This is a genomic window from Streptomyces sp. NPDC060031, from assembly GCF_042736805.1.
Lineage (GTDB): Bacteria > Actinomycetota > Actinomycetes > Streptomycetales > Streptomycetaceae > Streptomyces.
Genome location: NZ_JBHWVM010000007.1, coordinates 1 through 56,535, shown reverse-complemented (window position 1 = coordinate 56,535; position 56,535 = coordinate 1). Strand labels below are relative to the sequence as shown.

Here is a 56,535-nt window from a genome sequence, read left to right as displayed (position 1 = left end):
GGCGGGCGGGCGGCATCGCCGCTCAGCTCGAAGCCCGCCCGCAGCACCACGTCTTCGCGCAGCCCCCGGGCGAGCCCGTGGGTCACGTCGACCAGATGCTGCAGACAACCGGCCGCGCCCTTGGGCCACCCTTCGGTGACCGCCCGCAGCCGCGCCAGCGCCGCCTCCTCGACGGCGGCCGCCAGGGCGTCCTTGCTGGCGAAATGGAAGTGCAGGGCGCCGCTGCTCACGCCGGCCTGCGTACTGATGGTGGTGAGCGAGGCGACCGTGAAGCCCTCCCGGTGGAAGATCTCGGCCGCGGATCCGATCAGGGCCTCCCGGGTGCGCACCGCGCGTGCTTGTCTGGCCATCGACTGCTCCGTTATCGCTGGGGATTGCCGCGCCCGGCCACCGCCGCCGACCGCCGGGCACAACGGCCCCGGTCCGGCTCGACCACACGCCCGTGAGTGCTGATCGCCTCCGCAGAGGCGCGTGGAGGCACGTGCACGACTGCCACAACCTCGCCCCTCCCTCAAGGTGCAACCCGATCAATGATCAGCGTAACAAACCGCTCGTGCGGTTTGAAGATGTGATACGCGAATCCGTCACGCCGGGATGGCTGATCCCCGGCACCGCAGATCACGGCAGCCGGGCGCGCGGCCCGTACAGATGCCCCTCCCAGCACGGCGCGGCGCCTACTGGAAGGCCGCTACGGCGCCGCTACAGGGGCGCCAGGGACTCATGGGGGCTCCCGAGGTGGCTGGATCGCGACGAGCTGGGGCGATGACCCAAGAGAGATCGATCGGAACTGTTTGTTCCGGATATTCCCTTTCCGAAGGGTCGGATTCCCCTAGAAATTAAACCGGTTGGTATGTATCTTTTCTCGTCTCAAACCCATCCGACCGGCACCTCGTCATCGCTGTTTCAGGGGGAGCAATGACTACGAGCACGTTTCGGGTTGAGCGGCCGACCATCGACGCGCACCAGGTAGGGAGCTACTACCCGGACTCGTTCCGCAGAGCCACCGACCTTCGGTACCCCTCGCTGACGACCACCGTGCCCAGGGAGTTCGTGCACCGCGCCGCCGTCGCCGAGGTCATGCTCACCGACTGGGAGCAGGTGGACGACACGCGGTTCAGAGTGGCCGCGCAGTGGCCGCGCAGCCACAGCTTCTTCACCCCCATAGACGGGGAGTACCACGATCCGCTCATGGTCACCGAGACGGTCCGCCAGATCGGTTACCTCTTGGCCCACGCCGGGTTCGGCGTCCCGATCGACCACCAGTTCCTGTTGTGGAACCTCACCGTCACCGTCCACCCCGAGCACCTGCGGGTCCGGCAGACGCCGGCCTCGCTCGACATCAAGGTCACGTGCACGGACCTCAAGCGCCGCGGGAACGGCGATCTGGCCGGCCTCCACTACGAGACGGAGTTCCGCCGCGACGGGCAGCTCGTCGCGACGGGCGGCGCCACCTTCACCTGCACCACCCCGGCCGCCTACCGGCGGGTTCGCGGGGACCACGCGTTCGGCGCCAACGACCCGTACGCCCTGCCGCTGACGGCGCCGGCGGCGCCGCAGAGCGTGGGGCGCACCTCGCCGGTCGACGTCGTACTGTCACCCGTCGGCGAGCCGAACCGCTGGCAGCTGAGGGTCGACACCCGCCACCCCGTGCTCTTCGACCACCCGGTCGACCACGTGCCGGGCATGCTGCTGCTCGAATCCGCCCGCCAGGCCGCGGCCGGTGCGCTGGGGCGTTCCTCGATCCTGCCGCTCAGCATCACCGGCGATTTCAGGCGGTACGTCGAACTGGCCACCCCGTGCACGATCGACGCCTGCCTCGTGCCGGAGCAACTGCCCGACGGCAGCGAACTGGTCCTGGTGACCGGCCATCAGGACGACGTGCTCTGCTTCAGCGCCAGCCTGACGGTGGCGCCCGAGGACCGCTGACCGGTCCGCCGGCGCCCCAGCCCCTTCGTACGCCCGCGCATTCGCCCGCGCCTACGCCTTCCCCCACGCCCACGCATTCGTCCGCGCCTTCGCCCACGCCCCGCCTCGTCGGCGCACTGCGTCGCCCCGCCCTGCTGCCGCTCCGCACTCGGCAGCAGGGCACGGCCACGAGCTCCGGACCGCCCGGCCGTCGTGAACTCCTCCGGCCCCGCCGGCCGGGCCCGAGCCGTGCGCCGGATCCCCGGCCCAGACCCGAACCGCCGCGTCAGCGGCGGAGCCCGCGACGGCCTCTCACCCCACCTCCCCGCTTCACACCCGCCCCGGAGGCCGTGCCTGTTCCCTCCCGGCGCATCAGTCAATCCAGGCAAAATACGGACTGGACGGTTTGGATGTAGGACGCATCCGCTATAAGATACAGACTGGGCGGTTCTTCCATTTCGGGACTCCGCTGTGGCGCACACGACATCGTGGAGGAGGCGGCAGCATGGCTGAGCAGGCCCGAGCCATCCAGACACGCAGGAACATCCTGACGGCCGCTGCCAAGATCTTCGAGAGCCGCGGCTACCAAGCCGCCACCATCTCCGAGATCCTCACGGCGGCCGGAGTGACCAAGGGGGCCTTGTACTTCCACTTCCAGTCGAAGGACGAGCTCGCCCAGGGAGTGCTCTCCGAGCAGGTGGACCACCGGCTGATGGTCCCCGATCGCTCCTCCAAGGTGCAGGAACTGGTGGACATGGTCATGCTGCACGCCTACCGGCTGCAGACCGATCCCCTGGTCCGCGCCGGCGTGAGACTGTCCCTGGAGCAGCAGCCGGGCCTCGACCGCAGCGGTCCGTTCCTGCAGTGGGCGGATGTCGTCACCACCCTGCTCACCAAGGCCCAGGCCCAGGGCGAGCTGCTGCCCCACGTCGATCCGGCCGAGAGCTCGGACGTGCTCGTCGGCGCCTTCGGCGGAGTCCAGGCCATGTCCCAGGCCGTCAGCGACTACCAGAACCTGCCGGACAAGGTGGCCGCACTGCTGCGCCATGTGCTGCCCAGCGTGACGCTCCCCTCGGTCCTGCCGTCCCTGGACCTTTCCGAGGGCAGGGGCGCCATGGTCTACCTCGAGGCCATCTCGGTGGCCGAGGAACGGGAAGCCGCGCTCGCGGTCGCGGCCGACTGAGCCGCCCGGCGGGCGGGCAGCCACCTCCACGGCCAGAACGGGACTCATCTTGACGCACTTACCCGCATCCCGGCCGACGGCAGCCCGCGGCCCGCTGGCCGGCAAGACGGCGCTGGTCACCGGTGCCAGCCGCGGCATCGGCCGCGGCATAGCCGAACGCCTGGCCGCCGACGGCGCACTCGTGGCCGTCCACTACGCGACGAACACCGGCGCCGCCGACGACGTCGTGGACTCCATCAGGGCCCGCGGCGGCGACGCCTTCTCCCTCCGGACCGCACTGGGCGTCGCGGGCGACGCCCAGGCCCTCTATGCCGGCCTCGACGTCGAACTCGGCCGGCGGGGCATCGAGCCGAAGATCGACATCCTGGTCAACAACGCCGCGGTCAGCGGCTCGGCCCGGATCCACGAGGTGACCCCGGAGCTGGTCGACAAGATCTTCTCGGTCAACGTCAAGGCGCTCCTCTTCGTCATCCAGAAAGGCCTGACCCGCATGCGGGAAGGCGGCCGGATCATCAACATCTCCTCCGCCGCCACCCGCATGGCCTACCCGGAATCCGTCGTGTACTCCATGAGCAAGGGCGCCATGGAGACCCTCACCCTGGCCCTCGCCAAGGAGCTCGGTTCCCGGGGCATCACCGTCAACACGGTCTCCCCGGGCTTCGTCACGACCGACATGAACGCGAAGCTCCGCACCACGCCCGAGGGAGCCGCGCGGCTGGCCGGCATGTCCGTCTTCGACCGCATCGGCGATCCCTCCGACATCGCCGGGATCGTGGCCTTCCTCGCCTCACCCGATTCCGGATGGATCACCGGCCAGCGCCTCGACGCATCGGGCGGCACGCACCTGTAACGACCCGCCGGGGCAACGGTTCCCACCCGGCCGCGCGGGCGTATCCGGTCCTCGACTCGCCCTCAAGTAAAGGCAGTTGGAACGCCCGACACCACCGCCTAGCATGCCTGCATGAATGAGCTCGGCTTGTTCCTCCGGATGCGGACCACGTGACCGGGCAGCGGGTGGTGATCACCGGCGCGACCGGCTTCATAGGTTCGGTGGTACTGAACATGCTGGCCCGCATCCGGGACGAATCCGGAGCCGCCGCCCTGCGCCTGCGGGCCGTGGGCCGCCAAGCCCCGCGGGCCGCCGGCCAGGTCGATGAATGGATCCGGGCGGACCTGTCCGATCCCCGGTCCCTGCGCGGGAGCTGCGACGGCGCGGACGTCCTGCTGCACCTGGCTTCGCTGATCGGCCCCGACGCCCGGCAGTGCGGCGTCGTCAACGCCGAGGGCACCGCGGCGCTGATGGCCCAGGCGCGAAAGGCCGGTCTCGGCCGGATCGTCCATCTGTCCACCTCGGCGGTCTACGGTCCCGGACCCCACCGCGGGATCCCGGTGGACGGCGTCGTTCCCACACCCGTCTCGGCTGCCAGCCGAACCCGGCTGGCAGCCGAGGAACCCGCTCTCGCCGCAGGTGCGGTGGTGCTCCGTCCCGGCCTGGTGATCGGGACCGGAGACCGCTGGGTGGTCCCCGGTGTGGCCCAGATCATCGAATCCACCCAGGCGTTGTGGGGAGGCGGGCGGGCCCTGCTGTCCCTGGTGGCGGTCGTCGACCTCGCCCGCCTCATCGTCCGCCTCGCCCTCGGCCACGGCCCGGTCGGCGGGACGGTCTGGCACGCCAGTCATCCGGAGCCCGTGTACGCGGCCGACCTGGTGCGGGCCCTCACCGGACGGGGAGTGCTGCCCGCGGTGGACCAGGACCTCCCCGAAGCCGAGTGCCTGGTACGCATGGCGGCCTCGGGCTGCCGGGTGAGCCCGCGTCAGTTCGGGCTGCTCGCGCAGGACCACTGGTACGACAGCAAGCAGATCTGGGGAGCCGCCGGCTGTCCGCCGGGGCCCGGGCCGCTGGCCTGCCTGGACGAGGCGGCCCCTTGGTACCGGGAGCACCTGGCCGAGGTCGTCGGACGTTAACGGCGTTAACGCCGTTAACGCCCCGGGGCCGAGGCCGATGTTCAGCACCACCAGCTCCATCACCCCCCGGCAGTTCATCGGCGCCCCGAGCGGCACCGCCTCCCGCCCCGGGCGGCCCGCCATCAGCGCCGCCCCGGTACCCGCGCCCCCCTTCGCGGCGACCGACACCGCCAAGGCCGCCACCGCCCAGAGCCAGCCGTCGACGTCGGCGCCCAGCAGCCGATGCCCGTCCGCAGCCCGCTCCCGACGAAGAAGAGCGCCAGCAGCGCCCCGAGCCCCAGGGACAAGGTCACCAGGCGCGTCACCCTCCCCCGGGGCGGCGGATCCGGAAACAGATCCGCGGCACACTTCCGGAGGTCGCCCGCCGCCCGCCGCCCGCCGCCCGCCGCCTACGAATTCCTGGGGGGCGTCTTGCCGATCAGCAGCCCGAGCCCGTCGAGGATGCGTTCCAGGCCGAACGTCAGAGCCTGGTCCTGCCCCCCGTGCGCACCGACCGAGGCCAGCGCGGCCGTGAGCGCCGGATAGCGCTCGCCGTGCACCCGCATCACCTCGCCGAGCGCCGTCACCATCTGCGCGTCGGGGCCCTCGCCCGATTCCCCGCCGCCGCCCATGGCCCGTTCCTGCTCGGCGATCGCGCGGACGTGCCCGGACAGCAGCACCACCGCGTCGATCGCCTCGGCCCCGCTCAGCCCGCACCCCTCCAGTGCGGCCAGCGCCCGTTCCATCCACCCGGTCTCGCGCGGCCCCGTCACCCGCGCCCCGACCGTCGCCTCCAGCAGCCAGGGGTGGGCCCGGAACCCCGCGTACAGCTCCCGCGCCCAGAGGTCGAGCCGCTCCCGCCAGCCCTCCCCCGCCGCATCGAGGGCGGGTGGCTGCGGCATCGCGGCCTCCACCATCAGCGAGACCAGTTCGGCCTTGCCCGGAACGTAGCGGTACAGCGCCATCTTCGTGACCGCCAGTTCCCCGGCCACCCCTTGCATCGATACGCCGGCCAGCCCCTCGGCGTCGGCGATCCGGACCCCCGCGCCGGCGATGCCCTCCAGGGTGAGCCCGCGCTTGGGACCCCGCGCGGAGCTGGCCGGCGGCCCCCAGAGCAGCCGCACGGCCGCGCCCCACTGCTCGTCCGTCATCGGATCCCCTCGTCTTCCCGTCCGCCCCACCAAAACTGTGTCTACCGTACACGTTAACGGCGTTAACGGTGCTGCGGCGTTAACGGCGTTAACGCCGTTAACGGTCCCCGTCGGCTGACGGTGCATCCAGAGCCGCTCCGGGAACGGGCCCTGATGTCCCGTCTCACCGAACTTTGACGAGTCTCATCGGAGTTTGACCGCCTGGGATTGAGCTGACTGCACTTGGTCGGCAACCAAGGGTTCCCGTCGAGTCAGCCACCGGGTATCCCGCAGCAGGGAGGAGCACGGTGGCCGTGGCTATCCCGGGAGGTCAGCTTGGTGCCGGGCAGGCTGGCTTCTACGAGTCGGAGGTCAGGAAGCCGATGAGCTGCTCTCCGGTGGCGTCGGGGTGTTCTTGGAGGTACTCCGCAGCGTGCTGCCTGTCCGTGGCGTTCAGCGCCAGGCCCATGGTGTGCAGCCGCTCAGAGACCTTGCCGGAGACGTCTTGCTCCTCGGCCAGCCCCAGCTGATCAATCGGTGCCGTGATCCGCACCCTCAGGCAGGGAGCGACGGAGTCGACGCCGGCTTCCTGGAGGAGACGGGAGGCCCGCTGGGAGAGGTCCTCGGAGGACAAAACCCGGGTGGTCGAGTTGGCGATGCCCTGGAGCGGCTGGGCGCGCAGCAGGCCGTTCAACAACGGAACCAGCACGGACCCGTCGAGGAACGATCCGCGATCCCGTTCCGCGACAGGCCTCCAGTACGTGATCACGTAGTCCAGCGCCCCGATATAGGCAGACCGCCGCTCCGGGCGGGCTTGGGGGTCGGCGGTCAAAGAGGTCTCGACCAGGGCCATGCTTACCGTTGGACGGATCAGCGTCGCCGGGTCCGGCAGCTCGAAGACCAAGTCCGTCTCGTAGGGCAGGTACGGACCCAGGGCCTGGGCAAGCGCCGTGTTGAGGCGCGGTGGGCTGGATATGGCAGGCATCGTTCAGCTCCTCCACTTCAAGATCATCAATGGATGTCGATCCTATAGATCCACCACCTCGCGCGAGGGGATTCTCGGATCGCAGCCTCAAGAGCCAGGTGGTCAAACTCCGATGAGACTCGTCGAAGTTCGGTGAGGCAGGACACCTGACGGAGCGCCGGAGGCGGGTCCTCCGCGGATCCGCACCACTTCGTTAGCAAAACTCAAGCGTGGTGGCCACATCCACCGGCGAACGTTAGTAAAGTCCCTCTCATGACTTCGCCCTCGTCTCAGAGCGACCGAGAGAAGGTCGTCTCCAAACTCCCTCCGTGGCTGCGCCAGGAGTTGAAGATCCGCACCGCCCAACTGCGGGTGGACATCCAGGATGCCGTCCACCAGGGCATCGCCCACTGGAGCGCGCTCGCCTCAGCCCCCTCCCCCGTCGACACCTCCGGCGCCGAGTCCTTCTCCACCTGGCTGCCCGCCGGGCAGTGGGAGTCCTTCCGTTCCGACTCCAAGGACCGCGGGGTCTCCCTCATCCAGGGCCTCGCCCAAGCCGTCCGCCTCTGGCTGGAGATGAACCCGGCGCCCACGGTCAAGCGGCCTTCCGTCGTACGCCGCATCGTCGTGTGCAACCAGAAGGGCGGGGTCGGCAAGACCGCCATCACCGCCGGCACCGCCGAGGCCCTCGCCGAGGACCCCGGCAGCCTCCACCCGGTCCGCGTCGCCCGGCAGCTCGCCCGGCTCGCGGCCGACGCCGAGGACCCCGGCGCCACAGGCACGGAGCAGCGGCCGGCCGAGGCCGGCTCCCTGGACCTGGAGGACCTGCCGGGCCTCGGGATGCGCGTGCTGCTCGTGGACTTCGACCCGCAGGGCCACCTCACCAAGCAGCTCGGCCAGCAGCCGCTGCCCATCGGCGGCGACAGCCTCACCTGCCACATGGCCGGCGAGGCCAAGGGCCCCCTGGCCGACCTGATCGTGCCCGTCACGAACGAGCGCTTCGGCGACCGGCTGCACATCCTGCCCGCGTGCACGGACGCCTTCCTCCTCGACGTCCGCCTCTCCACCGTCCGCGCCCGCGAGGCCGCCCTCGAGCGGGCCCTCTCCCCCGTCGAGGCGGACTACGACGTCATCCTCATCGACTGCCCACCGAGCCTGGGCCTGAGCATGGACGCGGCCATCTACTACGGGCGCCGCCGCGACGCCGAACAGCAGGGCGCCTCGGGCGCGCTGATCGTCGTACAGGCGGAGGACTCGTCGGCCGACGCCTACGACCTCCTCACCTCCCAGATCAACGACCTGCGCGACGACCTCAGCCTCGAGATCGACTACCTCGGGCTCGTCGTGAACCTCTACGACGGCCGGCGCGGGTACATCGCCACCTCCTCGCTCCAGGCCTGGATCGACATAAAGGATCCGCGCGTCGTGGCCGTCGTACCGGACCTGAAGGAACAGCGGGAGGCCGTCCGCGTGAAGCAGCCGCTGTTCGTCTACGCACCCAAGGGCGATCAGGCGGTCGCCCTGCGCGCCCTCGCTAGGGAGATCTCATGAGCAAGGCCGATAAATTGGGAGTCTCGGCTTCCTTCGCCCGGGCCCAGCCGGCCGGCATCAGTTCGCGGCGCGCGGCCATCGCGGAGGCCACCGGCGCCCCGACCTCCGGGGTGGTGCCGCCCTCGGAGGTACCGATCGAGGCGCTGGCCCACAACCCGTTCAACCTCCGCGAGGAGCTCACCGAACTGGAGGAGATGGCGCAGTCCCTCCTGGTGCGCGGCCAGCTCCAGCCCCTCGCGGTGGCCACCCGGATGGCCTTCATGGAGGCCCACCCGGGGCAGACCGACGGACTGGGCCGCGCCCCGTACGTGGTCATCGACGGCAACCGGCGGCTCGCCGCGGCGCAGCTGGCGGGGCTGAAGTCGATGCACATCCACGTGAACGACTCCCTGGCCACCTCGGCGGCGGACATCCTGGAGTCGGCGCTGATCGCCAACGTCCACCGGGTCGACGTGGCGCCGATGGACCAGGCGCGGGCCCTGCAGGAGCTGGTCGACGTCCACGGCTCGCAGGCGCAGGTCGCCAAGCGGCTGGGCAAGACGGCGGCGTGGGTCTCACAGCGGCTGACCCTCCTTCACCTGACCCCGGAACTCCAGGACAAGGTGGAGACGGGTGAGCTCAAGGTGGAGCCGGCCCGGCGGATCGGGCGCCTCCCCCAGGGTGACCAGGCGGCTGCGGCGGAGGAGACCATTAACGCCGTTAACCCTCCGCGCCAGCGCACGCGTCCGACGGCGGGGGCCGCTGGGGCAGAGGCAGGCGTTAACGGCGTTAACGCCGTTAATGATCGCGAGGTCCGCCCCGCTGCCGCAGCCCGCCGGATCACGATCGCGGTGGACTCCCCCGAGACCGTCGCGGACGCCCTCACCGCACACCTCACCCCCGACGACCTGAAGGCCGTCACCGAGCTGCTGCTGACCCGGATCTGAAACGGGCGCTTCGGCGGCCGTACCCACGACGGGGGCGCTGACGGCGTTAACGCCGTTAACGCCCCCACGTGTGTTTCATGTGCGTTCAGAGGTGCGCTTCACATAGGCTGCGGCTGGAGGTATCGATGCTCAACGCCCATGACAACGAACAGACCAGCCTCTTCGCGGCGGTCGACGCCCTGCTCGAGGAGGCGGCGGCGAAGGACGCCCTGCCGCACCCGGACGAGCGCAAGCGGCTGCGCGAGGCCGCGGGGCTGAGTCAGGACCAGATCGCCAAGGCACTGTCCGTCCGCCGCGAGACGGTCACCTCCTGGGAAACGGGCCGCACGGCACCCCGCCCTCCCAAGCGGGCGGCCTACGCCCGCCTCCTGGAAGGCCTCGCGGACCTCCACCCCGCCGACGCCGTTAACGCCGTTAACACCGTTAACACCCCGGCTCAGGACGCGACCCCGGAGGCCGACCCGAAGTCGATCATTAACGGCGTTAACGCTCCGGCCCCGGAGTCGATCATTAACGCCGTTAACGCCCCCGCTCCGGAGCCGACTCCGGACGCGACTCCGAAGACGATCATTAACGGCGTTAACGCTCCAGCCCCGGACCCGGCTCCCGAGGACACCCCGGAGTCGATCATTAACGGCGTTAACGCCCCGGAGTCCTCCCCCGCTGCCGACCCCGTTAACGCCGTTAACGCCGTTAACGCCCCGGCGCGGACGGCGGCTCGCGACGCGGCCCCGCGCCGGGCTCCGAAGTCGATCATTAACGGCGTTAACGCCCCCGCCCGGCAGCCCGCCGCCCCGCCCGCCCGCCTGGAAGGCAACGGCCCGCTCGCCGTGCTCGACGGCGCCGGCCGCGCCCACGCCGCCGGCGGGGTGGTCCTGGAGTACCCCGCCGGCGGTCTCCCCGCCCTCATCGCCTGGGCCCTCGGCCCCGCCGCCGACCTCCGCTCCCCCCGCCTCCACCGCAACGGCAAGGACGGCGACCCCCTCCTCGTCCTCACCCCAGCGGCCACCGAGGCACTCGGCCTCCCCCTGGTCCTGGAGGACCGCCGCGGGCTGCGCCTCCCCGACGACCACCCCGTCGTCCGCCTGCTCACCAAGGCCAAGTGGCAGCTGACCCGCCGCGGCTTCGGCCCCTGGGCCCGCGTCTACCGGCCCGCCACCCCCACCACCGGCCGCCAGTGCGTCCAGCTCGCGGTGCTGCCCTGGGGTGCGCTCGACCCCCGCGCCTGGGGTGAGGACACCGCCGAACTCCCCGCCCCGGAACTGGCCGAGCTCCTCACCTCGTACGCCACCCGGGTGCTCACCCCCCGCGGCTCCACGGCCGTCTCCGGCCTGGAGCTGATGACCTCCCTGCGTCCGCCCACCCGCGCCGCCCGCGACGAGACCACCGGCGCCTGGGTCTCGGCCCCCGTCCCCGGCTCCCTCACCCGCCCCGTCGACCCCGCTCCCCCGGAGGCCCCCGACGAGCACCCGGTGGTCGCGGCCCTCTACCCCCGCGCCCACCAGCGCACCCCGGACCAGGTCCTCGACGAGGAGGCGTACGACTGGATCCGCGACCCGCAGCTCCTGAGCGACGCCGAGTGCGCCCGTACCCACGCGGTCGGGATCGACGTGAACATGGCCTTCGCGGCGGCGGCCAACCGGCTGGTCGTCGGCATCGGGCCCGCCGTCCACACCGGCCGTCCGCGCTTCGACCCGAAGACTCCCGGCTGCTGGCTGGCGGACCTCTCGGACCTCGCGCTCGACCCGCGGCTGCCCAGCCCCTTCACCCCGCACGGCCGGGCCCCGGCCGGCCCCGCCTGGTACGCGACCCCGACCCTCGCCTACGCCCAGGAACTCGGCCACCCCGTCCAGCCGACCGAGGCCTGGCTGCGCCCCGACAGCGGGCCGTACCTCGACGCCTGGTACACCCGCCTGCGCGACGCGTACATGGCGACGATGGCGGAGCTCGGCGTGCACCCCGGGCTCACCGAGGCCGAGTTCCTCACCGCGATGGCGCACCACAAGCAGCACGATCCGGCCCAGGCCGCGGTGCTGTCCGCGATCAAGTCCACCGTCAAGGGCGGCATCGGCAAGCTCCGCGAACGCCCGCAGGGCGCCGGCTACCGGCCGGGCGAGCCCTGGCCCGCGCTCGAACGCCCCACCTGGCGGCCCGACATCCGGGCCGCGGTCATCGCCACGGCCCGGGTCAACATGCACCGCAAGATGCGCAAGCTGGCCGACGCGGGGGAGTACCCCATCGCCGTCCTCTCCGACTGCGCGGTCTACCTGTCCGACGGGCCGGGCCCGCTCGACTTCCTGCCCCGCACCCCCGACGGCAAGCCGCTGCCCGGCGGCTTCCGCCTAGGTGTCAGCCCCGGCATGGTCAAGCACGAGGGCACCCAGCCCCTGCTCTGGGCCGTGCAGATGCTCGACGAACGCCACAACCCCGCCCGGCACATCAAGGGCCACGACGCCGCGGCCGACGGAGAGTAGCAACCACCCATGCCCGAGATCAGCGACAGCCTCGAACGCGCCGACGAGCAGCACTTCACCCGTCCGATCCCCAAGTCCGCGGGCGCCCAGGTGCGTTTCCTGGTGAAGCAGCTCAAGTCCACCAAGGCCGTGGCGGACCTCCTCGCCATCTCCCGGCGCACGGTCGAGCGCTATGTGAAGGACCAGATCAAGCAGCCCAAGCCGGCGCTCGCCACCCGCCTCGCGACCGAGGTACGCCGCCGCTGGCAGCCGCTGGTGCGCAAGCGGGCCCGCGCCAAGGCGGCGAAGACCACCGGCCTGGTCATCGAGACCCGGGCACGGTTCGGTTTCAGCGCCGCGCCCGGCACCACCGACGACGGCCGGATGCGCCGGATCACCCAGCACCTGCCGGCGGACTACGCGGAGCGGCTCTTCGCGGCGCAGGCGGCCGGGGCCGCCGAGAGCCAGTTGCGGCGGATCGCCGCCGAGGGACTTCAGGAGATCTACTTCAAGGACCACGGCGCCCGCGCCCAGGGGCTCCTCGTCGAGTTCACCGACATCGACTACGTCGACTTCACTTTCTAGACTTTACTCCTGAATCCGACAAAAGCGATCCCCAGAACGGGGGTCTTACGGGGCGATCTCCCACCCTCCCATGGGATATGACTCTGGATCACACGGGAGGCCGCCAGGCGGCCGTACAGCGGTTTTCGACCGTGTCCGGGCCTCATCATCGACGCTGGGCCGCCGCCATGAGGGTACGGGCGAGCTCGCGGACCGAGTCGGCGCCCCCGTCGGGGGTTCCCGCGACGGCGACCAGCGGCGGCTGCCAGCCCTGCTCCGCGATGCGCTCGGCGACCTCGGCGGCGAGGCCGGCCGCCCCGGAGAAGCAGCCGAGCAGCAGGGGCGGCCCCGCGGCCAGCGCCGGCCGGAGCGCGGCGAGGCAGGCGGCCGCGTCGGCCGGGGCGCCGTCCGGCAGGGTCGCCAGCGCCTGCGGCCCGGGGTAGATCCGTGCCAGGGCGTCGTAGCAGCCGGGCGGCGCGTCGGGCGGCGGTATCAGGCAGACGGTGCCCGCGCCGGGGTGGGCCGGCGCCCGGAGCGTGCGCAGCGGCGCGGACGGCCGGGCCGCCGTATGCGGTACGGGGGCGCCGTGGAGCACCGCGAGGGCCTCGGCGACGGTGGTGGACTCCCGTGCGGTGGCCGGCAGTTCGCGCATCAGCCGGGCGGTCTGCGCGAGGATCTCGGCGGCGTCGCAGTCGCTGATCCGGGCCCGGTCGTGGACGGCGGTGAGCACCAGGCCGCCCTCTCCGTCGTGCCCGGCGCTGAGGCTGAACGGCGCCCCGGTGTACGGTCCGACGGCCTCGACGGGGTCGACCCGTACGCCCTCCTCCGCGAGGGCCTCGCTCAGCGACTCCCGGGAGGCGCGGGCCGTGTGCGGCCGTTCGCTGCCGGCCGGGGGCTCGAACGCGAGGAGGGATTCGGTGAGTTCGGCCTCGTAGGGGGCGCGGCCGGCCCAGGCGTGGATCTGCCCGGGGGAGACCCACTCGTAGGTGGCGGCGTCCAGCGCGCGGCCGGTCAGGTCGGCGAGCAGCCGGGTGACGAGACCGCCGGGCTCGACGACCGCGTGCCGGGGGAGCGCCACCTGCAGCGGGCCCGGGAGCCGCTCCACGCTGTCGAGGGCGATGCCCCGGCCGGAAGAGGCGACGGCGAAGGCGACGTGCCGCTCCCCCGTCGCCCGGTGCAGCAGCAGCGCCCACACGGCGTGCAGGGCGGTGCTCTCGGCGGCGCCGTGGCTCGCGGCCCAGTCCCGCAGCCGCGCGGCCTCGTACGGGGTCAGGCGCCGGCGGCCCACGCCGTGCCCCTCCCCGCCGGTCGGGCGGGCCCCGGTGCGCGCGGGCAGGGTGGCGGCGCCGCGCGGGGGAGTGGCCCCGGCCCAGTAGGCGCGGGCGGGCGCCAAGTCCCGGGCGGAGAGCCATTGGAGGTGGTCGCGCAGGTCGGGGCGGCGCTCACCGCCCACGGGACGCCCGTCGGCGAGGTAGGCGCGATAGAAGGCGTCGAGGAGCAGGCGCATGCTGCGGCCGTCGACGAAGGCCTGGTGGTGGGTGACGAGGATCCGGGTGGCGGCGCCCTCGTCGACCAGGGCGATGCGCAGCGGACCGGGCCGGGACACGTCGAACTCCCGCCGCCGCTCGCTCGCCAGCAGGGCGGGCCAGTCGGCGCCGCTGCCGGCCGGGTGCCACACGATCTCGGGGGCCGCGTGGGCGTGCACGAACACGGCGGGCGCCGCACCGGGGGCGGCGCCGCCCCCGGCCCGGGATCCGGCCCGGGCCGGCCCGAGCGCCGCCCGCAGGACCGCCTCGGAGCCGAAGACGGACTGCCAGGCCTCGGAGAAGCGTTCGAGGTCGAAGGGCCCGCGCCAGCGCCAGTGCACCTGCCCGACGTGCAGCCCGTGCCCGGGATGGGCCACCGTGTCGAGCAGCAGGTCCTGCTGAAGGGGTGTGACCGGCCCGGCCGGCGGACGCGCGGCGCGTCCGGGAGCGGGAGCGGCGGGGCCGCCCTCGGCGGGCTCGGTGCGGGCGTCAGCCACCGGCTGGGCTGCCGGGATCGCGCTCCCGGGCTGCTGGGGGAGCGAGGTGAGCAGGTCCACGAGCGGCCCGGCCGGGAAGGGGGGCGGCGGCAGGATCAGGCTGTGGTGCGTCGCGCTGTGCCGGCGCAGGGCCGGGGTGAACGGCGGAAACAGCGAGAGCGCCGCCTGCAGGGCCGCCGAGGACAGCGGTCCGAGCAGATCCAGGGAAGGCGGCGGCCCTGGAGCGATGACCACGCTCATCTGCGTCACGGTCCATCAGCTCCTCCCTGGCTGGGAACACAGACGTGGAAAGGGAGCGCACGACGCCGGCACGGCGCCCCCGCGAGCGTCGTGTGCACGGCAGTTCTACGAATTATGGACTAGCGCGCCAGAATTCAGGCGGAGTTAAGCCGGGGTCCGGCCGGGGGATCGGTCCGGGATTCCGGCGCGACTCCGGCGGGACTCCGTCATCATTCCGCCGGGATTCCGGCCCATTTCCGACCGGAATCCTGCCGAACTCTGGCAGGATTCCGGTGGAGAATGATCAGAATTCCACGGAACATTGATCGGACGGCGTTATCCGGGCAGTTCGGCGGGGGATTACGCCGCGTACAGGTCGAAGGTCGAGGTGCGCCGTGGCCCGGCCGCCACGTCGAGCGCGGGATCGACCGCCAGCATGGCCTGGTGCAGCCGCTGCAACTGGGGTGAGGGCTCCACTCCCAGTTCGTCGATCAGCCGCGTCCGCAGCCGCCGGAAGACGTCCAGCGCGCCCGCCTGGCGGCCTGAACGGTAGAGCGCCACCATCGCCTGGGCGTGCAGCCCCTCGTGCTGTCTGTGGCGCGCTATGAGCTCGGTCAGCTCCGCCAGCACCTCCGTGTGCCGGCCGAGGCGCAGGTCGACGTCGATGCGCCGCTCGACGGTCACCAGCCGGCTCTCCTCGAGGCGCATCACCTCGATCTCCAGGATCGGCCCCACCCGTACGTCCACCAGCGCGGGGCCCTGCCACAGCTGCAGCGCGGAGCGCAGCAGGCCGGCCGCGCGCTCGTCGTCGCCGTCCTCGAACGCCGACTGGCCCCCCGCGACCAGCCGATCGAACCCGTGGACGTCCACGCTCTCCGGCGGGACCTGCAGCACGTAGCCCCCGTGCCGTGTGGCGAGCACCTCCTTGGCGCCCCCGGGCGCGGCCGGTCCGAGCGCCGCGCCGAGGCGTCTGCGCAGCTGCAGGATGTACGTCTGCAGCGTCGTGAGCGCGCTCTGCGGCAGCCCCGAACCCCAGATCTCCTCCATCAGTGTCGGCACCGGCACCACACGGCCCGGATACAACGCAAGCAATGCGAGCACCTGCCGCGGCTTTCCCGCCGACGGAACGACCGAACCCCCGTTGACCTCCGCACTCAACGGACCCAGTACCTGAATCTCCACGGCTTCCCTCCGGACGTCGCCGAGTTCTCATCGATTTTCGGACGTCGACTCAGGCACGGTAGCGGCGACTTGAACCCGACCGTGGAATTCTTGAGCGGATATCCACCGCCCTTCGCGGGCGGCCGTGTGCGGGAAGGCGCCCGGCCGCCTGCTTCCACTGCGGGGATTAAGGCCGGAACACGTATCCGAAAGACCCCGGTGACTTCACCGGAATTCCTCGCGGCGCGCGCGTGCGCGCACGACGGCGCCCCCCGCCGTGGTGCGGCGGGGGGCGCTGTGACCAGGCACGGTCAGGGGTGCTCAGGGGGTGTTCAGGGAGTGTGGACCGCCTCGCACACGACCAGGTCGGCGAACGCCGCCGGGGTCGGGTACTCGTACAGGTCGGTGGGCTCCACCCCGGCCCCGTAGCGCTGGTTGACCAGGGCGACGAACTGCGCGGTCAGCAGGGAGTCCAGTCCCAGGGTGCGGAAGCTCTGGTCCGGGTCGATCCGGTCCGAAGGGATCCTCAGCACCTCGCCGAGCACCCCGAGGAGGACGGCCAGCACCTCGTCGGGCGCGGCGGGCGACTGCTGCGGATCACGGGGGTCACTCGTCATCGGTGGCTCCTTCGGCTAACCGGTGGTGCGGTGGGTCACGTTCACGTCCAGGGCGCCGTCAGCGCCGACTCGGTGTCCGCGACCGAAGTACGGTACTGCGCCGCACACCCCGCCGGCACGAGGCCGGGCAGCAGCAGGAGCCACAACGCGCTCACCCTGCGCCGGAGTTCCCCGTACGGCATGCCGATCCCCGCCATCACCTCGATGCCGCAGGCGGCCGCGGCCACCGCCGACTCGATGCCCTCCCAGCGGTCGGCGCGCAGCTCGCCCGCGTCGCGGGCCTCCCGCAGCAGCTCGCACACCGTGGTGAGCCAGGCCCGGTGGAAGTCGGTGACGGGCGGCTCGCTGCCCGCGCACTCCTTGGTGATCCTGAAGCTCGCGGGGAGGGCCGGCTCCTCGTGCAGGGTCCTGGCCAGCCAGTGGGTGAGGTCGACCAGCGTCTGGAGCGGCGGGACACCCCGGCTGCGCAGCGCGTGCGCCTCTGCGCTGAGCATGGCGCCGCCGCGCTCCTGCACCGCCTCGGCGAGCTCGTCCTTGGAGGCGAAGTGGAAGTACAGCGCGCCCTTGGTGACCCCGGCCGCCACGGCGATGTCGCCGAGCGTCGCGTTCGCGTACCCGTTGCGCTGGAACAGCTGGGCGCCCGCGTGGACGAGCCTGCGGCGGGTCCGCTCCGAGCGCGCCTGCACCGACCTGGCGCTGCGCCCGGCGGCGGGGCCGGTGGTGCTCCGTGCCAATGCCACGTCAGCCCACGCGGGCGAGTCGGGTGTCCGTCGCGTCGGGGGCGGCTTTCACGGGGTGCTCGGGGCCGGCCATGAGGATGGAGCGCTGCAGGGCCCGCAGGGCGGTGGAGGGCTCCAGGCCCTGTTCCCGTACGAGGGTGGCGCGCAGCCGCTGGTAGACGTCCAGTGCCTCGCCGCGGCGGCCGGAGCGGTGCAGGGCGAGCATGAACTGCCCGTGCAGGTTCTCGTGGGTGCGGTAGCGGCTGGCCAGCACGGTGAGCTCGGCCAGCAGTTCGCGGTGGCGGCCGAGCCGGATGTCGGCGTCGATGCGCTGGTCCAGCGCGCACAGCCGGCTCTCCTCCAGCCGCCGCGTCTCCATCTCCAGCTGGGCGCCGCCCTGTACGTCGGCGAAGGCGGGTCCCTGCCACAGGGCGAGGGCCTCGCGCAGCAGGCGGGCGGCGCCGGGGAAGTCCCCGGCGTCCATGGCCCGGTAGCCCATGCCCGCGAGCCGGTCGAACTCCCGGATGTCGCTGGCCGCGCCGCCGCTGTCGAGGAGGTAGCCGCCCGGGAGCGTGACCAGGACGTCCTTCGCGGTGCGCACGGGCGTCCCGTCCTCGCCGCCGGACTCGCCCGCGGCCTCGGCGCCCTCTCCCTGGCCCAGGGCCGTGGAGATCATCGCCCGCAGCTGCAGGACGTACGTCTGCAAGGTGGTCCGCGCGCTGCGCGGCGGCTTGCCCGCCCACAGCTCCTCGGTCAGGGCCGAGACCGGGACCACCTGGTCCGCGTGCAGGGCCAGCAGTGCAAGAACCTGGCGGGGCTTGGGAGCGGTCGGCGTGATCGAGACCCCGTTCACCCGCACCGCAAGCGCGCCCAGAACCGTGATGTCCACGCCCTACTCCCCTGTCCGTGGATGAACCACCGCCAGTAGAAAACAGCACGGCCGGTTTGTCAACACCAAACCGGTCGTACCGTTTTCGCCCGGAACGCTCGATCATCACCCTGAACAGGGACGGGAGTTGAGAAAAGGGGCTCCATGGAGGGGGAGATTGTCGATACCGAACGCTCCATACCCCCGCCAGAAACAGTCCAAGCGGTTGTTTTTGAGACCGTGCCGAAACGGCCCCCTGCGCGTTGTCCCCTGCACAGTCACATTCGCGGAGCCGGATCCGTCATAGCGGTACCGGCATAAAACGGGGCACCCGAGCCCCCACCCCCCGAGGAGTCCCTGATGAACGCACGTATGGGCAACCCCGCCATCGTGGTCCCCGGCGCGATGCAGGCCCTGCAGGCCATGGGCAAGGCCGTCACCGCCACCGGCATCAGCGAGCGCACCCTGGAGCTCGCCCACATCCGGGCCAGCCAGATCAACGCGTGCGGGGTCTGCCTCGACATGCACCCCAAGATCGCGAAGAAGCTCGGGGAGACCGACGAGCGCATCCACGCGATCGCCGGCTGGCGCGACACCCCCTACTTCGACGACGCCGAGCGCGCCGCCCTCGCCCTCGCCGAAGCCGTCACCCGCGTCGCGGACACCAGCAACGCGGTCCCGGACGAGGTCTACGAGGAGGCCGCCAAGCACTACGACGAGCAGCAGCTCGCGGCGCTCATCCTCTCCATCTCCACCGTCAACGTCTGGAACCGCATCAACGTCGCCACCCGCCAGGTCGCCGGCGCCGCCTGGGGCTGAGCCCGGCCGCGCCGGCGGCGGCTCAGCCGCCCACGGCGCTCTTCGCCGCAGCGCCCGACCGCACCGCGTCCGTCAGCACCGCGTCCGTCAGCACCGCGGCCGCGCCCGTGTAGCCGGCCGGATCCAGCAGGGCCGCCAGGGCCTCGGCGCCGTAGTGGCGCCCGAGCACCCCGGAGGCCGCCAGGACCTCCGCGAGCGGGCGCCCCGAGGCCGCGGCCTCGGCCGAAGCCTCGCTCATCAGCTCCTTGGCCTCGGCCTTCCCCAGCAACGGCGCCAGGACCGCCGCCAGCCGCTCGCTGACGATCTGCCCCCCGGTCAGCTCCAGGTTGGCCCGCATCCGCTCCGGGTGGACCCGCAGCCCGAGGGCCAGTTCCCGGGCCGTCGCGGCAGCGCCGCCGGCCAGCCTCAGGCACTCGCGCAGCGGCAGCCACTCCGCGTGCCAGGCACCCGCGGACCGCTCGTCCTCCGAGAGCATGGCCTGCGCGAGCACACTCGCGTACGCGGGCACCTGCAGGGCCGCCGAGCGGATCAGCGTGGCCAGTACGGGATTGCGCTTGTGCGGCATGGCCGAGGAGATCCCGCGGCCCGCCACCGCCGGTTCGGCCACCTCGCCGACCTCGGTGCGCGCCATCGACTGGACGTCCACCGCGATCTTGCCCAGGACGCCGGTGGCCAGGGCCAGTTCGGCGCCCAGCGCAGCGATCGGGGTACGGGCCGTGTGCCACGGCAGCCGCGGCGCGCCCAGCCCGCACTCGGCGGCGTACCGCTCGACCAGGCGCGGCGCGTACCCCTGCGGGTCCGCCACCGCGTGCGGGCCGCCGCTGGCGTACTCCACGTAGCCCGCCAGCGTCCCGGCCGCGCCGCCCAGTTGGACGGGAAGCCCCTCGGCCCGCAGCCGGCGCAGCCGCGCCGCCGCCTGCTCCACCGCCACCAGCCACCCGGCGGCCTTCAGGCCGAAGGTGGTCGGCACCGCGTGCAGGCCCAGCGTGCGACCGGCCAGCGCCGTGTCGCGGTGCCCGGCGGCGAGCGTGCGCAGGGCGCCCGCCACCGCGTCCAGATCGGCCGTGATCAGGTCCACGACCCGGGCGGACACCAGCATCAGCGCGGTGTCGAAGATGTCCTGGCTGGTGGAACCGCGGTGCACGAACTCGGCCGCCTCGGGGGAGTGCGCGGCCACCACGGCCGTGAACTCCCGCACCAGCCCCACCACCGGGTTGGCCGTCTCCCGGCTGCCGCGCGCGACGGCGACCAGGTCCAGGTGCTCCCGTACGGCCAGCTCGGAGATGACGCGGGCCGCCTCCTTGGGCACGGTCCCCAGATCGGCCTGGGACCGCACCAGGGCGGCCTCGGCGTCGAGCATCGCCTGCAGCCAGGCCTCGTCGGAAGTCGCCGCCTCCGCCGCCGTTCCCGCGCGTACGGGGCTCAGCAGACCGGAGTCGATGCCGGGCGGCAGTGTCACCTGGCCAGCTCCCCGACCGGGGCGAGGACGCTCTCGCTGTCCTGGAGCAGGCCCAGGACCGCGTCGGCTATGGCGTCCGAGTCCTGGAGGGTCACGGAGTCCACGCCGGGGCGGATGCCCGCCGCGGTGACCCAGTGCACCCACTCGGTCGGCACCCCGTACGCGTAGCGCGCCGGATGCGGCCGGCCCGCCGCGTCCACCACGTGGAACGGCGCACGGGTCACGTCCAGCCCGCCCGTCTCGTGCACCTCGTCGCCGGGTCCGGGGATCCTGTACGTGCGGCACTGGCCGGTGCCGAGCAGGTGGAGCAGCAGCGGGTCGGAGGTGGAGCGCAGGTCGATCTCCGGCAGGCGCGCCTCGATGAGCGTGTCCGCCCGGACCAGGGAGCCGGGCACGAGGGCGGACTCCACCGTGAAGGCACCCTCGGCGTCGTTGAGGCGCCGCAGCCGGGTCTCCGGACCGAGCACCTCCAGGACGCCCGCCTCGATCAGCGCGATGGCCTCCTCGATCCGGCTCGCGGGCGGCCCGATGGAGAGGAAGGCGTTGAGCGGGGTGTACCAGCCGTCCAGGTCCCGCCCGTAGGAGCCGCCGCTCAGCCCGCCGTGGTCGATGATCTGGCGGACCTCGTTGCGCAGGTCCCGCAGCACGTCCAGGGCAGCCTTCAGCGGCCCGTCCACGTTGCCCTCGCGGGCCGCGGCCAGGTCCTCGCGCAGGTGGTCCAGGAGCCAGGCACGGAAGTCCCCGGGCTCGCTGAACACCTGCCCCTCGTACGGCTTGGCGATGCGGGCCCAGTCCCAGCGCCGGTCGGCGGCGATACCGAACCGGTCGAGGACCTCCTCCTCGCGCGAGCTGCCCGGGGAGGCTCCCAGATAGGCCGTGCGCAGCGCCCCGGCCTCGGTGTGCCGTCCCTCGGCGGCCAGCAGCGCGGTGTAGTACACCGTCTCGGTCTCGCGGGCGATCAGCGGCCACAGGTCCCGGCGGAAGTCCAGCCCGCCCTCACGCCGGGACCTGCTCTGCAGCGCGCGGACCGTCTCCGGGGTCAGGACGAGCGGCATGTGGCGGCCGTGCGCGCCCTTCTGGTTCTCGCCGCGCGAGTGGAAGGGCATGCCGCGCCGGGACCCGGCGACGAGCTTCGGCTCCCGTCCCGAGGGCAGGTAGACCAGGCGCTCGCCCTGCCGCTCGAAGCGGCCGCCACGGCCGTGGGTGAACAGCGCCATGTAGTCGAAGAAGTTGAGGCCCAGGCCCAGCAGCGCCACCGTCTCCCCGGGGCGCACCGCCGAGAGGTCCGCCTCCGCCGGGTTCACGGGGGTGACGTAGTGCAGTCCGTTGCGGCGGGCGAAGCCGGCGCGCTCGCGCTGGCTCCTGGACTCCCGTACGGGCACGTGCCCCTGGGCGAGCACGACGGCGTGCAGCCCGTCGAGGCGGGTGCCGTCGGCGAGCCGTACGCTCTGCGTGCCCGTGCGCGGGTCGTCGTCCAGAGCCACCGCGCCGGAGCCGTGGACGACGGTGCGGACCCGGTCCGGGGCGGTCTTGACGACCCGTCTGAACACCCATTCCAGGTAGTGGCCGTAGAAGGCGCGGGTCGGGTACGAGTCGGGGCCCAGGGCGCGGGCCTCGGCCATCACCGACTCGGGGTGGTTCCAGTCGTCGACCGGACCCATGAGCGTCAGGAAGCGCGCCCATTCGTAGAGGCTGGGGCCGGGGGACAGCGGTCCCTTCAGCGTCACGCTCTCGTCGGTGAACAGCGTGACCTGGCTGGCCACCGTGTTCATCAGCAGGTGCTGCGACTGGTCCGTGCGCCACACCTGCCCCGGGCCCGGTGGGCAGCGGTCGACCACGTGGACGGTGATGGGTTCCTCACCCCCTTCGGCGGCCTGCGCGCAGATCCGTTCGAGAACGGAGAGCCCGCGGGGTCCGGCGCCGATGAGGCAGACGTCGAGCTGCCGGCTGGTCATGGTCACTCTCCACTGGTCCGTGTATCCGGTGTGCCATCCACGTCGGTCGGAGCTCGGGGCAGTGCCCCACGACGGCCCGGTCAGAGCCGTTCCGTTCCGAAACCCAGGCTGGATCACACTGCTAGAGGCGCTCAGGAGGCGCTCAAGAGCGGCTCAGGAGGCATGCCGGAGAAGACCGACTGCCGAACGACGCCCCCCAGGTCGGCGGCCTGGGGGGGCTTCGGTGCCGGGCTCCGGCCGGGCGGGGGTCAGCGGGGACCCAGGCCCAGGTCCCGCACCACCTGCCGGTACTGCCCGATGAGCTGGGGCCTGGCCTCGTGGACGGCCGGCGGGAAGTTCTCCACCAGCAGGTCGTAGCCGCGCGCCAGGACCGGGTCCTCCAGCAGCCCGAAGACCATGTGCCCGCCGCCCTGCGGGCCGCCCGCGAGGATGGCCTTGCGCAGCCGGTCGATCTCGCTGCCGCTGACCCCCGGGAACAGGTCCCGTACGACCGGCTCCTCGGTGTCGAGGTGGGCGGCGAGCACCTTCTGCACGCGGCGCGCGGCCGCCGCGCCCTCGCGGGCCGGCCGGCCCGCGGAGGCGAGGGTGGCGAGCGGGCCCAGCGCGGCAAGCTCGTCCACGGCCGCCTGCAGGGCGTCCAGTTCCGCGTTCAGTTCCGCGTGCTCGTCCTTGAGGGTGTCGAAGTGCGCACCCGCCTGCGGGTAGAGCTCGCGCAGCACCGGCCAGAACAGGTCGTCCTCGCTGATGTGGTGGTGGTGGGTCAGCTCCACCAGCCAGCCGGCCGTCCACACCAGGGTGGGGATGTCGACGGCCGCGCCGTCGGTCAGGCACTGGAAGGAGCCGGCGACCAGCTCCGTGCCCCGGCGCAGTATGTCGTGGGCCGAGAGGAACTCCTGGTACATGCGGGCGCCGGGGTTGAGGCCGGCCGACGCCGCCTCGGCCACCGCCGCCACGACGTCGTAGCGCTGGATCCGGTCCACCGCTTCCACCACCGCGTGCATCGACGCCGCGGGCGCCTGTCCGGGCTGTCCGGGCTGCCCGGGCTGCCCGGGCTGCCCGGGCTGCGGAGCCTGTCCGCCGCCGGCCGGAGCGGGGCCGCCCTTGCCGATCCGCTGCGCGCCGCCCGCGCGGGCGCCCTCGGCCACCCCGGCGGTGTAGGGCCGGCGCAGCTCCTCGTACCGGCGCAGGGCGGCGGCGACCCGGCCCGGACCGTCCGGCTCGCGCCGCAGGAAACCGGCCAGCGCCACCGCGTCCTCGATGGCCTGGCTGGCGCCCTGGCCGTGGTGGGGGAGCATCGGATGGGCCGCGTCCCCGAGCAGGGTGGTGCGCGCCGTGCTCCAACGGGCCAGCGGCTCGCGGTCGTACAGGGACCAGTGCCCGGCCTCGGCCACGGCCCCGGCCAGTTCCCGTACGGCGGGCTCCCAGCCGGCGAAGGCCGCCGCCAGCTCGCGCCCGTCGCCCCGCCGGGTCCAGGAGTCCCCGCGGTCGGCGGTGTCCGCCACCACGGCGACGAAGGACAGTTCGCGCCCGGAGCGGACCGGGGCGGCGAGCAGCCGCTCCCGCGCGCCGGTCCACACGTACATGGTGTCGGCGGCCCGCCCGCCCAGCGAGGGCAGCAGCTCCACGGGCACCACCCCGCGGATCGCGGCGGTACCCGACCACACCGGGGCGTCGGACGCGGCGGCGAGCCGGCGGCGCACCACGGAGTGCACTCCGTCGGCCGCGACCAGGAGATCGGCCCGCCCGCGGGTGCCGTCCTCGAAGTCGAGGCGCACCCCGTCCTCGTCCTCCTCGAAACCGACGAGGCGCCGGCCCAGGTGCACCGTCTCGGCGGGGACCTGGTCGGCGAGGATCCGGTGCAGGTCCGCGCGGTGGACCGTGTAGTGCGGGCTGCCGTACTCGGCCTCCCAGGCGGCTCCCAACGGCTGCCGGTTCACCGCCAGGCCGCTGTCCCAGAGCCGGATCTCCAGGGCCTCGGGGCGCACCGCGACCTCCCGCAGCCGCTCCTCCAGCCCGAACCGGTGCAGCAGCCGGGCCCCGTTGGGCGCCAGGTGCAGCCCGGCCCCGACCTCCGACAGCTCCGGGGCCTGCTCGTACACGTCGGCCTCCAGGCCGGCCCGGCGCAGCGCCATCGCCGCGGCCAGGCCGCCGATGCCCGCGCCGACGACCGCCACGCGCAGGGTCTCATCGCTCATCCGGATCTCCTCACTCGGGTACTCGGGGTACCCGGGGATGCGTGCTGGACTGGAACTCGCGGGGGGAAGAGCACGGGGCGGCGTCGCAGGAGGCGGCCTGGGACATGCCCCGGACAGACCGACGGGCGGCCAGGCCACCGCTGCGAGCTCGGTGATCTGGCCGCCCTTCGGATGGCGCCCGGTGCCGGGTCAGATGCTCCAGCGGTTGATCTTCGCGTAGGCGGGGACCCACGCGTTCTCGTACGCGGCGCGGGCCGGCTCCGGCAGCACCCGCAGCACGGTCGCGCTGTCCGACTCGGAAGCGCCGTCGAGCAGCCACGGCAGGTACCGCGGGTTGTCGGGGCCGATGCGCTGCGCGTGGGCCTGGCCGAAGCCCATGAGCAGCGGCGGGGTCGCGACGTCGTCGATGACCGGCAGCCCCTCGTCCTCCTCGTGCTTGAAGTGCCCGCCGAGGCCCGTGACGAGGGCGTCGACCAGGTCACCGAGGCGCTCGTGCCCCGCCGGGTCGACCAGCGCGGCGTCGATCGCGTCCAGCATCGGGTCGATGGTCAGGTGCTCGGCCTCCAGCGCCTCGACGACCGCGAGGTCGTCGGGGCGGCCGGCGAGCGCTTCCCGGATGCCCGGCCACAGCGCCTCGTCCTCGGCGCCGTGGTGGACGTGCAGGTAGGACTTGAACATCTCCCAGCCCGCGGCGGTGCGCAGGATGGTGACGGGGTCGTCGCTGGTGCGGGCGGCCACCTTGGCCAGGTGCTCCAGCTCCCGTCGCAGCGCGTCGTGGATGACGAACATCATGGTCATGTCGTGCTTGAAAGTGGCGCTCATGGTTCTTCCTTCCGAGGTCCCCGTGCCCGCCGCGTCACGGCGGGCACTCCCGACTCACCGGGCGGCGCCGCTCAGGGCAAGTGCCGGGCAGTCTGGGGGAAGGGACGTGTCCGCGCGCTCAGCTCCCCGTCACGCCGTACCTCACGCCCGACCCCCGGCGGCCCTCGCCACCCGGCGGGCCCGTGCCCTTCACAGTACGGCGCCCCGCTGCGCCCCGGCGGCGCTCTCCACCGTCTCTCGAGCGGTCCCGAACCAGGCCTCCAGCGCCGCTCGAAGGCTGCCGCCGTCCGGCGCGGCCCACGCCACGTGGCCGTCGGGCCGCAGCAGCACGGCCTCGGGCAGCCGCAGCCCGCCGGGCGTCAGCTCCGGGTCCCAGCGCCCCTCGACCACGTCGACCCGGTCCGACCAGGCCCCGGCCAGTTCCTTCAGCTCCGCGTCGCCCTCGCCGCCGGTGAGCACCAGTACGCCGCGGGCCGCGTGCAGCAGTTCGGCGACCCGGGTACGGGCGCCGTCCGCGCGCTGCAGCTCGTGGTCGGGCAGCCGCAGCCCGGCCAGCGGGTGCCCCGGGGCGCCCATGTCGTAGCGGACGTCGATCCCGCTGACCAGTCCCGCCAGGTGCCGGGCCACCTCAGGGATCTCCACCAGCTCGCGCATGACGGCGCGCAGCGGCTCCATCTCCTCGCCGCTCAGGTACAGGCGGGTCTGCGCGCGGGTGTTGCGCATCAGCCCCTCGCCCACCGGGTGCCGCTCGGACTGGAAGGTGTCCAGCAGGCCCTCGGGGGCCCAGCCCTTGACCGTCGCGGCCAGCTTCCAGCCGAGGTTGGCGGCGTCCTGGACGCCCACGCTCATGCCCTGCGCGCCGGCCGGCATGTGGATGTGGGTGGCGTCCCCGACGAGGAACACCCGCCCGCTGCGGTACTCGGAGGCCTGGCGCGTGGTGTCGGTGAAGGAGCTCACCCACCGGGCCTCCGCGCCGTGCACGTCCTCGCCCGTCATCCGCTGCCAGGCGTCGGCGATCTCGGCGAAGGTCAGCTTGCTCTTGTCCTCGTGCGGGCGCAGCTTCTCGTCGTGGATGACGATGCGGTCCACGCCGTCCTCGAGGTTGAAGGCCATGACCATGCCGCCCGGGACCTGCTCGCCGATCGGCCGCTGGCGGATGTTCGCCCCGACCAGGTCGGCCATGTACATCCCCCGGGTGGCCTCCCACCCGGGGAAGTCGATGCCGGCCAGCTTGCGCACGATGCTGCGCGCCCCGTCACAGCCCACCAGGTACGAGGCGCTCTCCTCGCCCCGCCCGTCCGGACCCTCGTACTCGACGACGACGCCGTCCGCGCTCTCCCGGAAGCCGACCACCTCGTGCTCGCGGCGGACGGTGACCCCGATCTCGCGCACCCAGGCCTCCAGCAGGGCCTCGGTGCGGAACTGCGGGATCCCGCGCACGCTGTAGTGGTTGTCGTCGAGCTTGCTGAAGTCGATGCGCACGCCGCCGAAGTGGCCCTGCGCGTACTCGACCTCGCCGAACCGGGCGAGCAGCCCGCGCTGGTCGAACACCTCGGCCGCACGCTTGGTGAAGCCGACGCCGCGTGACTCGCCGCTCGGCGCGGGCAGCTTCTCGAAGACGACGACGTCCGCGCCGCCGAGCCGGATCTCGCCGGCGAGCATCAGCCCGACCGGACCCGCGCCGACGACTATTACGTCCTTGCCCATGGCTTCGTTCTCCTCGTGCAGCAGATGGATGAAGGTCGGTCAGGCGAAGAATTCCGTCAGCAGCCGGATGACCGGCTCGGGCTGCTCCTCGGGGAGCCAGTGCAGGGTCTCGTACAGCTTCACCACCCGCACGTCGGGGGCCAGCGAGGGGAGCACCTGCTCGAACTCCTCGTGGCTCACGGGGGAGGCGATCCCGAGCACCGGCACGGTGACCTTGTCGTACGTCGCCATGTCCTCGATGTCCTGCGGGAAGGCCCGGTACCAGCCGTTGGTCGCCCGGATCTGCTCGGGGGTGTCGTAGGCGCGGGCGAAGATGGCCCGGTCGCACGGACTGACCGAGTCCTGGTCGTAGAGGGAGTTCGCGAAGATCCAGTCGACGACGTGCCGCATCCGGCCGGCGATCAGCTTCTCCGGCAGGTCCTTCGTCTGGTTGAAGGCCCACCACCACATGGAGACCCCGGTGCCGGGGCGGCGCAGCAGCGGCATCGAATACTTGCTCTCGCCCGGGTGCATGACGTCGAGCAGGGCGAGCTTGCGGACGGCCTCGGGGTGGTTGACGGCGAGGCTGAACGCGACCATGGCGCCGATGTCGTGGCCGGCCACGTTGACGCTCTGGTAGCCGAGGTGGTGGACCAGGGCGCGGATGTCCGCGGCCATCGACTTCTTGTCGTAGCCGCCCTCGGGGCGGCTGGAGCCGCCCATCCCGCGCAGGTCGACCGCGATGACGCGGTAGCGGCGGGCGAGCTCGGGCATGATCTTGCGGAATTCCCACCAGGTCTGCGGCCAGCCGGGCAGCAGGACCAGCGGCTCGCCCTCGCCGCCGGCGACGTAGTGCAGCCGTACGCCGTCCAGGTCCGCGTACATGCTTCTGAAGTCACCCGGAAGCGATCTCGCCAGTTCCTCGTCGGTCGGGCTCTCCAGCCCGGTCAGATCCTCGATCGAGCCCGTGTGCTCGTCCACCGTCGTCATCTCGTACCTTTCTCGGCTCTGTGCTGTGCTGGGGCGGCCGTACGGGGGCGGTCCGTCAGCCGCGGAACGCGGGGGCGTTCTCCTCGGCCCACAGGGCGAAGGTGCGGCCGGGGTGGCCGGTCAGCTCTTCGATGTCGCCGGTGAGCGGCAGCGGCTCGGTGTCCTTGGACCACAGGACGAGCAGCTCGTCGGCGATGTCGGCGGGGATGTAGCCGGCGCGGCCCGCCTTCCACTCCTCGGGCGCCACGACGCGCACCGGGATCGCGCGGCCGGCGGCCTCCTCGACGGTGCGGACCTGCTCGGCGAAGGTGAGCGCCTGGGGCCCGGTGAGGTGGTAAGAGCGTCCCTGGAACCGGGGTTCGGTGAGCGCGGCCAGTGCGGCCTCGGCGATGTCCTTCTCGTTGACCGGGTCGGCGTAGCTGTCGGGGAAGGGCAGGCTGACGAAGCCCGCGCCCTTGAGGGCCCACGCCCAGGGCAGGCAGTTGCCCGCGAGGGCGCCGCAGCGGAAGGCGGTCGCCGTGATGGTGGAGGCCTCCAGCGCCTGCTCGACGACCAGGTGCGGGGCGGCGATGCAGTTGTCGGCGGCGTCCGGGAGCAGCACCGCGTCCGAGGACATGATCACCACGTGCCGGACCCCGGCGGCCTCGGCCTCCTTGACGAACGCGTCGATCTCGCTGGGCTCGCAGTACAGGAAGACGGACTCGACGCCGGCCAGCGCCGCCCGGAAGCCGGACGCGTCGTCCAGGGCGAGCGGTACGGACTCCACGCCCTCGGGCAGCGAAAGCTTCGACGGGTCGGCCGAGCCGGCCCGGACGGCGATGCCGCGGGCGTGCAGGAGGCCGATGAGGTGGGAGCCGACCTTGCCGCGGCTTCCGGTGACGAGGATGGTCATGACGGGGGTCCCTCCGGGACGCTCGGGTGACGGCTGGCCGTGCTCGACGGGCTGCGGACCGGCCCGGTCACTCGACCGGGCCGGTCCGCCGCGTACGGGGATGGTGTTCGGGGGGTGTCCGCGCTCGTGGGGGTGGGGCGCGGGGGTGCGGTCGCTCAGGCCGGGCCGAACCAGCCCTTGAGCGCGTCCGACAGGTCGCCGCCGTCCGGGGCCGCCCAGACGGCGTACCCGTCGGGGCGGATCAGCACCGCGCCCGGCACGGGGATGCCGCCCGCGGTCTCCGTACGGCTCCATGCGCCGGTGACGATGTCGATCCGGTCGGCCCACCCGGCGGCGGTCTCGCGCTCCTGCGCGAAGCCCTCGGTGGTGACGAGCACGCCCCGGGCCGGGTACAGCAGTTCGGCCACCGTCGTCACGCCGCCGTCCGCGAGCCGCAGCTCCAGGCCCGGCTCCACGCGCAGGCCCAGCAGCGGGTGGCCCGTCGCTCCGACCTCGTAGCGGATGTCGAGCCCGCTGACCTCGCCGGCGAGGTGGCGCGCCGCCTCGGGGATCTGCACCAGCTCGCGCAGGACGGCGCGCAGCGGCTCCATCTCCTCGCCGCTCAGGTACAGCAGCGACTGGGCGAGGGTGTTGCGCAGCAGCTTGACGCCCACCGGGTGGCGCTCGGACTGGTAGGTGTCCAGCAGGCCCTCGGGGGCCCAGCCCTTGACCGTCGCGGCCAGCTTCCAGCCGAGGTTGACGGCGTCCTGGAGGCCCACGCTGACGCCCTGGGCGCCCATCGGGGCGTGGTCGTGCGCGGCGTCGCCGGCGAGGAAGACCCGGCCGCGCCGGTACACCTCGGCCTGGCCCTGGGCGTTGGTGAGCGCGGTCATCCAGCTGGCCGAGGCCCCGTGGATGTCCTCGCCGGTGACCCGCTGCCAGGCGTCGGCGAGTTCGGCAAAGGTCAGCTCGCCCTCGCCGTGGTGCGGGCGCACGCCCGGCTCGTGGACGACGATGCGATCGGTGCCCGGCTTGGTGGAGACGGACAGGACCATGCCGCCGCCGGGGATCCGCTCGCCGATGGGACGCGGGCGGATGTTCGCGCCGACGACATCGGCCAGGTACATGCCGCGGGTGGCCTCCTCGCCGGGGAAGGCGATGCCGGCCAGCTCGCGCAGGGTGCTCTTGCCGCCGTCACAGCCCACCAGGTACGAGGCGCTCTCCTCGACCCGGCCGTCGGGTCCCTCGAACTCGACGACGACGGAGTCCCCGCTCTCGCGGTAGCCGACCAGCTCGTGCCCCCGCACGACGGGTACGCCGATCTCCTCCAGCCAGTCGCCGAGCATCGACTCGGTACGGGACTGGGCCAGGCCCATCACCCCGTAGTGGCTCTCCTCCAGGGAGTCGAAGTTGATCCGCACGCCGCCGAAGTGCCCGTGCTGGCCCCAGCGGAACTCCCCGATGCGCGAGAGCAGTCCGCGCTGCGCGAACACCTCGGCCGTGCGTCCGGTGAAGCCCAGGCCGCGGGACTCGCCGCTCGGCGCGGGCAGCTTGTCGTACAGGACGACGTCCACACCACCGAGCCGGAGCTCACCGGCAAGCATCAGCCCGACCGGACCCGCGCCGACGACTATTACGTCCTTGCCCATGGGTTCGCTCTCCTCGTGCAGACTCGTGCGTTCGGCGAAGTGGTTCATCCGGAATCGTGGTCAGTTCTGGTGGAGCCCTGGCTGAATCCCGCCTGCGGGCGCCTCAGCCGGCCAGTCCCGCCAGCCGCAGCAGCAGCGGTTTGACCCCGGTCGCCTCCACCGGGCCGCCCACACCTTCCGGCCGGGAGCAGATCAGCAGGGGGGCGTCGGCCTCCTGCGCGGGCAGCCGGCCGTGACTGCCGCGCACGGGCGAGGGGTCGAGCGGAACGACAGCCATCCGGTAGCGCATCCCGAGCTTCTTGCGGGCGAGCGCCCGGGCCGCCTTCACCTTGACGTAGGGGTCCTCGGGGTCCATGAACAGCTCGGCCGGGTCGTAGCCGGGCTTGCGGTGGATCTCCACCTGGCGGGCGAAGTCGGGCGCGCGGGCGTCGTCGAGCCAGTAGTAGTACGTGAACCACGCGTCCGGCTCCGCCACGGCGACGAGCTCCCCGGAGCGCGGGTGGTCCAGTCCGTGCTCCTTCTTGCCGTGGTCGTCGAGGAGTTCACCGAGGCCGGGCAGGTCCCGCAGGGCCTCGCGGGTGGCGTCCACGTCCTCGGGGCGGCGCACGTAGACGTGGGCGATCTGGTGGTCGGCGACGGCGAACGCCCGCGACGCCGCCGGGTCGAGGTACTCCATCCCGTCCTGGACGTGGACCTCCAGCAGCCCGGCCCGGCGCAGGGCGCGGTTGATGTCGACGGGCCGGCTGACCGGGGTGATGCCGTACTCGGACAGGACGACGACGGTGCGCCCGGCGCGGCGGGCGTCGTCCAGCAGCGGGGCCAGCGTCCGGTCGAGGTCGGCGGCGGCCCGGTGGGAGCGGGGGTCGTCGGGGCCGAAGCGCTGGAGGTCGTAGTCGAGGTGGGGCAGGTAGCACAGGGCGAGGTCGGGGCTGCGCGTGGCGAGGACGTGCCGGGTGGCGTCGACGATCCACCGGGAGGAGACGAGGTCGGCGCCCGGCCCCCAGTAGTGGAACAGCGGGAAGGTGCCCAGGCGCTCGGTGAGCTCGTCGTGCAGCTGCGGCGGGCGGGTGTAGCAGTCGGGTTCCTTGCGTCCGTCGGCGTAGTAGACCGGGCGCGGGGTGACCGTGATGTCGGTGTCGGCGCCCATCGCGTACCACCAGCAGATGTTGGCGACGGTGTAGCCGGGGTGGGAGCGGCGGGCCGCGTCCCAGATCTTGTCCCCGCCGACGAGGGCGTTGTGCTGGCGCCACAGCAGCACCTCGCCCAGGTCGCGGAAGTACCAGCCGTTGCCGACGATGCCGTGCTCGCTGGGCAGCGCTCCGGTCAGGAAGGTGGCCTGGGCCGAGCAGGTCACCGCGGGCAGCACGGTGCCCAGCGGGGCCCGCGAACCGGCGGCGGCCAGCTCCGTCAGGCGGGGCATGTGCTCCAGCAGCCGGGGGGTCAGGCCGACCACGTCCACGACGAGCAGGGGCGTGGGTTCGGTGGTCTGCGTCATGTCAGCTCCGTCAGTCCCAGGTCGGTGAGCAGGTCGCGGGCGAGGGCGAGTTCGGCGGCGATGCCGTCGGCGAGCGTGGCCGGGCCGTCGGGCCGCAGCCCGGCCGGCAGGGCCTGCCAGGTGTACGTCTCCACTTCCAGGTGGTGCGTACGGGCCGGGCCCGAGCCGAGGAGCCCCGTCAGCGCCTCGCGCAGCACGGGCAGGGTGGAGGCGAGCGGCGGCGCCGGGTCCGCGTGCAGGGGCAGGTGGAAGTGGGCCCGCCAGGGCCCGGTGTCGGGCAGCGCGCCACCGGACAGGGCCTCGCCGAGGTCGTCGGCGCCGTGCAGCCGGCCCTGGCGGTCCAGGGTGCGCGTCTGGTGCAGGAAGCGGGGCTCGGCGTACGCGGCGAGCGCGGCGCGCACCTCGGGCAGGTGCGGGTGCTCGGCGTGCAGGGCCGCCGACAGCTGGGCCTTGACCACCGGGATGCCGGCCTCGGCCAGCACGTCGAGGGCGGTCTTCGGCTCCTCGAAGGAGGTGGCGAGGTGGCAGGTGTCCAGGCACAGCCCGATCCGCTCGCCGGCGGCCGAAGCCAGCGTGGCGACGGCGTCGGCGGTGGTCTCCACCGTGCAGCCGGGCTCGGGTTCCAGGCCGACCCGGATGGAGCGGCCGGTCCGCTCGTGGAGCTCGTCGAGGTGCGCGGCGAGCCGCAGCAGGGCCCCGCGGGCGGCGTCCGCGGCCCGCGGGTCCTCCTCGTAGGGGGTGCGCCAGGCCAGCGGGAGCGTGGAGATCGATCCGTGGGAGGCGTCCGCGGGCAGCAGGGCGGCGAGCACCGCCGCGAGGTCCTCGGTGTACGCGAGCCGCTCGGGCTCGGTCCAGTCGGGCCGGTACACCCGGTACTTGACGTGCTCGGCGCCGAAGCCCTCGTACGGGAAGCCGTTGAGGGTGACGACCTCGAGGCCGCGGCGCTCCAGCTCATCGCGCAGCCGGCCGAGCGCCGCCGGGTCGGCGGTCAGGGTGCGGGCCGCGTCCCTGGCCAGCCACAGGCCGATGCCGAGGCGCTCGCGGCCCAGCCGCAGCCGGACCGGCTCGCAGTTCTCGCGCAGCTGGGCCAGCACCCCGTCCAGGCTCTCCGCGGGGTGCACGTTCGTGCAGTAGGCGAGGTGGACGGTGGATCCGTCGGGGTGCCGAAAACGCATCGGTCATTCCCCGCCGCGGAGTATCGAGTTGCCGGCGTGCAGGGCCGCGGGCTGCGGGGTCTGGAGGTTCAGGCGTCCGCTGAGGCCGTAGAAGGCGACGGGGTTGCGCCACAGCACCAGGTCGACGGTGTCCTCGTCGAAGCCGGCCGCCAGCATGGCGTCGGCGACGCTGCGGGTCTTGAGCGGGTCGCTCTTGCCCCAGTCGGCCGCCGAGTTGACCAGGACCTTCTCCGGGCCGTAGGCGCGCAGGATGGCGACCATCCGGTCCTCGTCCATCTTGGTGTCGGGGTAGACCGAGAAACCGAGCCAGCAGCCGGCGTCCTTGGCCTCCTTGACCGTCGTCTCGTTCAGGTGGTCGAGCACCACCCGGTCGGCGCCCAGCGCCGACTCGCGCACCACGTCGATGGTGCGGCGCATCCCCTCCAGCTTGTCCCGGTGCGGGGTGTGCACCAGCGCCGGCAGTCCGTGGTCGGCGGCCAGCTGGAGCTGGGCGGCGAAGGCGGCGTCCTCCTCGGGGGTCATCGAGTCGTAGCCGATCTCGCCGACGGCGACGACGTTGTCCTTGACGAGGTAGCGGGGCAGCTCGTCAAGGACCGGCGTGCAGCGCGGGTCGTTCGCCTCCTTGGGGTTGAGCGCGATGGTGCAGTGGTGCGTGATGCCGTACTGCGCCGCCCGGAACGGCTCCCAGCCCAGCAGCGCGTCGAAGTAGTCGTAGAAGGAGGCCGGCGAGGTGCGCGGCTGGCCCAGCCAGAACGCCGGCTCGACGATGGCGCGCACGCCGGCCGCGTACATCGCCTCGTAGTCGTCGGTGGTGCGCGAGGTCATGTGGATGTGCGGGTCGAAGATGCGCATCAGTTCGGCGCTGCCTCTCGGGTCAGGGTGAGTACGAGACGGAGGTCCGCGGGCACGGGCCGGCCGGCTGCCGTGCGCTCGGCCGCCTGGCCCTGGAGCATGCGGGCCAGCTCGGTGTCGCCGGCGGCGCGGCGGGCGAGGTCGGCGACGAAGGCCACGGGGACCGAGGTGAACAGGCACTTCAGTACGGCGTGCCGCCAGGCGTGCGCGTCCAGGTGCGCGGCCGCGTACGGGCCGACCGCGGCCGCCACCAGCCGGGTGTCGTTGGTGCGCAGCGCGTCCTCGACCAGCGCCAGCCCGTCGGCGGGGTCGAGGGACAGCCGCGGCAGCGCCAGGAGCACGGCGCGCCGCTCGGCCGCCGTGCCCTGCCGGTAGAGCCGTACGACGGTGGCGGCGTCCGGGCGGGCCGCCTCCAGCAGTTGGACGCGGGCCAGGTCGGCGGCCTCGTCGCCGCCGCAGCGGCGCCCCGCCTCGGCGAAGCGCAGCTCCCACACGGGCAGCCCGGCCGGTTCGGCGGCGCCCCGGTGCTCGCGGGCGGCGTCCAAGGCGGCGACGAGCCAGGCGCGGCCCCCCGGGGCGGGGATCCTGGACTCCATCTGGGGGATCGTCACGGGGTGCCTCCATCGCGCAGGAATCGCAGGGACCGGGCGGCCTGTTCGGGGCCCGCGTGGGAGTGGCGGGGCAGCTCCACGACGGTCAGACCCCGGTAGCCGACCTCCTCCAGGGCGGCCAGCACGGGCGGGAAGTCGATCTCGCCCTCGCCGAAGGGCAGGTGCTCGTGGACCCCGCGGCGCATGTCCTCGATCTGGACGTGCCGCAGCCAGGGGGCGACCGCGCGCACGCACTCGGCGGGCGGGCTCGGCTCCAGGCACTGGCAGTGCCCGATGTCGAGGGTGATGCCGAGGGCGCCCGGGCTGCCGAGTTCGGTGCGCAGCCGGTGGAAGTCGTCGAGGGTGGCGAGCAGATGGCCCGGCTCGGGCTCGATGGCGAGCGGCACCCCGGCGCTCTCGGCCGCGTCGAGGACGGGGCCGAGGGTGTGCGCGAGCGTCTTCCACGCGGTGTCGGGGTCGCTCTCCGCGGGCCGGATGCCGCTGAAGCAGTGCACGGCGTGCGCGCCGAGGTCGGCGGCGACGCGTACGGCCCGCACGAGCAGGCCCACCCGGGCCGCCCGCAGGTCGGGGTCCGGGTCCAGGAGCGAAGGGCCGTGTTTGCGGCGCGGGTCGAGGACGTAGCGGGCGCCGGTCTCCACCGTGACGTCGAGCCCGAGCCGGTCGAGGCGGCGGGCCACGTGCCGGGTGCGGGCCGCGAGGCCGGGGGTCATCGGGTCCAGGTGCATGTGGTCGAGGGTCAGGCCGACGCCGTCGTAGCCGAGGTCGGCCAGCAGGGCGAGGGCGTCGTCCAGGCGCAGGTCGGTCAGGCCGTTGGTGCCGTAGCCCAGCTTCAGGCTCATGTGGGGCTCACCTTCCGGGCGAGGCGCCGGGCCACGGGAACGAGGCCGGCGAGGACGAGCGCCGTCCCGGGCGCCCCGGCCCGCGCGGCGAGCGCCGCCTGCAGCGGGATCATGGCCCGGATCCCTCCGCCGACGGCCCGCTGGGTGAGCGGCGGCGACGGATTGAGCGCCGCATGCCACAGCGGCCGCCCGGCGGTGACGGCGTACATCCCGGCCATCCCGGCCCCGGCAGCCACCCGCAACCGCTCGCCCCCGCCGAACGCCCGCATCCCGGCCACCAAAGAGGCCGCCAGCCCACCCGCGGCGAGGGCCCGCAGGGCGGGGGCGCCCGGCGGGGCGGGGCGGGAAAGGGCCCACAGGAGGGCGGACGGGCCGCGGCCCGCCAGGGACACCGCCGGGCCCGGCTCGGACGGGAGTTGGGCGCGGGACGCCGCCGGCGCCACCGCGCACAGGACGGCCGAACCGCCCCCGGTGAGCACCGCCAGCACCGCCGTGTTGGCCAGCGCGGCCAGCGCCGTCGCGGGCGCCCCGCCCTGGGTCTCGCGCCGCGAGACCGCGGTGACGGCGTACGTGTGCACGCCCAGCATCCCCGCGGAAGCGAGCACGGGCCGCAGCCCGCCACCCCCCGCACCTGGTCCCGCACCAGGTCCCGCGGCCGCACCGCCGGAGGCCACCGCGCCCAGCATCAGGTCCAGCGACCGCGCCGCGGCCATCGCCGCCGGGCCCGCCGGGGTGTGCTTCAGGCCCAGGTCGTACGCCCAGACCGTGCCCGCCAGCGCCCCCGCGACCGCCGCCGGCCGGCGCCCCGCGCAGGCCGCCAGCGCCACCCCGGCGGCCGTGAGCCCGCCCGCCGCGGCCAGCGCCGCACCCGGCCGGATCCGCCCCGAGGGGATCGGCCGGCCCGGACGCTCCCGAGCGTCCTCCTCCCGGTCGGCCCAGTCGTTGAGCGCCATTCCCGCCGAGTACAGGCACAGCGACGCCCCGACGGCCAGCGCCGTCCGCGGCCCCGGCCGCACCCCGGCCGCCGCGGCGCCCGCCAGCGCGTCCCCGGGAACGGTGAACAGCGCGGAGATCCGCAGCAGCTGCGCCCAAGCCCCCAGGCCCCCGCGTCCGCTCACCGCGCGCCGCCCAGCCGCGCGGCGAACGCCAGCAGCTCGTCGTACTGCCGCGACAGCGCGGCCTCGTCGCCGTCGGGGTCCTTGAAGTAGAAGCCCAGCTCCGGCAGCGGCCCGGCCAGCCCCACCTCGTGCGCCCGCGCGAGCAGCCGGGCCAGGTCCAGCACCAGCGGCGCGGCGAGCGCCGAGTCGCAGCCCTGCCACGTCGTCTGGAGGGTCATCCGGGTCCCGAGGAACCCCTCGAAGGCGACGTGGTCCCAGGCCGTCTTCCAGTCGCCGAGCGCCGGCACGTCGTCGATGTGCGTCTGGCCCTCGGGCAGCGAGCCCAGCGCGTCCAGCAGCACCCGGCTCTTGCCCGCGTTCTTCGCGGCGGCCGCGGCCGGGTCCCCGCCGAGGGCCGCGCCGTCACCGCCGCCGAGCAGGTTCGCCCCCGACCAGGCGAGCACCCGCAGCTCGCGCTGCGCGAACATCGGCGCCAGCACCGAGCGCAGCAGCGTCTGCCCCGTCTTGCCGTCCCGTCCCGCGTACGGCAGCCCCGACGCGGCGGCCTCCGCCTCGGCCGCCGGGTGCCGCAGCCCCGCCGAGGGCGTGAAGTTGACGTACGGGCAGCCCGCCCGCACGGCCGCGCGCGCGTAGAGCGTGCTGGCCGGCAGCCGCCCCGCACCGGCCACCGCCGCCGGCTCGGTGGAGGCCACGTTGACCACGACCGTACGGGCCGTCCCGCGGCGGCGGGAGAAGTCCGCGATGTCCGCGGCGAAGGCGGCCACCAGCTCCTCGTCGGAGCGCCCGTCACCCGGCAGCGGCCCGCCCGTGCGTATCTCCGCGTCCGCGTCGGCCAGTTCCCGGTGCACCGCCGACACCAGCCCGTACGGCAGCACGCCGCCCGCGGCCAGTTCCTCGGCCCGCTTGGGCAGCGTCCCGGCGGCCACGTCGTGCCCGCCGAAGACCAGCGAGCCCAGTGGCGGCACCCCACTGCCGGCGAACGCGGCGCTCTCGGTGACCAGTCCGGCCGCCGGCCACAGCCCCGCGGCCAGCGCGGCGCCCCCCGCGACCACCGTGGTGGCCACGGAACCGCGCGCCCCGATCAGCCACACTCCCGTCGCGGGACCGGGAGCGGCGCCGGGCGGATCGGTGGCGAGGGCGGTGTCGGTGTCGGTGTCGATGGGATGCGGCATGGCCGGCCTCCAGAGCACGTCGGCGCTTGTCGTCCGCAGGCCTGGCTGGAATTGGACCTGCGGGACGAAAACGTAACCCCGGGCTCTCGAGCCCACATCGAGAGCGCCGCATTCTCGAGCCGACATCGAGACCGGCCCGAGCCGTTGTCTTGCGGCCGGCCCCACTCTGTCTTCCAGGATTCCAGGATCGATCGCCGGCTCTCCGGAGGAGACTCATGCCCGCATTGCCACCCCCGCGCGTCATCCGCACCGTAGAAGGAGTGCGGTCGGGTCTTCAGCGACTGACCCGGAAGCTCGCGCCCGCGCCGTTCGCCCTCCTCGAACTCGCCCAGGGCTCGATGGTCACCCAGGCCATCTACGCCGCCGCCGAACTGAACGTCGCCGACGCCCTGGCCGACGGACCGCTGACCATCGACGAACTGGCCGGCCGGGTCGAGGCCCACCCCGAGTCCCTCTACCGGCTGCTGCGCCTGCTCGCCAGCTACTCGATATTCACCGAGCAGAAGGACGGCCGCTTCGCCCTCACCCCGATGGGCAGCGCGCTGCGCTCGGACGTCGACATGTCCATGCGCGACACCGCGCTGCTGATGGGCCACCCCACCCACTGGGAGGACTGGGCCTTCCTCGTGGACTCCGTCCGCACCGGCGAGGCCAGCCTGCCCAAGCACCGCGGGATGGGCGCCTTCGATTACCTGGAGTTCGACAAGGAGTACGGCGAGGTCTTCACCAACGGCATGGGCGGCATGTCCGTGACCGAGACCCTGCCGATCGTGTCGGCCTACGACTTCTCCCGCTACGCCACCATCGTCGACTTCTGCGGCGGCCAGGGCGGCCTGCTGGCCGGCATCCTGGAGCGCGCGAAGAACAGCCGCGGGATCCTGGTCGACCCCCGCATCGAGACGAACGGGGCCCACGAGTTCCTCGCCGGCGCCGGGGTCGCCGACCGCGTCACCGTCGAGAACCGCGGCTTGTTCGACGTCCCGCCGTCCGGCGGCGACGCGTACATCCTCAAGCACATCGTCCACGACTGGCCGGAGCACCAGGCCCTGGAGATCCTGCGCAACATCCGCGAGGCCATCAGCCCCGACGGCCGGATCCTGCTCATGGAGATGGTGCCCACCCCGGGCAACTCGGCGCACTCCGCCAAGCTGATCGACCTGTGGCTGATGCTGCTGGTCGGCGGCAAGGAGCGCACCGAGGAGCAGTACGGGGAGCTGCTGGCCAGCGCCGGATTCGAGCTCACCGGCGTCCACCAGACCGCCGCGGCCATCTCCATCATCGAGGCCCGCCCGGTGTGACCGGGCGGTTCCAGCACCACCGCGCGGCGGCCCTCAGGGCCGCCGCGCACTCTTGTGCGCCCACCCGCCGCCCGGCCCCGTCGGCCCGGTGGACCCCGTCGGCCCGGTGGCTCCGGTGACGCCCGTCGCTCCCGCCGGCCCCTCGACGCCCTCGACGCCCGCGGCGTCCGCGGCCCCCGCGAGCCCGTCGGACCGGTTGCGGACGCTGCGCGCGGCGGCCGCCGCGGCCACCAGGGCCGCCGCCACCGAGGCGAACCCGCCGAGGAACAGGCCCGAGCGGGCCCCCGCGTGCTCGGCGAGCGCGCCGACCAGCAGGCTGCCGAGCGGGGTACTGCCCTGGAGGATCAGCGTGTACAGCGCCATCACCCGGCCCCGGTACGCGGGGTCGCTGCCCAGCTGGATCCGGTGGTTGGCCGCCTGCGCGAAGTACAGCGCGGCGAAGCCCGTCACGAACAGCAGCACCAGCGCCGAGCCGAAGTTCGGCGCCAGGCCCGCGGCGATCTCCGCCACACCCAGCCCCAGCGCCGCCAGGATGACCGTACGGGCGGCGGGGCGCCCGCGCCGGGAGGTGGTCACCAGCGCGGACAGCAGCGCGCCGCCCGCGTACGCCGTGGTCATGAGCCCGAAGGAGTTCACACCGGCGTCGAAGACGGTCTTGGCCAGCAGTGGCAGCAGCAGCTGGAAGTTGAGCGAGAACAGCCCGATGGCGCCGACCAGCAGCACCGGCATCGACAGGTCGGGGCGGTCGCGTACGTAGCGCAGCCCGTCCGAGACCTTCACCGGCCCGGCCGCCCGCGCCCCGCGCAGCAGTTCGCCGGGCCGCATCATCCGCAGCCCGGCCACGGTCGCCAGGTAGCTGGCCGCGTTGACCACCATCACCCAGCCGGTGCCGAGCAAGGTGATGAGCAGGCCGGCCAGGGCCGGCCCGGCCACCCGGGCGATGTTGAAGTACGCCCCGCTGAGAGCGGACGCGTTGGGCAGCAGCTCGGGGCCGACCAGCTCGCTGACGAAGGCCATCCGGGTCGGGATCTCGACGGCGTTGACCACCCCGAGGCCCAACGCGCACAGCCAGATGTGCCACAGCTGTACGGAGCCCGCGAGCGCGAGCACGGCGAGCACCAGGGCCAGCGCCCCGGAGGCCAGGTTGGCGGCGGTCAGCAGCATCCGCTTGTCGTGGCGGTCGGCGAGCCGGCCCCCGTACAGCGTGAACAGCAGCGGGGCGAACTGGAGCGCGGTGACCACGCCCAGGGCGGTGCCCGAGCCGTCGGTCAGGCCCAGGACCAGCCAGTCCTGGGCCACCACCATCATCCAGGTGCCGGCGGCGGAGACCACCTGGCCGCCGGCGAACAGCCGGAAGTTGCGGACGGACAGCGAGCGGAACGCGTACGCGATGCGGCTGTGGCTCATGAGCGGGCGGTCACGCTCCGCGCCCGGTCCGGGTCACGCAGTCCTCCAGGAAGGCCAGGGCCCGCAGATGGTACGAGCGGGCGGCCCAGCCGAGGCTGATGTTGTGCCCGGCGTCGGGCTGCCGGTCGATCTGCACCCGGGGCGCGGCCGTCAGCCGGCTCGCCAGGTCGGCGAGGTCGTGCTCGCCGTGGTGCCACCACGCCTCGTGCTCGGCGAAGGTCAGCCGGATGGGCACCTGGATGCGCGGCGCGAGCGAGGCGAACAGCTCCGTCCAGTGCCCGAGTTCGCCCTGCTCGCGCGAGGGCATCGGGGCCACCACGGCCGAGCTGTGGCGGAAGGTCCGCGGCGGGTAGAGGCGCAGCGGCCCCCACTGGCGCCGGTTGTCCTTGAGTCCCTCCACCGGGTCGCCCGGGGCGAAGCGGTGGCCGCAGCCGGAGATGTCCAGGCCCAGCAGCCCGTCGTCGCCGGTCAGCCCGGCGGCGGTGGACATGACCAGCTTGCCGCCGTAGGAGTGCGCGAGGAGGAACAGGCCCGCCCCGGAGGGGTAGCGGGAGGTGAAGTCGGCGAGGGCCGCGCGCAGCAGGACCGCCTGTCCGGCGAGCGCGAGGCCGTCGGGGAAGAGCGCGGCGGACTCCCCGTACCCGGGGCGGTCGACCGCGAGGACGGTGTAGCCCAGGCTCGCCCCGAGGGCGAGCAGGGACGTCTCCGGGTGGGCCTGCCCGTCGAAGTAGCCGGCGTTCATCCCGCCGCCGTGCACGGCGATCACCGTGGCCCGCGGCTCGATGTGCTCGGGCATGCTGAGCAGCGCGGACAGGGTGACCCCCGCCGCGTCCAGGGTGATCCGGCGCACGCCCGGGGAGAGACCCGCGAGTGTTGCCGGGACCGTCGCTGTGCTGTCCATCGGTTACCCCCGTGGTGCGGCCGGCGGCCGGGCCCGCGGTGCGGGCCCGGCGGCGTGGTCAATGCGCTGCGCCGAACCAGCGGCTCAGAGCGTGGTCGAGTTCCTCGGCGCTGTCCCCGCCCCAGGCAACGTGCCCGTCGGGACGGATGAGCAGCGCCGCCGTGCCGTTCAGCGGGTCGTCGCCGTCCACGGGCTTGGCCGTGGCGGTGGTGATGTTCAGCTGGTGGGAGCGGCCCGCCGCGGCCGCGCGCAGGGCGGGACTGTCGGCGAGGTCGAGGAGCACGGCGCGCCCCTGGTGCAGCAGGCGGGTGGTGCTGGTCTCCTCGCCGTCGGCGGTGACGAGCGAGCGCTGCGGCATCCGGTGGCCGGCCAGCGGGTGGCCGCCCTCGCCGAGGTCGTAGGCGATGTCGAGGCCGCTGACGATGCCGGCCAGGTGACGCTTGACGTCGTCGTAGCCGATGAGCTCGGCGAACAGCGCCCGCAGCGGGTCCGATTCGGCGCCGCCGAGGAACACCGTGCCCTGGGCGCTGGTGTTCATCAGCAGCCGCTCGCCGACCGGGTGCCGCTCGCCGTGGTAGGTGTCGAGCAGGTCCTCGGGGGCGCCGCCGGCCACGACCGCGGCCAGCTTCCAGCCCAGGTTGGCGGCGTCCTGCACACCGGTGCTCAGCCCCTGGCCGCCGGCCGGGAGGTGGATGTGCGCCGCGTCGCCGACGAGCAGGACCCGGCCGCGCCGGTAGTCGGTGGCCAGGCGGGCGGCGTCGGTGAAGTAGCTGACCCATTCGGCCCCGCCGGCCCGGATGTCCTCGCCCGTGATGTGCTCCCAGGCGTCGGCGACCTCGGCGAAGGTCACCGGCTGGGCGTCGCGCCCGCGCGCCGGGGTCCCGTCGGGGCAGACGATGATGCGGTCCACTCCGGGGGCCAGCGGCGCGGCCATGACCATGCCGTTGGGCTGGCGTTCGCCGAGGAACCGCGGGCGCAGCGAGCAGCCGGTGACGTCGGCGAGGAACATCGCGCGGGTGGCCGCGCTGCCGGGGAAACCTATCCCGGCGGCCTTGCGGACGCTGCTCTGTCCGCCGTCACAGCCCACCAGGTAGGAGGCGCGCAGCTGCTGCACGCCGTCCGGGGTGGACACGGTGATCTCGACGCCGTCGCCGTCCAGGAAGCCCTCGGACAGGTCCAGGAAGTCCCAGCCGCGCCGGATGTCCGCGCCGAGTTCGCCGGCCCAGTCCTCCAGCACGCCCTCGGTGATGTTCTGCGGGATGCCGCGGGCCCCGAAGTGGGCGCCGGGCAGCACCGTGTAGTCGAACTGCACGCCGCCGAAGTGGCCCAGCGGGCTGGTCTCCAGCGTCTCGCCCTGCCCGAACCTCGGCAGCAGCCCGCGCTGGTCGAACACCTCCATGGCGCGTGCGGTGAAGCCGAGGCCACGGGACTGGCCGGTGGGCTGGGTGAGGCGCTCGGTGACGATGACGCTCGCCCCGCCCAGGCGCAGCTCGCCGGCGAGCATCAGCCCGGTGGGGCCGGCGCCGACGATGATGACGTCCGCGTCCACGGCTGTCCCTTCCATGGGGGTCCTCTTCTCTGGCTTCTGGGTTGAGTCTTCAGTGCGCGGGGTCCGGTTCAGCGCGGCGCGCCGAACCAGCGCTCAAGGGCCCCGCGCAGTCCGTCGCCCGCCCCGCCGCCCCGGCCCGCCTGGCCGGCGGAGCCGACCCAGACGACGTGGCCGTCCGGGCGTACGAGGACGCAGGCGGCCCCGTCCAGCGGTCCGCCCGGCTCCGCGGGCCGGGCCGCGGCGGTCGCGACCCGGTCGGCCCAGGCGTCGCGCACCGAGGCCGGCACCTCGGCGCCGCCCAGGTCCAGCAGCAGTCCGCGGCCGGTGCGCAGCAGTTCGGCGGTGGTCAGCGAACCCGCGACCGGCACTGCGGACACCAGCCGCAGCACCGGGAGCCGGGCGCCGAGCAGCGGATGGCGGTCCGCCTCCCCGTCACCGCCGACGTCGTAGCGGACGTCGAGCCCGCTGATCATTCCGGCCAGGTGGGCCCGTACCGGTTCGAGACCCATCAGCTCGGTCAGCACCGACCGCAGCGGCTCCACCTCGGGGCCGCCGAGCAGCAGCCCGGCCTGCGCCTCGATGTTGGCCAGCACCCGCCGGCCCACCGCGTGCCGCTCGCTGTGGTAGCTGTCCAGCAGCCCGTCGGCGGCCCGGCCGGTCACCTCGGCGGCCAGTTTCCATCCCAGGTTGAAGGCGTCCTGCAGCCCCAGGTTCAGGGCCTGGCCGCCGATGGGCATCTGCTTGTGGGCCGCGTCGCCCGCGAACAGGACCCGGCCGTGGCGGTAGCTCTCCAGCAGCCTGCTGGCGTCCCCGAAGGCGTTGACCCACAGCGGGGTTCCCCCGCTGATGTCCTCCCCGGTGACCCGCTTCCAGACGTCGGCGACCTCCACGAACTCGGCGTCCCGGGTACGGGGCCGCGCGGTGGAGCCGAACTCGTGCACCATCACCCGGGTCACCCCGTCCGGCCGCCGCGCGGCGATGGCCAGGCCCTGCTCCAGCCGCTCGAAGCGCCGGTTGGGGATGTCGATCCCGGAGACGTCGGCGCGGATCAGCTCCCGCCCGGCGTCGTGGCCGGGGAAGGCCGCGCCGACGAGCCGGCGTACGGTGCTGTCCTCGCCGTCGCAGCCGACCAGGTAGCGGGCCCGTACCCGGACGGCGGTGCCGTCGCGGCGCACGGCCTGCGCCTCTATGTACTCGGTGGCCGCGTCGTCCTCGCCGCCGCCGGACAGGGCGAGCAGCTCGTGCCCGCACCGGATGTCGACGCCGAGGAACAGCGCCCACTCCTCCAGCAGCGCCTCGGTCCTGGTCTGCAGGACCTTCCACTGCCCGGGATAGGGCCCGGGCAGCGTCAGGTCCAGCGGGATGCCGCCGAAGTGGCCGCGCGGCTCGTTCGGCGGGCTGCCGAACTCCTCGATCTGGCCGCGGATGTCGAGGATCTCCATGGTGCGGGCGTGCAGCGTGGAGGCCCTCGACTCCCTGCTGGCCGCGTGCCGCCGCTCCAGCACGACCACGTCGGCGCCGCCGAGGCGCAGCTCCGCGGCGAGCATCAGCCCGACCGGGCCGGCCCCGACGACAACGACCTGGGTGTCCAGCAGGTCCGCCATGGTCAGCTCTTCTGCTCGGCGTAGGCCTTGGCGTGGTTGAGCGTCGCCGTGCTGTTGGTGCTCAGCGCCGTGTGGACGTACGCGCGGGCGTCGGCCACCGTGGCCTCCTCGCCGAGGATCCTGGCGATGTTGGCCGTGTTGAGGGTGACCGTGTGCTGCGAGGAGGCGGCGGTGACGCCGTCCTTCTCCACGAAGGTCCACTCACCGGTGTGCAGGGTCATCAGCGCGGGCAGCGTGACCTGCTTGTAGGCGATCTTGTGGTCGGGGAAGACGACCCGGTACGACTTGGTGGTGTGCACCGAGCCGTCCTTGGCGCGCGTGTCCATCTCCAGCGTCTGCAGGCCCGGGACGTCCTCGGTGAGCCGTACGACGGCCACGTGCGGCAGGCGCTCCGCCCACCGGTCGGCCTCGTTGATGAAGTCGAAGGCGTCCTTCGCCGACCCGTTGATCTCCACGGTGTCGGTGAAGGAGAAGGTCAGGTCCTCGGCCGCGTGGGCGGCTTCGACGTTGTCCTTGAGGGCGGCCAGCTCGGAGGTGCTGTTCTTGTCGACGGCCCGCTCGATCCACAGCAGGTCGTGCGCGTCGTCGCCGATCGCGCTGTAGTCGTGCAGCAGCCTGACCCGGGTCTCGGACTCCCCGAGGGGCTCCAGGATCCAGGTGCCGCCCATGGCGGCCACTGGCGCGGCCGGAACCTCCTGGCGGAAGGTGATGCGCAGGCCCTCGGGGTCGAGGGTGCGGCGCGAGGTCCAGTTCTTGGCGTCGCCGTTGGCGGTGGCCCAGATCCGGATCCGCTCCTCGGACCCCTCGGCCTCCACCCGGTCGACGTGGATCGTGGGCGGGAAGATCCGCGGCCAGTTGGTCACCTCGGCCAGCAGCCGGTAGACGGCACCGGCCGGGGCGCTGATGGTGATCTCGTGCTCAACCTCACGGGTCGTCATCTTCGATTCCTTAAGGTTTTTCGGTCAGGGCCTCCGGGCCCGCGTGCCCGGAGGCCCTGGGAGGGGTCCGCGAATGTGCCCGCCTGGCGGCGGATCAGAAGTTGCCGAGCCCGCCGCAGACGTTGAGCGCCTGCGCCGTGATCGACGCCGCCGTGTCCGAGGCCAGGTAGCCGACCAGGCCGGCGACCTCCTGCGGCGTGGAGTAGCGGCCGAGCGGGATCTTCGACTGGAACTTCTCGAGGATGGCGTCCTCGGAGGTGTCGTAGGCGGCCGCGTAGCCCTGGCGCACCTTCTGCGCCATCGGCGTCTCGACGTACCCCGGGCAGACGGCGTTGACCGTGATGCCGGTGGGGGCGAGCTCGTTGCCGAGCGCCTTGGTGAAGCCGACCACCCCGTGCTTGGAGGCCGAGTACGGGGCGCCGAGGACGACGCCCTGCTTGCCCGCGGTGGAGGCGATGGAGATGATCCGGCCGCGGCTCTTGTTCCGCATCCCGCCGGTCGTCAGCACCTCGCGGGTCAGCCGGAAGACGCTGTTGAGGTTGGTCTCGATCACGTCGTTCCACAGCTCGTCCGCGATGTCCGCGGTCACGCCGCCGCCGGACCGGCCGGCGTTGTTGACCAGGACGTCGACCGTCCCGAAGCGGTCCACCGCGGCCTGGACGAAGGCCGTCACCGAGGCTCCGTCGCGGACGTCGAGGACACCGCCGTCGACGTCGAGGCCCTCGGCCTGGAGCTCCTTGACCGTGGCGGCCACGTTCTCGGCGCTGCGCGCGCCGATGAACACCCGGTGCCCCTGCTGGGCCAGCAGCCGGGCCGACTCCAGGCCGATCCCGCTCGTCGCGCCCGAAATCAGTGCGACTCGTGCCGTCGTGTTCTGCGTCATCCCGAGATCAGCCCCTTCACGCGGCCACGGCGGCGGAGGAGGGCAGCAGCGCGTTGACGACGTCTATGAGCGCGCGCGGGGTGAGGGTGTCGTCCACGGCCTCCTCGTCGAGCGAGATGCCGTACTCGCGCTCGATGAGGCTGCCGGCCTCCAGCAGCGCGAGCGACTCGTACTGGAGCGTCGCGAACGTGGTGTCCAGGATGTCGCCGTCGAGGTCGACGCCCTCCGCCACACCCGCGGCCTCGAGGATGATGCGCTTGAGATCCTCGAGGGTGAAAGACTTGCTGGCCATGTCGTTCCCTTCATCGGTACGGCACACCTCTGCGGCATGCCCAAGCGGTGGTAGCGGAGTGGCTAGACGGCGCGGACGACCATCGCGGAGTTGAAGCCTCCGTGGCCCCGGGCCAGCACGAGCGCGGTGCGCACGGCGGCCGGGCGCGGCTGGTCCAGCACGAGGTCGAGCTCGTACTCGGCGCACGGGTCGACGTTGACGGTCGGCGGGATGACCCCGTCGCGCATCGACAGGAAGGCCGCGGCCAGGTCGAGCGGGGCCGCGCCCGCGTACAGGCGGCCCGTCATCGTCTTGGGCAGGGTGACCGGCACCGACCGGGCGCCGAACACCGCGTTGATGGCGTCGGCCTCGCCGCGGTCCAGGCGCGGGTCCGCGGCTCCGTCGGCGAAGACCACGTCCACCTCGCCCGGCGCCGCGCCGGCGTCGGCGAGCGCGAGCTCGATGGCCTTGCGCAGACCCGGAACGCGGTCGCTGCCGGGCTTCGGGTCGATGGTCGCCCCGTACCCGGAGATCTCGCCGTAGATCTCGGCGCCGCGCTCGCGGGCCGACTCGGCGGACTCCATGATGAGGATCGCGCCGCCCTCGCCCGGTACGAAGCCCTGGGCGTCACGGCCGAACGGCACGTACGCCTGGCCGGGCTCCTCCGAGGTGCTCAGCCGGCCGCTGGCCAGCTGCGCCACCCAGCCCCACTGGCAGATCGAGGCGTCGACGGCTCCGGAGACGATGATCCGGGTGCCCTTGCGGACCTGCCGGCGGGCCTGGGCCACGGCGTCGAGGCCGCCCGCCTGGTCGCTGACGACGACCCCGGCCGGGCCCTTCATGCCGTTGCGGATCGAGATCTGGCCGCTGTTGACGGCGTAGAACCAGGCGAAGGACTGGTACGCGGACACGTACTGGCTGCCCTTGCTCCACAGACGCTGCAGCTCGCCCTGGCCGAACTCGAAGCCGCCGGCCGCACTCGCGGTGACGACGCCCATATCGAAGCCGTCGAGCTCCGCGGGCCGCACCCCGGCGTCCTCCAGCGCCCAGTCCGCGGCGACGAGCGCGAGCCGCGTCACCCGGTCGGTCTGCGGGAGCAGCCGGCTCGGCAGCGCGTCGTCCGCGGTCGTGCCGGGAATCTGCCCGGCCAGCTTGGCCGGGTAGTCGGAGGGGTCGAAGCGGGTGATCCGCCCGATACCGCTCTTGCCGGCCAGGGTGGCCGACCAGTAGTCCTGTGCGCCCAGCCCGTTGGGGGCTGCCACGCCGAGGCCGGTCACGACGACCGAGGCGCTCATACGAGGCTCCTCTCGGGATTGGCCAGCACCATGGCGCTCTGGAAGCCGCCGAATCCGCTGCCCACGGTCAGGACCGCGTCGGTGAGCTGCTCGCGCGCGGTGAGGGGGACGTAGTCGAGGTCGCACTCCGGGTCCGGAGTGTGCAGGTTGGCGGTCGGCGGGACCACGTTGTGCTCCATGGCCAGCGCGGAGGCCGCGATCTCGATGGAGCCGATGGCGCCCAGCGAGTGACCCACCATCGACTTGATGGAGCTGACCGGCGTGCGGTACGCGTGCTCGCCCAGGCTCCTCTTGAACGCCGCCGTCTCGTGGCGGTCGTTCTGCTTGGTGCCGCTGCCGTGCGCGTTGATGTAGTCGATCTCGTCGCCGTTCATCCGCGCCTCGTCGAGGGCCAGGCGGATCGCCTCGGCCATCTCCACGCCGTCCGGACGCAGTCCGGTCATGTGGTAGGCGTTGGAGCGGCTCGCGTAGCCGGCGATCTCGGCGTAGATGTGCGCGCCGCGACGCTGCGCGCTCTCCAGCTCCTCCAGGACGAAGAAGGCCGCGCCCTCGCCGAGGACGAACCCGTTGCGCGTCCCGTCGAAGGGCCGCGAGGCGTGCTCCGGGTCGTCGTAGCGCGGGGTCGTGGCCTTGATCGCGTCGAAACAGGCCATCGTGATCGGGGAGATCGGGGCGTCCGAGGAGCCGGCGATCATGACGTCGGCGGTGCCCTCGCGCAGCAGCTCCACCGCGTAGCCGACCGAGTCGATGCCGGAGGTGCAGCCGGTGGAGACCACCGTGCTGGCGCCCTCCGCGCCGACGCCCCAGGCGACCTCGGCCGCGAACGAGCTCGGCACCATGTGGTTGTACAGGTGCGGGGAGGCGTAGCGGTGGTCGACGTTGTCGAGCCGGCCGCCGTCGCTGACGACCCGGTACTCCTCGTCGAGCGCCATCGTGGCGCCGACCGCGCTGCCCACCGTCACGCCGACCCGGTAGGGGTCGAGCGAGGAGATGTCCAGCCCGCTGTCGGCGACCGCGCCGCGCGAGGCGACGACCGCGAACTGCCCGGCGCGGTCCATGCGCCGGACCTCCTGCGGGGACAGGCCGTGGGCGTACGGGTCGAAGTCGACCTCGGCGGCCACCCGCGAGCGGAAGGGCGCCGGGTCGAAGAAGGTGATGCCGCGCGTGGCCGTACGGCCGTCGCTCAGCAGGTTCCAGAAGTTCTCACGGCCGACACCGCCGGGCGCGAGCACCTCCATGCCGGTGATGACAACGCGTCGCCCGGTCACGCCCGACCCTCCCAGTTGTAGAAACGGGTGGCCATGGCGTCGGCGGGGGAGCGCCACGTCTTCGGGTCGTAGGCCTCGATGAACGGCTTGAGGTCCTCACTGATCCCGACGAAGCGCGGGTCGCTCTTCGCGCCCTCGATGAGCTCGCCGCCGTTGTCGGCGTCGAAGTCCTGGAGGTGGAAGTACAGGCCCCGGTACGAGAACAGCTGGCGCCGCCGCGTTCCCATCAGGTGGGGCATCTCCGTCGCGTCGAAATCGGCGAACAGCCGGGCCACGTCCGCACTCGAGCCGGGGTCCATCCGGGCGACGATCAGCGTGCTGTGCATACGGTTCGCTCCTCAGAAGTTGCGGTTGTTGCGGTACACCCCGGCGGCCGCTCCCGCGTCGTCCCGGGCGGGGGCGGGTGCCGGCGGAAGGCGCTTCGAGGAGCGCCCGGGAACGCCCGGCTCCCGGAGGGGAGCCGGGCGTTCCGCGTCCTTCCGGGGACGGAAAGCGGGGGGCTTTTTACTCCCCGGCGGAACGGGTGTGGACGACGCGGTAGGTGTTGATGTCCGGGATCCCGGCGACGACCGCGCGGCAGCGGCCCTCGGCGGCCACCCGGCTGGCCGGCTTCTGGTCCTGCGGCACGGCCTTGTAGGCGTCGTACGCCTCCTTGCTCTCCCACTGGGAGTAGGAGACGACGAAGGAGCCCTCGAGACCACGGGCGCGCAGGCCGCGCAGCACCACGTGCGAGCGGAAGCCCGGGGTCTCCAGGAAGAAGCCCTGGCCGGGGCCGAGGGCGTCGATCAGCTCCTCCTGGTTCTCCTTCAGGACGGGGAACACCGCGATGGCGGTGTAGTCGTCACGGTGCGGGCCGATCTCGATGGAGCCGCCCAGCGACGGGTGCTCCTGGGTGAAGGCCACCTCGTTCTGCAGGAGCTTGATCGAGGTGGTGATCTCACCGAAGACCGGGAGGGTGCGGTGGTTGAACTCGTCGCCCTTGTAGCGCTCCTCCAGGTCCTCGCCGCTGCGCCACTGGATGAAGTTGGCGGTGCCCGGCGAGTCGACGCCCGCGTGGACGGTGCTGGACATCCAGCCCTCGTAGGTGGCGGCGTCGACGATCTTCCGCATCTCCTGGACGAGCTTGTCCTGGTTCTCCGGAACATCCGTGGTGAACAGGTTGAGGACGGTGAGGTGCTTGTCCTCGGTGGAGATCTTGGGCATGTCTCTTCGCTTCCTCAAGGGGGAACAGGTGAACAGGACAGATGGCTTACGGGGCGGCGCAGCCTCAGGCGGGCTCGCCGAACCAGCGGGTGAGCGCCTGGGTGAGGCCCTCGGTGGGCGCGCCGGGCGGCGGGGCCCAGGCGACGTAGCCGTCCGGGCGGATCAGCAGGCCGTCCAGCGGCGCGTCACAGTCGAAGTTCGCGACGGTGAGCGTGTCGACGCGGTCGGACCAGCCCTCCGCGGCCTGGCGCAGCGCGGCGTTGTCGTGCAGGTCCAGCAGCACGCCGCGGCCGCCGTGCAGGAGTTCGAGGCTGCTCTTCTTGGCGCCGCCGACCACGACCTCGCGGTCCGGCAGGCGCCGGCCGAGCAGCGGGTGCTCGCCCTCGCCGACGTCGTGGCGGATGTCCAGCCCGGTCACCATGCCGATGAGGTGGCGCTGCACCGCGGGGAAGTCCACCAGTTCGGCGAAGACCTCCAGCATCGGGGTGATCTCGTCGCCGCCGAGGTAGAGGATGCGCTGGGCCAGCGTGTTGGTCAGGATCCGGGCCGCGACGGGCCGGCGCTCGCTCTCGTACGAGTCGAGCAGCCCCTCGGGGGCCCGGCCCTGGATGTCCAGGGCGAGCTTCCAGCCGAGGTTGACCGCGTCCTGCACGCCCGAGCTCATGCCCTGCGCGCCGATCGGCAGGTGGATGTGGGCCGCGTCGCCCGCGAGGAAGACGCGTCCGCGCCGGTACTCGGCGGCCTGACGGCTGGTGTCGGTGGTCGAGCTGACCCACAGCGGCGTCCCGCCGCTGATGTCCTCGCCGGTCAGCCGCAAGAACGCCTCGGCGACCTCGTCGAAGGTGATCGGCTCGCTGCTCGTGCGCAGCGGCTCCGAGCGGTCGAAGTAGATGACGCGGCTGCGGTCGGGACCGATCGGCAGGACCATCACCATGCCGCCGGGCACCCGCTCACCGCTGAACCGGGGGCGCAGCGGCACGCCGGCCACGTCGGCGAAGCGCAGCTCGATGGCCGCGTCGGTGCCCTCGAAGGCGATCCCGGCCAGGCGCCGCACCGCACTGCGGCTGCCGTCGCAGCCCACCACGTAGCGGGCGCGCAGCGTGCCCGGGCCCTCGGGAGTGGTGACCTGGAGGGTCACCCCGTCCTCGTCGTTCTCCAGACCGGTGACCTCGACACCGCGGCGCACCTGGGCGCCCTTTTCCGCCGCCCAGCCTGCCAGCATTCCCTCGGTGCGGGACTGGGGTATTCCTCGAGCCCCGTACGAGCCTCCCTCGAGCAAGCGATAATCGATGGGGACTCCACCGAAATGCCCGAAGGGAATGACATCGACCTCACCCAGGCGGGAAAGAAGTCCACGCTGGTCGAATTCCTCGATGGTCCGCGCCGAGAATCCGAGGGCGCGAGACTGCTTCATCGGCTCCGCGAGCCGTTCGACGACGGTGGCAGAGACTCCATGCAGACCCAGCTCACCTGCGAGCATGAGTCCGGTGGGGCCGGCTCCAACGATGATTACGTCCGCGTCAAAGGTGTCCATCTGCCCTCTTCCGACTGGTGTTTTCCCAGTATTGCGAGGGGCTACCGGGACAGTAAATAGCCGCTAGTACAGGTTTTCCACAAGAACGTCATATCCTTTACAGGAAGGGTTGGCCGCCAGCCTGATTCGCGCACATCCTCAGGCATGACATCAAGCCAATCGACCGCCGAAGTCGCCGCGCTCCTCGACGCATATCTGATATCACTCGACGACGAAATACTCGACGCGGGATGGGCCAAGGGGCTGTTCACCGACGACGCGGTGATCGAATTCCCGAACGCCCGGCACCAGGGCGCCGACGGCCTCCCCGCCTTCCACCAGAAGTCCCTCGACGCCTTCGCGCGCCACCAGCACCTCGGCTCACCGGCCGTGGTCGCCCTCGAGGGGGAGGACCGGGCGACACTGCGGGCCAACGTCATCGCCACCCACGTCCACCACCTGCCGGCCACAGCCCCCGAGGGCACCCCCGCACCCCGCTTCGCGGCCGGCACGTTCGTCAACGGCGCGGCGCGCCGCACCCCCGAGGGCTGGCGGCTGAGCTCGCTGTCGTTCCGGGTCGTGTGGACCGAGGGCAACCCGCCCGGGGCGAACTGACCCGACCACGACGTGTGCGGTGGCGCCGCAGGACCGGCGCCACCGCACACGTCGTCCACGGGCCGGTGTCACACGTTCAGGCTCACCACGCGGTCGACCACGATCTCGATGACGACCCGCCCCGGCGGGTTCGGCGGCGCGGACCAGTAGCGCTTGGCATAGCGCCGCGCCCCGTCGTTGACCCGGGCGGGGTCGTCGACGACCGTGGCGGTGCCCTCCAGCGTGACCCAGGTGAAGTCCGAGACCTGGCACAGCGCGGCGCGGCCGCCCGGCGCGGCGAGCAGGTTGCGGGCCTTGCGCGAGGAGGCGACGGTCATGATCCGGGCCAGTCCCGCCTCCGCGTCCCAGGTGAACCGCACGGGCGCCACGTGCGGCGATCCGTCGGGCCTGAGCGTGGTCAGCGTGGCTATGTGCGGTTCGGTCAGAAAGGCGTCGGCCTGCGCCGACACGGCGAGTTCGGCGGCGCGTGCTGTGGGCTGCGACACGAGTACGTCCTTCTGCGGTGCGGGTGGAAGGGGCCCCTGCGCCGCGGCGCCCCCCGGGTTCGGTCCGGGGGGCGCCGCGGGCGGGGACTGCCCCGTCTGACTGAGCTCTTCCTAGCGGGAGACCGTCAGTGCGCGGTCACCGTCTGCGGGGTCTCGGCGGCCGGCTCGCCGTCCGCCTGCGCCGCCGGAGCGGGCGCCTGCGGCTTGGCGTTCGGGAAGAAGAAGGCCGCGATGAGCAGGGCGACCGTCGCGAAGCAGGCCGCCGCGAAGAAGGCGGTGTGGTTCGCCGACTCCTGTACGTCCACGGCCTTGGCGACGTCGCCGCCGGCCTTGGTCAGCTTCTCGGCGAGGCCGTTGTAGGCGATGGTCACGATGACGGCGAGACCGAGCGCGCCGCCGGCCTCCTGGCTGGTGTTGATGAGACCCGCGGCCACACCGGCCTCCGAGTCGGCGATGCCGGCGAACGCGGCGATCTGCAGCGTCACGAAGCACATGCCGCAGCCGATGCCGAGGAGGATGAAGGCGGGCAGCAGGTCGACCGCGTACGAGCCGCCGGCCGGGGCCCGCGTCAGGAGCAGCAGACCGCCGATGGTGGCGGCGAGACCGATCAGGAGCACGATGCGGGCCGCGACCTTGGCGATCAGGCCCGAGGCGATGCCCGCGCCGGCCGCGACGCAGAACGCGAGGGGCACGTAGGAGAAGCCCGCCTTCATCGGCGAGAACCCGTACACCTGCTGCATGAAGATGCTGGCGAAGAAGAACAGGGCGGAGAAGGCACCGAAGACCGACACGGCCGCGATGTTCGCGGTGCTGACCGACTTCAGGCGGAAGACGCGCAGCGGCATCACGGGCGCCTCGACCTTGGTCTCGATCACCAGGAAGGCCGCGAGCAGTACGCCCACGATGACGAAGGAGACGACCGTGCGACCGTCGCCCCAGCCGCGGTGCGTGGCCTCACCCAGGGTGAAGATCAGCAGCAGCAGGGCGCTGGTGAGCGTCGCGGCACCGAAGATGTCGAACCGGGTACGCGGGCCGTCGGCCTTGGAGTCCGGGACGACGCGCGCCGCGAAGAGGGCACCGAGCAGACCGATCGGCACGTTGATGTAGAAGATGTACTCCCAGCCGGGGCCGTCGGCGAGCACACCGCCGAGGATCACGCCCACGATCGAGGCGATACCGGAGAGCGAACCCCACAGGCCGAGCGCCTTGTTGCGCTCGGGACCCTCGGGGAAGGTGTTGGTCAGGATCGACAGCGCCGAGGGCGCGATCATCGCGGAGCCGAGGCCCTGGACGGCACGCGCGCTGATCAGCACGTTGCCGCTGTCGGACAGGGCCGCCACGAGCGAGGCCAGGGCGAAGACGGCCAGACCGGTCTGCAGGACCCGGCGGCGGCCGTAGCGGTCGGCGAGCCGGCCGCCGAGCAGCAGGAAGCCGCCCAGTACGGTCGCGTAAGCCGTGACCACGTACTCCAGGCTGACGTCGGACATGCCGAGCCCGTCCTGGATGGACGGAAGTGCGAGATTCACGATCGACACGTCGAGGAAGACCATGAACTGGGCCATGCAGACAAAGGCAAGGATCGCGCCGGGCTTGTAGCCCGCTCCCGTGCCCTTTCCGCTCTTGACCACGTCGGGGGCAGTCATTGGGTAACTCCTCAGCTATGCAGAATCGAGTGTGTGAGAGCGGTCGCCGACGACGCCGGGACGAGCCACAGGGCCGACCCCGATCGCGGGCCGCGGCGCGCGCCGGACCTCGGCTTCATCGCCCCACCTTCCGCTTGGCAGTTCCGCTGCCTGGCAGCGTGCCCGGGGCCTCTCGACTCCGCCTTGAGTCCCGCCGGACCGGCCGTCTATCAGTCGATGCCGCGCACGATGTGCGGGTCCGCCCATTCCTCCTCCTCGTCCGCGCCGGCGAGCCACAGCGGCGGGGCTCCCATGACGAGGTTGTACGAACGCCAGTCGAGTTCCTCTTGGATGTCGTGCACCAGCTCCTCCTCTGCTTTCCGATCAGGCCACGCTGTCAAGATCTGCTGGAAAGCCGCTCAGGAATCACTCGAGAACCGCTCGGCACGTGCCCTACTCGACCCGGAACTGACAGAATTACCTTCCGCATAAAAACTGATGACAGTCCGTCATCTTGCCGGCGGACGCGGAAAGCAAGGACGGGACAGTGGACGAGCACGACTGGCTGGCGAAGCGCTTCGAGGACGAACGGACGCGTCTTCGGGCAGTGGCCTACCGGATACTCGGCTCGCTCAGCGAAGCGGAGGACGCCGTCCAGGAGGCCTGGCTGAAGCTCAGCCGCTGCGACTCCGCGGAGATCGACAACCTGGGCGGCTGGCTGACCACCGTGGTCGGCCGCGTCTGCCTGGACATGCTGCGCACCCGGGCCTCCCGGCGCGAGGAGCCCCTGGAGGTACGGCCGGTGGAGCCGGCCCCCGGCGAAGGCGCGGCCAGGGCGGCGCGCCCGAGCGATCCGCAGGCCGAGGCCGTGCTCGCCGACTCCGTCGGCGCCGCCATGCTCGTGGTCCTGGACAAGCTGACCCCCGCCGAGCGGCTCGCGTTCGTCCTGCACGACCTGTTCGCCGTGCCCTTCGAGGACATCGCCGTCGTCACGGAGCGCACCCCCGCCTCGGCCCGCCAGCTGGCCAGCCGCGCCCGCCGCCGGGTCCGGGGCGCGGAGACCCTGCCCCAGCCGGACCTCGGCCGCCAGCGCAGGATCGTCAACGCCTTCCTGAGCGCCGCCCGCGGCGGGGACTTCGAGGCGCTGCTGGAGGTGCTCGACCCGGATGTGGTGGCGCGCTCGGACAACGGCATGGCGGGAGCCCTGTCGGCGGTCCGCGGAGCGGCCCTGGTGGCCCGCCAGGCGGCCACGTTCGCGCAGTTCGCGCAGAGCGCCCAGGTGGCGTTCGTCAACGGCGGCATGGGCGTCGTCGCCCGCGTCGACGGCCGCTTCCGCGTCATGATGTTCACCATCGCGCAGGACCGGATCACCCAGGTCTCGGTGGTCATGGCCCCGGCCGAGGTCGCCCGGCTCGACATCCTGGTCCCCGACTCCGTGGACACCGACGACTCCGTGGACACCGACTCCGTGGACACCCGCTAGCGGGAGCCCCGGACCCTCCTGCCGACCCGTTCGAGGGCGTCGCCATCCGGGCTCCACCCCCGCTCGTCCCGGGCCGCCCACGATGGGGCCGCGCCCGGGCCGTGCGGCTCCCCCCTGCTCGCCGGCACGGACGCACGCCGGCGTGCCGCCGTGGTTCCCGGTCCCCCGCCCACGGCGGCACCCGCCCGCACCGATCGACGTACGAGCCGAATTCCCGCACATGCGCGAGGGCCCTGCCGAATTCTCCCGGCAGGGCCCTCGCGCA

At 72.9% G+C, this 56,535-nt stretch carries 50 protein-coding genes (1 of these 50 only partly in view); 12 read left to right on the top strand and 38 right to left on the bottom strand.

Going from position 1 to position 56,535, the window contains the following annotated elements:
- Positions 1-350, bottom strand: partial view of a ScbR family autoregulator-binding transcription factor gene (locus tag ACFWB8_RS04725; RefSeq protein ID WP_385222481.1) — the 5' portion only. It extends 319 nt beyond the left edge of the window; only the first 350 of its 669 coding nucleotides appear in the window; it begins with the start codon at positions 348-350; its stop codon lies beyond the left edge, outside the window.
- A gap of 565 nt (positions 351-915) precedes the next feature.
- Here ACFWB8_RS04725 and ACFWB8_RS04720 point away from each other — a divergent pair.
- The 4 genes from ACFWB8_RS04720 (at position 916) to ACFWB8_RS04705 (ending at position 5,053) form a co-directional block, all read left to right on the top strand.
- On the top strand, positions 916-1,926 hold the full coding sequence (locus ACFWB8_RS04720) for a ScbA/BarX family gamma-butyrolactone biosynthesis protein (protein WP_385222478.1): 1,011 nt from the start codon (positions 916-918) through the stop codon (positions 1,924-1,926).
- Between the two features lie 484 nt (positions 1,927-2,410).
- Entirely contained in the window at positions 2,411-3,088 is a 678-nt protein-coding gene (locus ACFWB8_RS04715; protein WP_385222475.1) for a ScbR family autoregulator-binding transcription factor, read from the top strand.
- A 49-nt stretch (positions 3,089-3,137) separates the two neighbouring features.
- Complete coding sequence (locus ACFWB8_RS04710; protein ID WP_385222472.1) at positions 3,138-3,938, top strand: SDR family oxidoreductase; 801 nt, start codon at positions 3,138-3,140, stop codon at positions 3,936-3,938.
- A gap of 149 nt (positions 3,939-4,087) precedes the next feature.
- The gene (locus ACFWB8_RS04705; RefSeq protein ID WP_385222469.1) at positions 4,088-5,053 is read left to right on the top strand and encodes an NAD-dependent epimerase/dehydratase family protein; all 966 of its coding nucleotides are present in this window, start codon (positions 4,088-4,090) and stop codon (positions 5,051-5,053) included.
- Between the two features lie 389 nt (positions 5,054-5,442).
- On the opposite strand, the gene ACFWB8_RS04700 is transcribed toward ACFWB8_RS04705, so the two are convergent.
- Positions 5,443-6,183 (bottom strand): TetR/AcrR family transcriptional regulator, encoded by a 741-nt coding sequence (locus ACFWB8_RS04700; protein WP_385222466.1) that lies wholly within the window; start codon positions 6,181-6,183, stop codon positions 5,443-5,445.
- A gap of 337 nt (positions 6,184-6,520) precedes the next feature.
- Positions 6,521-7,147, bottom strand: a complete 627-nt coding sequence (locus tag ACFWB8_RS04695) for a hypothetical protein (protein WP_385222463.1) — start codon at positions 7,145-7,147, stop codon at positions 6,521-6,523.
- A gap of 252 nt (positions 7,148-7,399) precedes the next feature.
- Between ACFWB8_RS04695 and ACFWB8_RS04690 the strand changes: the two genes are divergently transcribed.
- The 4 genes from ACFWB8_RS04690 to tpg all read left to right on the top strand — a co-directional run bounded on the left by ACFWB8_RS04690 (position 7,400) and on the right by tpg (position 12,641).
- Positions 7,400-8,677: an AAA family ATPase gene (locus tag ACFWB8_RS04690; RefSeq protein ID WP_385222461.1), complete on the top strand. Its 1,278-nt coding sequence runs from the start codon at positions 7,400-7,402 to the stop codon at positions 8,675-8,677.
- A complete protein-coding gene (locus ACFWB8_RS04685) occupies positions 8,674-9,603 on the top strand; it encodes a ParB/RepB/Spo0J family partition protein (protein ID WP_385222458.1) in 930 nt (309 codons plus the stop codon). Before ACFWB8_RS04690 ends, ACFWB8_RS04685 begins: the two co-directional genes overlap by 4 nt.
- 125 nt (positions 9,604-9,728) lie before the next feature.
- On the top strand, positions 9,729-12,077 hold the full coding sequence (gene tap / locus ACFWB8_RS04680; RefSeq protein ID WP_385222456.1) for a telomere-associated protein Tap: 2,349 nt from the start codon (positions 9,729-9,731) through the stop codon (positions 12,075-12,077).
- A gap of 9 nt (positions 12,078-12,086) precedes the next feature.
- Positions 12,087-12,641: a telomere-protecting terminal protein Tpg gene (gene tpg / locus ACFWB8_RS04675; RefSeq protein WP_385222453.1), complete on the top strand. Its 555-nt coding sequence runs from the start codon at positions 12,087-12,089 to the stop codon at positions 12,639-12,641.
- Positions 12,642-12,786: 145 nt separating this feature from the next.
- Here the strand turns inward: tpg and ACFWB8_RS04670 are convergent, their stop codons facing one another.
- The 5 genes from ACFWB8_RS04670 to ACFWB8_RS04650 form a co-directional block, all read right to left on the bottom strand.
- Positions 12,787-14,883 carry a condensation domain-containing protein gene (locus ACFWB8_RS04670; RefSeq protein WP_385222638.1) on the bottom strand — a complete coding sequence of 699 codons (2,097 nt, stop codon included), beginning with the start codon at positions 14,881-14,883 and terminating at the stop codon, positions 12,787-12,789.
- A 339-nt stretch (positions 14,884-15,222) separates the two neighbouring features.
- Positions 15,223-16,044: a BTAD domain-containing putative transcriptional regulator gene (locus tag ACFWB8_RS04665; protein ID WP_385222450.1), complete on the bottom strand. Its 822-nt coding sequence runs from the start codon at positions 16,042-16,044 to the stop codon at positions 15,223-15,225.
- Positions 16,045-16,355: 311 nt separating this feature from the next.
- Positions 16,356-16,640, bottom strand: a complete 285-nt coding sequence (locus tag ACFWB8_RS04660) for an acyl carrier protein (protein WP_385222448.1) — start codon at positions 16,638-16,640, stop codon at positions 16,356-16,358.
- Between the two features lie 41 nt (positions 16,641-16,681).
- Complete coding sequence (locus ACFWB8_RS04655; protein WP_377779132.1) at positions 16,682-17,380, bottom strand: ScbR family autoregulator-binding transcription factor; 699 nt, start codon at positions 17,378-17,380, stop codon at positions 16,682-16,684.
- A 1-nt stretch (position 17,381) separates the two neighbouring features.
- The gene (locus tag ACFWB8_RS04650) at positions 17,382-18,248 is read right to left on the bottom strand and encodes a BTAD domain-containing putative transcriptional regulator (RefSeq protein WP_377779133.1); all 867 of its coding nucleotides are present in this window, start codon (positions 18,246-18,248) and stop codon (positions 17,382-17,384) included.
- Between the two features lie 339 nt (positions 18,249-18,587).
- Here ACFWB8_RS04650 and ACFWB8_RS04645 point away from each other — a divergent pair, with 339 nt between their 5' ends.
- Entirely contained in the window at positions 18,588-19,046 is a 459-nt protein-coding gene (locus ACFWB8_RS04645; protein WP_377779134.1) for a carboxymuconolactone decarboxylase family protein, read from the top strand.
- A gap of 22 nt (positions 19,047-19,068) precedes the next feature.
- Here the strand turns inward: ACFWB8_RS04645 and pcaB are convergent, their stop codons facing one another.
- From pcaB to ACFWB8_RS04570, 15 genes are all read right to left on the bottom strand, one after another.
- Entirely contained in the window at positions 19,069-20,505 is a 1,437-nt protein-coding gene (gene pcaB / locus ACFWB8_RS04640) for a 3-carboxy-cis,cis-muconate cycloisomerase (RefSeq protein ID WP_385222444.1), read from the bottom strand.
- Positions 20,502-22,460, bottom strand: coding sequence for an FAD/NAD(P)-binding protein (locus tag ACFWB8_RS04635; protein WP_377779114.1), 1,959 nt, complete (start codon positions 22,458-22,460; stop codon positions 20,502-20,504). Before ACFWB8_RS04635 ends, pcaB begins: the two co-directional genes overlap by 4 nt.
- A 248-nt stretch (positions 22,461-22,708) precedes the next feature.
- Positions 22,709-24,655 carry an FAD-dependent monooxygenase gene (locus ACFWB8_RS04630; RefSeq protein ID WP_385222440.1) on the bottom strand — a complete coding sequence of 649 codons (1,947 nt, stop codon included), beginning with the start codon at positions 24,653-24,655 and terminating at the stop codon, positions 22,709-22,711.
- A 189-nt stretch (positions 24,656-24,844) separates the two neighbouring features.
- The gene (locus ACFWB8_RS04625; RefSeq protein WP_385222437.1) at positions 24,845-25,477 is read right to left on the bottom strand and encodes a hemerythrin domain-containing protein; all 633 of its coding nucleotides are present in this window, start codon (positions 25,475-25,477) and stop codon (positions 24,845-24,847) included.
- 189 nt (positions 25,478-25,666) lie between these two features.
- Positions 25,667-27,184 carry an FAD-dependent monooxygenase gene (locus ACFWB8_RS04620; RefSeq protein WP_385222434.1) on the bottom strand — a complete coding sequence of 506 codons (1,518 nt, stop codon included), beginning with the start codon at positions 27,182-27,184 and terminating at the stop codon, positions 25,667-25,669.
- A 39-nt stretch (positions 27,185-27,223) separates the two neighbouring features.
- The gene (locus tag ACFWB8_RS04615; protein ID WP_385222431.1) at positions 27,224-28,153 is read right to left on the bottom strand and encodes an alpha/beta fold hydrolase; all 930 of its coding nucleotides are present in this window, start codon (positions 28,151-28,153) and stop codon (positions 27,224-27,226) included.
- A gap of 55 nt (positions 28,154-28,208) precedes the next feature.
- On the bottom strand, positions 28,209-29,045 hold the full coding sequence (locus tag ACFWB8_RS04610; RefSeq protein ID WP_377779110.1) for an NAD(P)H-binding protein: 837 nt from the start codon (positions 29,043-29,045) through the stop codon (positions 28,209-28,211).
- A 155-nt stretch (positions 29,046-29,200) separates the two neighbouring features.
- Entirely contained in the window at positions 29,201-30,721 is a 1,521-nt protein-coding gene (locus ACFWB8_RS04605) for an FAD-dependent monooxygenase (RefSeq protein WP_385222428.1), read from the bottom strand.
- A gap of 55 nt (positions 30,722-30,776) precedes the next feature.
- Positions 30,777-32,168: an alkaline phosphatase family protein gene (locus tag ACFWB8_RS04600; RefSeq protein WP_385222425.1), complete on the bottom strand. Its 1,392-nt coding sequence runs from the start codon at positions 32,166-32,168 to the stop codon at positions 30,777-30,779.
- The gene (gene eboE, locus ACFWB8_RS04595) at positions 32,165-33,343 is read right to left on the bottom strand and encodes a metabolite traffic protein EboE (RefSeq protein WP_385222423.1); all 1,179 of its coding nucleotides are present in this window, start codon (positions 33,341-33,343) and stop codon (positions 32,165-32,167) included. The genes ACFWB8_RS04600 and eboE overlap by 4 nt, the downstream gene beginning before the upstream one ends.
- 3 nt (positions 33,344-33,346) lie before the next feature.
- Entirely contained in the window at positions 33,347-34,195 is an 849-nt protein-coding gene (locus ACFWB8_RS04590; protein WP_377779119.1) for a TatD family hydrolase, read from the bottom strand.
- Positions 34,195-34,791 carry an EboA domain-containing protein gene (locus ACFWB8_RS04585; protein ID WP_385222636.1) on the bottom strand — a complete coding sequence of 199 codons (597 nt, stop codon included), beginning with the start codon at positions 34,789-34,791 and terminating at the stop codon, positions 34,195-34,197. The genes ACFWB8_RS04590 and ACFWB8_RS04585 overlap by 1 nt, the downstream gene beginning before the upstream one ends.
- Before the next feature lie 11 nt (positions 34,792-34,802).
- On the bottom strand, positions 34,803-35,645 hold the full coding sequence (locus ACFWB8_RS04580; protein WP_377779117.1) for a sugar phosphate isomerase/epimerase family protein: 843 nt from the start codon (positions 35,643-35,645) through the stop codon (positions 34,803-34,805).
- Positions 35,642-36,763, bottom strand: coding sequence for an SCO3242 family prenyltransferase (locus ACFWB8_RS04575; RefSeq protein ID WP_385222419.1), 1,122 nt, complete (start codon positions 36,761-36,763; stop codon positions 35,642-35,644). The genes ACFWB8_RS04580 and ACFWB8_RS04575 overlap by 4 nt, the downstream gene beginning before the upstream one ends.
- Positions 36,760-37,935, bottom strand: a complete 1,176-nt coding sequence (locus tag ACFWB8_RS04570) for an inositol-3-phosphate synthase (protein WP_385222416.1) — start codon at positions 37,933-37,935, stop codon at positions 36,760-36,762. Before ACFWB8_RS04570 ends, ACFWB8_RS04575 begins: the two co-directional genes overlap by 4 nt.
- 260 nt (positions 37,936-38,195) lie before the next feature.
- On the opposite strand from ACFWB8_RS04570, the gene ACFWB8_RS04565 reads away from it, so the two are divergent.
- Positions 38,196-39,233: a methyltransferase gene (locus ACFWB8_RS04565; protein WP_385222413.1), complete on the top strand. Its 1,038-nt coding sequence runs from the start codon at positions 38,196-38,198 to the stop codon at positions 39,231-39,233.
- Positions 39,234-39,266: 33 nt separating this feature from the next.
- Here the strand turns inward: ACFWB8_RS04565 and ACFWB8_RS04560 are convergent, their stop codons facing one another.
- From ACFWB8_RS04560 to ACFWB8_RS04505, 12 genes are all read right to left on the bottom strand, one after another.
- Positions 39,267-40,640 carry an MFS transporter gene (locus ACFWB8_RS04560; protein ID WP_385222411.1) on the bottom strand — a complete coding sequence of 458 codons (1,374 nt, stop codon included), beginning with the start codon at positions 40,638-40,640 and terminating at the stop codon, positions 39,267-39,269.
- 10 nt (positions 40,641-40,650) lie between these two features.
- On the bottom strand, positions 40,651-41,541 hold the full coding sequence (locus ACFWB8_RS04555) for an alpha/beta hydrolase (RefSeq protein ID WP_385222408.1): 891 nt from the start codon (positions 41,539-41,541) through the stop codon (positions 40,651-40,653).
- A gap of 58 nt (positions 41,542-41,599) precedes the next feature.
- The gene (locus tag ACFWB8_RS04550; RefSeq protein WP_377779149.1) at positions 41,600-43,105 is read right to left on the bottom strand and encodes an FAD-dependent monooxygenase; all 1,506 of its coding nucleotides are present in this window, start codon (positions 43,103-43,105) and stop codon (positions 41,600-41,602) included.
- Positions 43,106-43,158: 53 nt separating this feature from the next.
- Complete coding sequence (locus ACFWB8_RS04545; protein ID WP_385222403.1) at positions 43,159-44,694, bottom strand: FAD-dependent monooxygenase; 1,536 nt, start codon at positions 44,692-44,694, stop codon at positions 43,159-43,161.
- A gap of 2 nt (positions 44,695-44,696) precedes the next feature.
- Positions 44,697-45,632, bottom strand: a complete 936-nt coding sequence (locus ACFWB8_RS04540; RefSeq protein WP_377779153.1) for an aromatase/cyclase — start codon at positions 45,630-45,632, stop codon at positions 44,697-44,699.
- Positions 45,633-45,726: 94 nt separating this feature from the next.
- A complete protein-coding gene (gene fabG, locus ACFWB8_RS04535; RefSeq protein WP_377779121.1) occupies positions 45,727-46,515 on the bottom strand; it encodes a 3-oxoacyl-ACP reductase FabG in 789 nt (262 codons plus the stop codon).
- Between the two features lie 16 nt (positions 46,516-46,531).
- Positions 46,532-46,807, bottom strand: coding sequence for a phosphopantetheine-binding protein (locus tag ACFWB8_RS04530; protein WP_377779122.1), 276 nt, complete (start codon positions 46,805-46,807; stop codon positions 46,532-46,534).
- Between the two features lie 62 nt (positions 46,808-46,869).
- On the bottom strand, positions 46,870-48,081 hold the full coding sequence (locus tag ACFWB8_RS04525; RefSeq protein WP_377779123.1) for a ketosynthase chain-length factor: 1,212 nt from the start codon (positions 48,079-48,081) through the stop codon (positions 46,870-46,872).
- A complete protein-coding gene (locus tag ACFWB8_RS04520; protein ID WP_385222398.1) occupies positions 48,078-49,349 on the bottom strand; it encodes a beta-ketoacyl-[acyl-carrier-protein] synthase family protein in 1,272 nt (423 codons plus the stop codon). Before ACFWB8_RS04520 ends, ACFWB8_RS04525 begins: the two co-directional genes overlap by 4 nt.
- The gene (locus tag ACFWB8_RS04515; RefSeq protein WP_385222395.1) at positions 49,346-49,675 is read right to left on the bottom strand and encodes a TcmI family type II polyketide cyclase; all 330 of its coding nucleotides are present in this window, start codon (positions 49,673-49,675) and stop codon (positions 49,346-49,348) included. Before ACFWB8_RS04515 ends, ACFWB8_RS04520 begins: the two co-directional genes overlap by 4 nt.
- A gap of 178 nt (positions 49,676-49,853) precedes the next feature.
- On the bottom strand, positions 49,854-50,552 hold the full coding sequence (locus tag ACFWB8_RS04510; RefSeq protein ID WP_385222393.1) for an antibiotic biosynthesis monooxygenase family protein: 699 nt from the start codon (positions 50,550-50,552) through the stop codon (positions 49,854-49,856).
- A 64-nt stretch (positions 50,553-50,616) separates the two neighbouring features.
- Entirely contained in the window at positions 50,617-52,032 is a 1,416-nt protein-coding gene (locus tag ACFWB8_RS04505) for an FAD-dependent monooxygenase (RefSeq protein WP_385222633.1), read from the bottom strand.
- A 198-nt stretch (positions 52,033-52,230) separates the two neighbouring features.
- Here ACFWB8_RS04505 and ACFWB8_RS04500 point away from each other — a divergent pair, with 198 nt between their 5' ends.
- Positions 52,231-52,680 (top strand): nuclear transport factor 2 family protein, encoded by a 450-nt coding sequence (locus ACFWB8_RS04500; RefSeq protein ID WP_377779126.1) that lies wholly within the window; start codon positions 52,231-52,233, stop codon positions 52,678-52,680.
- A gap of 68 nt (positions 52,681-52,748) precedes the next feature.
- Here ACFWB8_RS04500 and ACFWB8_RS04495 read toward each other — a convergent pair whose 3' ends face one another.
- The 3 genes from ACFWB8_RS04495 to ACFWB8_RS04485 form a co-directional block, all read right to left on the bottom strand.
- Positions 52,749-53,165 (bottom strand): pyridoxamine 5'-phosphate oxidase family protein, encoded by a 417-nt coding sequence (locus tag ACFWB8_RS04495; RefSeq protein ID WP_385222390.1) that lies wholly within the window; start codon positions 53,163-53,165, stop codon positions 52,749-52,751.
- 125 nt (positions 53,166-53,290) lie between these two features.
- Positions 53,291-54,808, bottom strand: a complete 1,518-nt coding sequence (locus tag ACFWB8_RS04490; RefSeq protein ID WP_377779131.1) for an MFS transporter — start codon at positions 54,806-54,808, stop codon at positions 53,291-53,293.
- Between the two features lie 209 nt (positions 54,809-55,017).
- Positions 55,018-55,149: a hypothetical protein gene (locus ACFWB8_RS04485; RefSeq protein ID WP_377779130.1), complete on the bottom strand. Its 132-nt coding sequence runs from the start codon at positions 55,147-55,149 to the stop codon at positions 55,018-55,020.
- 185 nt (positions 55,150-55,334) lie between these two features.
- Here ACFWB8_RS04485 and ACFWB8_RS04480 point away from each other — a divergent pair, with 185 nt between their 5' ends.
- Positions 55,335-56,270, top strand: coding sequence for a sigma-70 family RNA polymerase sigma factor (locus ACFWB8_RS04480; RefSeq protein ID WP_385222386.1), 936 nt, complete (start codon positions 55,335-55,337; stop codon positions 56,268-56,270).
- Positions 56,271-56,535: the final 265 nt, after the last annotated feature.

Excerpts from the sequence above, each read along its gene's own strand:
- ACFWB8_RS04720 (WP_385222478.1), top strand. The coding sequence starts at position 916 with ATGACTACGAGCACGTTTCGGGTTGAGCGGCCGACCATCGACGCGCAC.
- ACFWB8_RS04715 (WP_385222475.1), top strand. The coding sequence starts at position 2,411 with ATGGCTGAGCAGGCCCGAGCCATCCAGACACGCAGGAACATCCTGACG.
- ACFWB8_RS04700 (WP_385222466.1), bottom strand. The coding sequence starts at position 6,183 with ATGACGGACGAGCAGTGGGGCGCGGCCGTGCGGCTGCTCTGGGGGCCG.
- ACFWB8_RS04695 (WP_385222463.1), bottom strand. The coding sequence starts at position 7,147 with ATGCCTGCCATATCCAGCCCACCGCGCCTCAACACGGCGCTTGCCCAG.
- ACFWB8_RS04690 (WP_385222461.1), top strand. The coding sequence starts at position 7,400 with ATGACTTCGCCCTCGTCTCAGAGCGACCGAGAGAAGGTCGTCTCCAAA.
- ACFWB8_RS04685 (WP_385222458.1), top strand. The coding sequence starts at position 8,674 with ATGAGCAAGGCCGATAAATTGGGAGTCTCGGCTTCCTTCGCCCGGGCC.
- tap (WP_385222456.1), top strand. The coding sequence starts at position 9,729 with ATGCTCAACGCCCATGACAACGAACAGACCAGCCTCTTCGCGGCGGTC.
- tpg (WP_385222453.1), top strand. The coding sequence starts at position 12,087 with ATGCCCGAGATCAGCGACAGCCTCGAACGCGCCGACGAGCAGCACTTC.
- ACFWB8_RS04670 (WP_385222638.1), bottom strand. The coding sequence starts at position 14,883 with ATGAGCGTGGTCATCGCTCCAGGGCCGCCGCCTTCCCTGGATCTGCTC.
- ACFWB8_RS04660 (WP_385222448.1), bottom strand. The coding sequence starts at position 16,640 with ATGACGAGTGACCCCCGTGATCCGCAGCAGTCGCCCGCCGCGCCCGAC.
- ACFWB8_RS04645 (WP_377779134.1), top strand. The coding sequence starts at position 18,588 with ATGAACGCACGTATGGGCAACCCCGCCATCGTGGTCCCCGGCGCGATG.
- ACFWB8_RS04635 (WP_377779114.1), bottom strand. The coding sequence starts at position 22,460 with ATGACCAGCCGGCAGCTCGACGTCTGCCTCATCGGCGCCGGACCCCGC.
- ACFWB8_RS04630 (WP_385222440.1), bottom strand. The coding sequence starts at position 24,655 with ATGAGCGATGAGACCCTGCGCGTGGCGGTCGTCGGCGCGGGCATCGGC.
- ACFWB8_RS04625 (WP_385222437.1), bottom strand. The coding sequence starts at position 25,477 with ATGAGCGCCACTTTCAAGCACGACATGACCATGATGTTCGTCATCCAC.
- ACFWB8_RS04620 (WP_385222434.1), bottom strand. The coding sequence starts at position 27,184 with ATGGGCAAGGACGTAATAGTCGTCGGCGCGGGTCCGGTCGGGCTGATG.
- ACFWB8_RS04615 (WP_385222431.1), bottom strand. The coding sequence starts at position 28,153 with ATGACGACGGTGGACGAGCACACGGGCTCGATCGAGGATCTGACCGGG.
- ACFWB8_RS04610 (WP_377779110.1), bottom strand. The coding sequence starts at position 29,045 with ATGACCATCCTCGTCACCGGAAGCCGCGGCAAGGTCGGCTCCCACCTC.
- ACFWB8_RS04605 (WP_385222428.1), bottom strand. The coding sequence starts at position 30,721 with ATGAACCACTTCGCCGAACGCACGAGTCTGCACGAGGAGAGCGAACCC.
- ACFWB8_RS04600 (WP_385222425.1), bottom strand. The coding sequence starts at position 32,168 with ATGACGCAGACCACCGAACCCACGCCCCTGCTCGTCGTGGACGTGGTC.
- eboE (WP_385222423.1), bottom strand. The coding sequence starts at position 33,343 with ATGCGTTTTCGGCACCCCGACGGATCCACCGTCCACCTCGCCTACTGC.
- ACFWB8_RS04590 (WP_377779119.1), bottom strand. The coding sequence starts at position 34,195 with ATGCGCATCTTCGACCCGCACATCCACATGACCTCGCGCACCACCGAC.
- ACFWB8_RS04585 (WP_385222636.1), bottom strand. The coding sequence starts at position 34,791 with ATGGAGTCCAGGATCCCCGCCCCGGGGGGCCGCGCCTGGCTCGTCGCC.
- ACFWB8_RS04580 (WP_377779117.1), bottom strand. The coding sequence starts at position 35,645 with ATGAGCCTGAAGCTGGGCTACGGCACCAACGGCCTGACCGACCTGCGC.
- ACFWB8_RS04570 (WP_385222416.1), bottom strand. The coding sequence starts at position 37,935 with ATGCCGCATCCCATCGACACCGACACCGACACCGCCCTCGCCACCGAT.
- ACFWB8_RS04560 (WP_385222411.1), bottom strand. The coding sequence starts at position 40,640 with ATGAGCCACAGCCGCATCGCGTACGCGTTCCGCTCGCTGTCCGTCCGC.
- ACFWB8_RS04555 (WP_385222408.1), bottom strand. The coding sequence starts at position 41,541 with ATGGACAGCACAGCGACGGTCCCGGCAACACTCGCGGGTCTCTCCCCG.
- ACFWB8_RS04550 (WP_377779149.1), bottom strand. The coding sequence starts at position 43,105 with ATGGAAGGGACAGCCGTGGACGCGGACGTCATCATCGTCGGCGCCGGC.
- ACFWB8_RS04545 (WP_385222403.1), bottom strand. The coding sequence starts at position 44,694 with ATGGCGGACCTGCTGGACACCCAGGTCGTTGTCGTCGGGGCCGGCCCG.
- ACFWB8_RS04540 (WP_377779153.1), bottom strand. The coding sequence starts at position 45,632 with ATGACGACCCGTGAGGTTGAGCACGAGATCACCATCAGCGCCCCGGCC.
- fabG (WP_377779121.1), bottom strand. The coding sequence starts at position 46,515 with ATGACGCAGAACACGACGGCACGAGTCGCACTGATTTCGGGCGCGACG.
- ACFWB8_RS04530 (WP_377779122.1), bottom strand. The coding sequence starts at position 46,807 with ATGGCCAGCAAGTCTTTCACCCTCGAGGATCTCAAGCGCATCATCCTC.
- ACFWB8_RS04525 (WP_377779123.1), bottom strand. The coding sequence starts at position 48,081 with ATGAGCGCCTCGGTCGTCGTGACCGGCCTCGGCGTGGCAGCCCCCAAC.
- ACFWB8_RS04515 (WP_385222395.1), bottom strand. The coding sequence starts at position 49,675 with ATGCACAGCACGCTGATCGTCGCCCGGATGGACCCCGGCTCGAGTGCG.
- ACFWB8_RS04510 (WP_385222393.1), bottom strand. The coding sequence starts at position 50,552 with ATGCCCAAGATCTCCACCGAGGACAAGCACCTCACCGTCCTCAACCTG.
- ACFWB8_RS04505 (WP_385222633.1), bottom strand. The coding sequence starts at position 52,032 with ATGCTCGCAGGTGAGCTGGGTCTGCATGGAGTCTCTGCCACCGTCGTC.
- ACFWB8_RS04500 (WP_377779126.1), top strand. The coding sequence starts at position 52,231 with ATGACATCAAGCCAATCGACCGCCGAAGTCGCCGCGCTCCTCGACGCA.
- ACFWB8_RS04490 (WP_377779131.1), bottom strand. The coding sequence starts at position 54,808 with ATGACTGCCCCCGACGTGGTCAAGAGCGGAAAGGGCACGGGAGCGGGC.